The organism is Gluconobacter sp. NFX36, assembly GCF_049887835.1.
Lineage (GTDB): Bacteria > Pseudomonadota > Alphaproteobacteria > Acetobacterales > Acetobacteraceae > Gluconobacter > Gluconobacter japonicus_A.
Window position 1 is genome coordinate 1 of the sequence record NZ_JAGEKJ010000011.1, and the last position, 57,671, is coordinate 57,671.

The following is a 57,671-nucleotide window of genomic DNA, read 5'->3' on the forward strand; positions in this document are numbered from 1 at the left end:
GGGCCAGCCGCTCTTCAACATCAAAGAAACCAGGCTGCTTCATCTGCCATCATCCCCAATCAACGCAGGAGAGATGGAATCACAGAGGAACCCTCAAATCCAGAAGGTTTTTCGAACCCTCCACCTGGGTCTGAGTGATGACTGACAGCATATGGTCGACAGTACGGTGGTACGGCGCCCACTCACAGACAACGGACGCAAAAAGGGGGGGGCTCATACGGAGGGCTTTGGTCGATCACGCGACTGCTTCCAGCAGGATCTGTTGCTCCGTAGTATCCTGCCGGTTATTCCATCACGCAAAGGCCGCAACGCCCCACAGAAAACAGACTGGCAACGTTACAGAGACCGCAATCGCATTGAGCGGATGTTCAGCAGCCTCAAGCAGATGAGCCGCATCGCTACCCGCTATGACAAGACCGCAAAATGTAACTTATTGAATTGAAAATAAATTTTAATTTCCATAATTCGGCTTAGTGATGGTGACAATTATTACCTCGCGCGATAGATGCAATTGATTATTTCGGTGGAACGAATTCAATAGCGAGGTACAGACTGTTGACGAAGATTTTCGCGACAAAGAATGCTCTTGTTCTTATGACCTGTCTTTCTGGCGTTGGATATGCGGAGGCCAGAGCCGTTCATAAACACCAGACACATCCCCGCATAATGCAGGGACATAGTGTGGCATCCAAGATCCAAACGCCTATAAACAGCTCTAAGGCAATTGTTCGCAAGCAGCCTGTCACAGCCATTTCGGCGACTTCTGATGAGAGCGTCAGCGTTTCTGCACACCATTCACGTGGTGGCGGTATGATGCGCGTGGAGACCGCGCCCTACGCCGTTCAGACCGTGACCAAACAGTATATTGAGATGAAGAGCCCAACCGGCACTGCCCTTGATTATATTCAAAATCTACCGAGCATCAGTGTCTCGACTACAGATACTTCGGGGATCCAAGGGGGGCAAATTCAAAACCGTGGCTTGACCGATAGTGATATGGGTCTCCTGATTGACGGCGCACCTGCTCAGAATGCTACATATTTGACCGAAGATATTGATTCTGAAAACCTCGATAGCGTTAGTATTCTGCCGGGATCCACTCCCGTTGACGTGCCAGCAACTGCAGCAGCCGGAGGCGTGATGAACGAGGTAACACATGACCCGTCGCACAAATTTGGCGGCATGACGGATTTCTCTTACGGAACTAACAACTTGTCGCGCGAGTTCCTGCGTCTTGAGAGCGGAGATATCGGTAATACCGGTGTACGTAGCTTTCTTTCTTTTTCTAATACCCATGCCCGGACTTGGGTAGGGGCGGGCATCAACAACCGTCGTCACCTTGATTTCGGAATGCGTAAAGATTGGCAAAATGGATCTTTTGCTCGCTTCTTCCTAAGCTGGAACAATGAAGATTCCGTTGTTAATAACTACCCCACAGCTTCGCAATTTTATACCTTTAAGCATACCGGTCAAAGTTATGGGCATACCGCAGGCTTCGATGCCAAGAACAATGACTACTGGAAGAACAACCTCGATATCTGGAACGAAATATTCCTCACTGCCCCCATACACGCTGTTGTTAATGACAAGTTGAGCTTTGATCTTAAGCCTTATTATAACTGGGGACGTGGCTGGGATGGTGGCCCCAATGGCACAGCTAGCGCAGGGGAATATACTTATAGGGATGGTACGGCTATTGCAGCGGGAACTCCTCTGACCAGCTATTACAACCAGACTCTGTCGATGAATGTTGGTGTCACTGCACAGGGTAACTATGATATCGACCGCCATAACCACTTAACGTTCGGTTACTGGTATCAGAATTCTAACTCTATTGCTTATTTCCCAGTCAGTGTGACCAAGGCCAATGGCGTCAATCCTCATCCCGACAACTTGAATTATGCTGTGTATTCTGATGGTGTACGTAGCAACTATGGCAGTAATTCCGGATCAGAAACTCACGCTCTTTTTATTCAAAACACAGCAAAGTATCTCAATGATAAGCTCCAGATTGATGCGGGCTTCAAATTTGTGATGTCGAATATCTGGACAATGTCCGCTGCTACTCATAGCAACGCCCATGGAGAGAACATCACAGCCCCTCTGCCACATTTTTCGATTAGCTATCATTTCAATAGTCATCACCAGATCTATATTAATGCCGAAGGGGACTTCCGTCAGCCTAGCGCATCTGCTCTTTCTGTTGGTGCTTCGTCTGGAACGATGCCCAAAAACCAGTATTCGATCAAAGAAGAACTGGGATATCGCTACAACGATAAGTACATCAATCTTGACCTAGATCTGTTCAATTACAACATCACCAATCGCCTGCTCTCTACCTATCTCGGTAACGGCGAAAGCGGCGTCGTCAATGCGGGCAATCAAACCATCCGTGGTTTTGATATCATGCTGGCTGCTCAGTCCTATCATGGCATCAGCCCTTATGTTTCCTTTGAGTACCTCAATGCTCGCATGGACACGAACATCGCGGCATCTGACGTCTACGGCAACCTTACCGCCTTTCGCACTAAAGGACGCCAGGCCCCCATGGCACCGCACGTCATGGCAAATCTCGGTGTGACCTATACCTACAAAGGCTTTTTCTCCAATGCCACGCTTCATTATACAGGCCCACAATCTGTGACGCTGGCGGGTGACCAGAGAATTCCAGGTTACATCACTAATTCTCTGACGTTAGGGTATCACTTCAAACCTATGGGTTTTGCCAAAACGCCCACAATTCGACTGAATTTTACGAACCTCACAGGCTCTATTGTCCGCAGTGGTGCTGAAGGCGTAGGCACCAATATAAACGCAGTTCGACTTATGAATGGCAACCTCTCTGCTACAGGAACTGGTGCTCAGTTCTATCTAGTTCCACGGTTTAGCATGACTGGAACCATTTCTACTTCTTTCTGATTTTTGGAGCGGATGCCTGTCATGTCGTCAATTACGTCTGGCATGACAGGCTCGAGAGAGAAAGAGAGCGTCAAAAGCCGGAAATCAGGCGGATGGCATCAAACAATAGTTCTTCAAACTCCTCGGTTCTGAACTGCTGGCTGTGGTCTACCTTTAAGCGATAGTATCACTCTAAATATCCTTGAGCAGGGTTAAACCCTACGGTGCAAAGTTTGGATATCATTACAGTATCAACATCTCGGATAATTTTATATTCACACTCACTCAGAACGATATAAAGAATTATGTTCTTGATCTTGGTGTCCCTGCAGAGCCGAACACGATGCAGTGGCAAGCCATCTGCCTGGCCCTTCAGAAGGCAGAAGACCGTGTCGCTCTCGATGGAAAGACCATCGATTTCAAAGTGAAGGATATTGCCTGACTATGGCTGCTCCAGGCGAAAACGGTATCGTACGATACGCTCAGCTGATCCGCACCCGGAAGTATGTTGCGGTGATTTCCATGGACAATCGCGGGGGCAGCTTTTTCTCTGTCACCGGGTGGTCCACGTTCATTGATCGCAAAGACGCTACGCCCGAGTGGATCGGGGAAAATCTGATGAAGGCCCTTCAGACAAGTCGGGATCTTTTCATGGAGTGGGGAGGATATCCCCTGCCCAGTGAGAAAACTGAAGCGGAAGCAAAAAAATCCGGTCCGCTCTTTATGGAGTTCTGGGGGCGTGTTCAGGAGACATACGGCTTCAAGGACTGGCGGGATGCCCGGAAGAAATCAGCTCTGGTTTTTGCCGATTGGGAATGCGAGCAGACAGATCAGGTCCGTCTGGCAGCGTCCAAGGGGCGGGGAACAAGTCACTCCGCCTGGTATTCGAACGAAAATGCCGGAAAAGTTTTTCATGCCTCGATCAATGCCAGCGATCAGGAATTTGGTGAGATCGCCATACAGGCCCTTAATGTCTGCCAGCCAAACTATCTGTGAACGTTCGCTTTTGGGAATTTCAACTGGAGCGTTCTATCTCCGATAGACCATCGTGGAAAATATCAAGAACAGTGATGTTATGGCTGCCAACCAGACGTTTGGCGACATCAACGGCAGCACATGGGATCAAAGATGCAAGGATCTGGGGATCCAGTGGAAAACAAAGGTTAGGGGAACAGCTACCAACCAACAGGGCTTGCCGTACAAGGCCTGGGTGCAGAACCGGCTCAATCCATCACAGGATGCGAACGGCGTGATCTGGCTACAGCCTCTGAAGGCGAACTGGAAGGTCTTCGATCACTGGTACAACGACAATGCTATTGCTACAAGCGACAAGACACTCAACCTTGTAGTTCCGAGCTACAAGAGCAGTCCTTACGCTGTCGCGGCCCGGGTCGAGACCAGTGTCGACAAGATGCTTGGCTATATCACTGACGGAATCAAAGATGAAACCGTTAGGTTCAATGCAGGGGATATTGGCTCTTATGTGCTGAACCTGGCTGTTCCCTATATTGCGGATCCTGAGGCGATGGATCCGCAGATTTCTGCGGAATGGAAGGCCCTTTGCCGCGCTTGATAAGGAAATCGGTGAGACTGTTCTAAACGCCCTGGCAAAATGCGAAGGACCAGGGAAATCAACACAGCCTGTGTTTCCTTAAAAACGGAAGGAGTAGGCCTCCCTCTCGGGCGAACGCCTTCGGAGGGGCGGAGCATGGGCCAGTTTGCCTGATGTTCGAGTGAAAGCGCCCGTCATCAGGAATTTAGTGAGATCGTTATATAGGCTTTCCACATCCGCCAGAGAAACGATCTGTGAATGTCCGCTTTGCGGATTTCCGATTGATGCGCTCTATGTCCGAGATGAGGGCGGAAGCAGAGGTCCGCTTCCCTCAGGGACTAAACGGACAGGGATTTTGCGCGATAAGCTGGCTTATCTCCTGCTTAATTCTGGAAGGTGCAGGCGGCCCTTCCAGTCTTTTATTTAAGCGGTAGAAATAGGTCTGCAACTGCCTCGTGCTCAGGCACCTCTGGAAAGAATGCGATGCGCTGGCAGTAGAGGGGGAAGCCACGGGCTTCCTCCCCGCTTTGCGGGAGCCAGTCGCGGTAGAGATAGAAAGCCGCAGTTTCCAGATCGTCGGTATGACCTACGACCCGCAAGACGGCACACCTCCCGCTAGGAATGATGCTGGACACAATGTCCTCATTGCCTGCTTCGAAGACCCGCTCAGTCCCAACGCATAAATCCAGTCTGTAATCGTTTGGGTTTGTGGTCCGTGGATCGCAACAGAATATGTTGAACGTCTCGCTACTCCGCGGCACAAGACGACGCATGCCGCCGCCAGTGATGGCGCCAGACTGCGCGAAGGCCTGCTGGATAAAACCATACGGCCTCAACAGTCTGGGCCGACACGACCTAGTCTTAAGCCCATGCCCCGCCATATTCAGCGGGTAACAGCCCCCGATTTTCTCAAAACGCAGAACGAACGCCACCCAAAGAACCGTCAATCAAATCGCCAAAAACCCAAAATCAGAACCAAGACACATCAATCAACAGTTCTTCGATCCCTCCGCAGACTGGGGCATAATCGCCCCAGTCTGTGTTAGATTTCCCCAAAATTGCCCTGTTGTTCATGCATTCGGAACATGGGTGGCAGTGCCTGCTCAGCGGATCCTGAATATCTATTGATTTTTTCCCGCCACTGCGCACTGGTTTTCGAGTGCATCTTCCCCTGAAGCGGCGCATTGTGCCATCAGCTTTGCAGCAGTGATGCTGTCTTTTCCCTTGAGAGCGTTGGAGATCCTGTAAGGCAGGAAACCGGTATTGCCCATCGCTTCCTGTTCCGTAGCCATATATTTTTCAGCGTTCTCCGTACGTCCGGCGGCGGAAAGCTGCATGCCCCATTCCGTTGCAATCTGGAAGGTAACGTCGTCGCGCTGGGCGGCAGTGGATAGGATACTGACGGCAAGCTGTTTCTGTCCCGTGGCAGCCGCAGTTTCATATGCCAGAAAGGCGTAATACTCGCTGTTATTGACGGGGCGTCCGATGCGAGACAGGAATTGTTTCGCATTGCTCCACTGTTTGCTGGTCACAGCATCGCTTGCCTTGTCGAGCAGATCGATCTGGGATAGGAGCGTGATGACCGGGCGGCTGTTGACCCAAGCCTGTAGCGGTGCGCGGGCGAGAGTAACATGGGTGCGGACCGGGTACGCCTGACGCAGATAGGCGGCGAGGGCGTTGCGACGCTCTTTTGAATGAGGGTGCTGCTGTGCAACGGTATTCAACCCGTCGACCAGCGCACTGCCAATGGCGTCGTCAGCATTTGCTTTCAGGGTGAAGTTGTCCTGGGTAAAGCTTTTTCCGCCTGTTTTTTCTTGAGTGGCTGCTTTCTGCTCATCCTGTTCGTCCTCGCTGACCAGGACGTCCATTACGTCGGATGCGGCGCTGATAGAGTAGCCGGCGCGTGCCATCAGATCGATGGCCAGGGCGTCGGCCTGTTCTTCCTGTCCGCGGCTCCAAGATGGGAAAATCGCTGTATCTGTGAAGATCTTGGCGCCCATTGAAGACAGGAGCGCCGTGCCCGCGCTGCCTGCCGCACCGGCGCCGGCAGCAGCCCGACCGATGACGGTACCCCATTTCATGGCGCTGAAGGCATAGTTCTTCGTAGTCTTGTTGGAACGCTGGGCAGCCGTGTGGCCAAGAAGGATATGAGACAGTTCATGCGCCAGGACGAAGGCGAGGGCGTCTTCTTTCTGGATGTCCTGGTTATTGTGAAAATATTGGATCAGGCCGGTATTAAGGAAAATCGCACCGCCGACCGAGACATCGGATGTGAAGGCATTTTCCGGCACAAGCCAGACGCGGGCTTCCGGACGCGGGCCTGTCCAACTGGCAAGCAGTCTGTCAACGATGCCTTGAGGATAGGCTGTGATGTCCGGTGCCCTGAGAACGCCGCTGATGTTGTTGTTGGCCGGAGAGAGCTGCGCCTGTGTTGTTGGAACCTGAGGGTAGGACGCGTGGGGATGGACTTGATCGATCATGCGACCCTTCGTCGGGACATCGCTGCCCCCAACGCAGGCAGTAAGCGTGAGAGACAGTCCTAGTGCCGTGGAGATACGAATGAAATTTTTCATGAATCAGCTTCCGTGGCAGTTGCGGCCGAGGTTATTGGTGGCGCCGCCGACTTCGTCCTGAGACGCAGCGCCTATCCTGACGCAGTGCGTGGGAGTGGGAGGCGCCGCTTTCATGTCCGCTTCCACGGAATCTTCCGTAACGAAAACAGAACCCTTGTCGGTTCTGACTTCCAGCATGTCCGTATCGGGGTTTTTGGAAATGACCAGATGGCCGATCAGGGCCTTGGCATCAATCTGCGAGAGTGCGTTTCCATCGCTGCCATAGGTCTGGATGGACGGCGTGTGATAGGTGCCGGTGATCAGGGGCTGGCTTGCGGCGTGGCTTGGTGAGGCCGTGAATACTGATGCGGTAAGCAGAATTGCCGTCAGGGCGGCGTGGTGGAATACGGCTCTCATTTCTGAAAACCTCCTTTCGTTTCCATAAATTTCATGTGGCGTTTTTCGTCGTCAGTTTTTTCTGCAAGAAATCTGCGGCGCCATTGATGGCCTTGCAGATGGGTTCGACGAATTTGTTGCGTTCCTCGGCTTCTTCTCCGTTGTCACTCGTGGCGAACCAGAGCAGCAGCAGCCCGATCCAGTCGGCGTCCGGCCAGCGGAATACGGTCTGATTGAGGGTGAAACCAATGGCCGACAGGCTGCCGAGGAAGAAAAGCTGACTGATGAGGCTGCGTTCTGCCGCCTTGCCGGGTTCTGGTGTTTGACGAGGTTTCAGTCCCCAGGTTCCGATGAACAAGGCGGAAATGCAGAGCCAGATTCCGATGAGGTTAGGGAGGGTCTGCATGGTGAAATTTCTGGAGGCGGCAAGACTGATCATTATGAGAGCCGCCATGGCACAGAGTGTGACGCGCAAGGGCTGGCTGTCTCGCAGAGATGTAAGGAAATCCTGAAACAGGCTGTTCTCCGAGCAGTTTTTGCGGAAGTTCTGCAGGAACGGGACAGGAAAGTGCGGGGTATGTCCCGATGGATCCTTGCGGCGGAAGGCCCCACGGATGCCGAACAGGAACCAGATGGCCCCTTCCAGCAGTTCGGCGCGATCAGGGCGGAAGCCGAAAATGCTGTGATCATCGGACGGTTCGTGGAAATATCTGCGTCCATAGGTGACGAGGTTGTCAAATGCCATGGCATGGACGACGACGCCGGGCATTCTGCCAAGCAACGGAATGTTCGTGTCGTCGTGCTGGTCGCGGATGTCCGAGCCGTAGAACACGGCGCGCCCAGCAAGAAGACTGCTGAGAGCAGGGCTTCCGGGAGGGGCGTTGAGAGCGCTGTGAGAGAGTTGTTCCGCACCGATGACGAGCGGGTAGAACGCGAATTGACGATCTCCGCCGATAGTGTGGAAAAACAGGTAGGCTACGCCAAGGCGCAGGGCTGCGCCGAGACGGGTACAATGTAAAATCGGATGATCTGCACAGTCATTTTGCCAGAACTCACTCTGATCGCTCACGAGAGACTGAGCGGGATCGGCGTGCAGGCCCCAGTGAATGATCATGGGTGAGGAAAAGTCGGCTGGGGAGATATTCCCGCACCGATCAGTCCAGGTGGTGTGGCAGAGAGTGGAGTAGAAGGCCCAGGCGGGATTAACGGGTTCTGGCTCTTTCTTTCCAGCCTCGTTTTTCTTTTCCAGGGAGGCTTTTTCGCCCTCCTCCTCAAACAGGGGATAGGCTCCCGAGGCTTCCAACCCGTTGCTGTAGACTTGCCAGGCGCGCAGTTGCTGGGGCAGTTCGGACTGTTCGTGACCGGCTTCGCCACGGGCGAAAAGGATCGGGATCCTCATGTTACGGGCACGGTCTAGGACTGGGCGAAACGTTTCGAAACTTTCACCGGGTTGTTCGCGCATCATCCGGAAATCGACAAAAATGGCAGCGGGCTGACCATCCAGTATGTGATTCAGGATGGAGGCATGGCGGCTGTAGGAAAGCGGGAAGGCCGTTCCGAAATGATCCAGGGTAGGATCGGATATTTCCACAACGGCGACGCGTTTATGCGTTTCAGGGCTGCCCATACCGTAAAACGGGGTGGTAATGGCGTTGAACAGAACGGCTGATGTCTGTTTGGTGGCTGTTTCAAGCCCAAGGGGGTCCAGACATTTGTAAATGAAGAAGAACATCATCATGACCAGAACATAAACGAAACGCTGCCTCCATCCGGAATGGCGTCTTTCTGATGGAAGCGGATGTGTCATTCAGTCTGCCTGGAGTCTCTTATTCGTGACTGCCTCTGCTGGGAGCAGCGGTCGCTTTTTTGCGATAGATACAAAACGTTATTATTCAGTCACATTCCTGTAACTGTTTCAATATTTTTTTTATGTATGCCAAAGTAAAGAAGACCGTGGATCCGGGCGAGGTTCTGTTCCTTGATTGACCTTGAGATATAGTTATGGGACCGGTAATAACGGGGTGTATATAACAAATCCTTAAGTTTAGGACTGATAGCCAGAGATGAGGATTGCGGCAGGCAGATGGCAGAAAAGAAGACTGTCGGGCATCTGTCGTAGCGGGTTGCGACCCGCCGCCAGTCGTTGAGCCCTCCGAACCTGCTTTCAGCGTCACGAGATATCCCGACTGCCGCGCATCGAGAGAGACAAGCCCAAACGACAGCGTTTCAAAAGCTACCCGATTGGGTTCTTTCATCTCGATATCGCGGAGGTCCAGAGCGCTGAGGCAAGCTGTATCTCTTTGTTGCCATAGACCGGACAATCAAGGAAGCAACCGTCAAATGCTTCCATTATGACAGCCATGAGCAGTTGATGACACATCTCAACGACTTCATAGCAGCCTACAACTATGGACGAAGGCTCAAGATCCTCAGTGGCCTCACCCCTTACGAATACGTCTGCAAAATCTGGACTTCAGAGCCAGAAAGATTCATCATCAATCCAAACCATCAAACCCCGGGACCAAATACCTAGAATTCCGATACTTTACCCCAGGCCGATTTTTTAAAGCGATCAAGCTTATACTGTTCAACTTCGGTAATTGGTTTCCGCCCCAACAATAGATCTGCGATAAGATGTCCAGCACCGGGTCCGATGCCAAAGCCATGCCCCGAAAAACCGGCCGCAATGAAGAGGCCTGGAACGCCACTCTCCGGATCAATAACGGGAACCCCATCCGGTGTACTATCAATGTATCCTGCCCATTCGGCCTGAACAGACACCTCTTTCAGCGCAGGCAGAAGTGCTTGGGCGTTTTCAAGGGTCTTACGAATGGTTCTAGCATCCGGCTTCGGATCCAAGATACGTGTTCTTTCCATTTGTGTCGGCCGATCGAGTTTCCATTTGGCGATGGTATCAAAACCATACCGCCAGCCCTGAGAATCGCCAGGCGCAAGATGGCGCCATCGTCGGGCAAACATTGGGAGAAATTCTGTTGCACTTTTCAGTATCCCAGGTGTGGGATCGACGCGACCATTTCCAGAAATAGCGAGTGTGTAGCCGCCATCGCCGCGCCTTGTGACAGATGCATCCTGAGTATGAAGAGCGTCTGGAAGGCCCAATGCACCCGGTTTGACAGAAAGAATTGACGATCGGACAGATGCTTGTGGAAAATTAATTCCAATCTGATTCAGGAAAGATCGCGCCCAAACGCCTCCAGCCATGACAACCTGTGATGTGCGAATGGTTCCACGTTCCGTCACAACACTGCAGATAGCTCCGCCTGACACTTCAACGCCACGAGCTGCGCAATTCTGCACGACGTGACTACCATGTTTGAGGACTCCCTTGGCAATCATGGGCGCGGCGAGTGACGGGTCAGCAATGCCATCAGTCGGAGACCATACGCCCCCAAGCCATTTTCGATGTGTAGCGTTCCCTCGTTGTGCGGCTTCAGTTGCGTTCAGCATTCTGGTGTCCACGCCTTCGCCTCTGGCAAATTCGCCCCAGCGTGCCCATCCGTCCAGTTCAGCCTGACTGTTTGTCAGATACAGTAATCCACAGCGACGGAAGCCAAGATTTTCACCGATGTCTGCTGTCATGTCTTCCCAAAGAGAAAGACTTCGGGTGGAGAGGGGTAGCTCGCGTGCATCGCGATTTTGCTGGCGACACCATCCCCAGTTTCTGCTGGATTGTTCAGCTCCAACCGTGCCTTTCTCGAGGAGAAGGACCTTCATTCCCGCCCTGGCCAGCCAGTAAGCTGCTGAAACACCCACAATTCCAGCACCGATAACAACGACATCTGCTTCTGCAGGAATGCTGGGACTGGTCTGAATCAGGTGCAGTGGGGCAGGCATGAAAGTCTCCGTGCTGGGTGCGGACGAGTGTAGGGGTATTCAGACAGGTTTTGACACTGCAAATCCTGCCTGAATGGCAGAGTATTGCGAACTTCAGCTCAGGTTCAGTAGGGACACGGCATATGATCATTCCACGAAGACATAGATCTTTTTGACTGTTTCTATTGTTTCCCACGTTCCAACAAAGCCGGGTTTCATAATGAAGCTATCTCCAGCTTTGAAGAGATAGGACTCTCCTTCGTTTTCCGTGATTCTGACAAGGCCTTCAAGGATATGACAGAATTCGAAAGCTTCACCCTTAATGGATTTAGTTGTGCCGGGAGTGGCTTCCCATACACCTGTGCGAACATTCCCGTTGCGGGACGTATCTAGCGCCCATGTTTTAAAAGCTGGAGAGCCTGAAATGAGACGTTCTGGAGTCGATACGGATTCACGTGGGGTAAAGTCCGGGCTCGTCTGAACAGGAAGAAGCAGGCTCATGGAAGATCTCACACAGTGGGGATTTGCAGATCTAATGTGCTGCGTTCTGCGCCGGTTCTGATCCTGATTTTTAAACCTGGGCAGCAGAGCGTGCTACATCCTCGTTTGAATATGAAATTTCCTGCGTCAAACAATAAAAACCTGATAACGACTATCGGCCTGAAGGCGGCATCATAACGATTATGCCAGACAGTAATGGCCTCACAAGGAATCGTATATGACCTTCCGTCCCAAGTTCATTACCTTTGACTGCTACGGCACGTTGACATTTTTCGATATGGCCGGTGCGGCCCGTAGGATCTACGGTGAAGTACTGAGTGAGCCAGCGATGCAGCTCTTCATCAAAAATTTTGCCGCTTACCGGCTCGATGAGGTGCTGGGCGCATGGAAACCCTATGCGGAGATTGTGCACAATGCTCTGGAACGGACGTGCAAGAAGAATGGCGTGCCATTCCGTGAGGAAGATGCCTTGCAGATTTATAATGAGGTTCCAACCTGGGGGCCTCATCCCGATGTGCCTGCAGGTCTTGCCAAGGTTGCCAAGGAGATCCCCTTGGTCATTTTATCCAACGCCATGAACAGCCAGATCATGTCGAATGTCGAGAAGCTGGGTGCACCGTTTTACAAGGTCATCACGGCTGAGGAAACGGGCACTTACAAGCCCCAGATGAACGGTTTTGAATATATGCTTGATATTCTCGGTTGTGGGCCAGAAGACATCACGCACGTATCATCGTCTTTCCGCTATGATCTCATGACCGCTTACGATCTGGGGATCCGGTCAAAAGTCTGGGTCAACCGGGGCCATGAACCAGCTAATCCCTTTTATGAATATGAAGAAATCAAGGATATCAGTGGGCTTCCCGGCGTCTTCGGCCTTTAACGATAGTAAGCCAGCAGGAGGATCACTCTCCCGCTGGCTTATCTGAAAACATTAAAGATATTTGTCCTTAGCACGATAATAGGCACCCACGACGGGCATGAAATGCGTTGCTAGTCCGTAAGCTGGGATAGGCTGCCATGGACGGTTCCACACAGGAATATCAACCTGTTCCCCGGAAAGCTTTTGTCCTAACAGGTGACCAAGATGGACGGACATTTGAACGCCATGTCCGCTCAGGCCCATCGCATAGGTGACGCCATTCCACTCACCAGCATGTGGCAGGCGATCCACGCTCATGTCGACGTTGCCGCCCCAGCAATAATCGATTTCCGTGCTATCAAGTTCAGGATAGATTTCTGTCAGCGCGGCATGAAGAATCTGCCCTGACTGAATGTCAGACTTCTCGCTGGATTGCGAAAAATTGGCGCGGCCGCCGAAGATTAGACGTCGGTCTGCGGTCGTCCGAAAATAGTTATGGATGTTTCGGGTCGTGACGACATTGCGACGCCCGGGCAGAATGCGGGAAAACAAATCTTCCGACATGGGCGCCGTGGCAACAATGAAGCTGCCAACCGGCATGATGCGGCGGCGGAACCAGTTTGGTGCTTTTCGGCTTGTTCCGGTTGCCAGCAGCACATTTTGTGCCTGAATAACACCCGCGGAAGAGGAAACTTCAAACACGTTGCCTGCACGGCGAAGTGCTGTCATAGGCGTGTTTTCGAAGATTTTCGCACCTACGGACATGGCGTTCGCTGCAAGCGCACTCCCAAATTTTCCGACATGCATCTGTGCGCTTTTGCGATACAGCATCCCGCCTTCGAATGTTGTCGATCCACCGATTTCTGCTGCAACGGCGTCGCGGTCGAGAAGATCAGTTTCTGGGTCAACATGCTGTTTTACAGCGTCCTGATCCGCCCGCAGACCAGCCAGATGCTTTTCAGTCCAGGCAACTTTCAGCTTTCCGCATCGACGGAAGTCACAGTCGATGTTTTCGGTCGTGACGATCTGCTCGACCGTATCTACAGCATCATCAAAGAACCGGTACAGTGCAACGGCCTGTTCGAGGCCATATTTTTCGACCATGGTCCGAAAATTGCCAGCCGTCCCGTTGTTGACGTGTCCGCCATTTCGGCCAGAGGCATGACATGCAATCTGGTCTGCTTCGAGGACGACAACAGTCTTGCCGGCCTTGGCTAGGGTTCGAGCGGCTGAGAGGCCAGTAAAGCCGCCGCCTACAACCACGACATCTGCACGGGTAGGAAATTCCGACAGAGCATTACCTGATACAGGTGAAATGCTATCCAGCCAGTAGGGAACAAGTTTCATGGAATGATCTCCGTTAGGAGGCGCAGATGGAAGAAGAGGGTGATTGGGTCTGGGAAAGAGGTTCTCCCAAGGACGCATTCTTTGTTTCTGGAGCCCAAATCCAACTGATAAGCAGTCCTGCCAGCATGAAGCTGGCTGCTATGAGCATCATGGGTTGCATCCCAAATTGCGTATATCCCAGAGGAAGCAGAAACGTTCCGAGTGCTGCACCCAGTCTGCTGAAGGAGCAGGCCATACCGACCGCACTGGCACGGATCGCTGTTGGAAACAGCTCGTTAGGATAGACAAACTGCAGGCCGCTTCCTGCTGCCTCGGATACCGAATACAGAATAAACCCGGAAAAGATCATCCAGCTGGCAGGTGTGGTTGAAACTCCGAGGAGCAAAAGGCCCAGCATGCTGATTGCAAAAGTGCCGATCAGTAACAGGCGCCGCCCCATCAGATTGATCAGCCCAAGCGTAACGGGAAGAATTCCCAGGATGGTCAGTCCGGTAATGCAGAGAGATCCGAGAAGCGCGTTCTGGACGTGATACTGATGCAGGAGCTGAGCCTGAAGAGTGTGGATGGCAAATCCCGGAGCGCTTTGCAGGATCCAGAACGCGCTGATAAACACGAGTGCCCCACGATAGGGAGATCGAATGATCTGAAGCAGGGAGAGATGCCTCTGATATTCTACGCTGGGGAGAATATCCGCCTTCAGGTGCTCGCGTATAACGTTTCTTGCGTCTTCGGTCCGTCCCTGCTGAACCAGCCAGCGGGGAGATTCAGGCAATCCCATACGCAGGCAGAAGAGCACAATTGATGGAATGGCGCTGGAGACCAGCATGATCCGCCACGAGATATCCGGGAAGAAGGAAAGTCCATAGCCCACGGCGTAGCTTGCGGTATATCCTACCCACCAGGCGAGGATTAACCCGGAAAGAACTGGACCGCGGAGTTTACGTGGCATGAATTCTGCGACGTAAGACGTCGCAATTGGATAATCCGCACCAACTGCTACACCGAGCAGGAAGCGAAGGGTTACCAGTAATACAAGACCGGAGCACGTTCCCTGCAAGAGGGAGAAGATTACGAACGCTGCGATGTTTAAGGTAAAAAGAGGCCGTCGCCCAAGGCGATCCGAGACTGTGCCCCCCAGCATTCCGCCTGCCAGAACGCCAAGAAGGGCAGCCGCTCCGACGAGGCCTGTCTCCGCGCCTGTGAGATGAAGTTCCCGCACGATGGATGGGAGAGCAATGCCGATGATCCCGAGGATGTAGCCGTCACAAAACGGTCCCCCGGCAGAAATCAGGGCCAGTTTTGAATGAAAGCCGTTAGCAGGCAGATCATCCAGAGTGGTCGGTCCAGAGGAGGAAACTTCAGGTGTCATGATGGGGCAACCTTCTGTTTCCTCCTCTGGCGTGGTCAGGCTTTGAGAGCGCTGGCTACGGCTGGATCTTCCATTACGCGGTCCAGTACCGAGACAATACCGTCACAAAGCTGATCCATTTCGGCGATCGTGCTGCACAGTGGTGGAGCAAGTCCGATGACATCGTCGCCAAAGGCCCGGAAAAGAATACCTTGCTCATAGCCATAGCGGCTGAGTTTTCTGGAAATTCCAAGCTGGGCATCCGGTTTGGTTTTATTTGCCTTGTCGGTCACAAGTTCAATGCCGGCAAGCATTCCAACAGATCGGGTTGTGCCGACGAGTGGATGATTGTCTAGACCGCGCAAACGCAAAGCAAGATGCTCGCCGACACGGGTTCCATTTTCAAGCAGGCCGCCTTCATAGAGATCCAGTACTGCGAGGCCGATGGCCGCACTGACGGGATGGGCGCTATAGGTCTGCCCATGTCCGACTGAGACACCTGACGGGGTCTTGTCACGGATCGTCTCGTAGATTGTATCAGACATGAAGACGCCACCCATTGGGGCGTAGCCAGCCGTTAGACCCTTTGCAACGGTCATCATGTCCGGTTCAATGTTCTCATGAGCACAGGCAAAGAGAGGACCGGTTCGCCCGAAACCTGTGATGACTTCATCAACGACGAACAGAATATCCAACTCGCAGCAGGCTGCCTGCATTGCCGTTGCCCAGCCCTTTGGCGGGATAATGACGCCGCCGGACCCCTGAACAAGTTCGCAATAGAAGGCTGCAACATGCTGTGGGCCGCCAATTTTTACGATTTCATCATGGAACGCCTGTACCGAAGCCTGAATGATGGCTTCAGCGTCCGGTCCTGCAGGGTGACGGTAGGGATCGGGGCTTGGAATATGATGCTGCCACGGGAGTGGGACATCTGCATCACGATGGAAGGCCGGAAGCGCAGTCAGGCCTGCGCCGACGAAGGATGAACCATGATAGCCCTTCTGTAGCCCGATGACATGGCGCTTTTCGGGCGTACCTCGTGCATACTGGTAGTAACGAATGAAGCGAAGCGTGCTGTCCACCGCATCGGAGCCACCAAGAGCAAAATAGATGTGATTGAGGTGCCCTGGAGCATGTTGTGTCAATCGTGCTGCCAGTTCGATAGCGGGCTCATTTGAAAAGCCGAAATATCCAGTGGCATAGGGAAGCTTTTCAAGCTGGCGACGACCTGCCTCGATAACGCTCTCGCAGCCGTAACCGGTATTGACGCACCAAAGCCCAGAAAAACCATCCAGAAGATGGTGGCCTTTGCTGTCCGTCAGCCAGACCCCCTTGCCAGTTTCGAGAATGGTCGCTCCACTGGCTTCGTGCCCCTGCCATGACGAGACGGGATGGATGAGGTGTTCGCGGTCAAGCGAGACGAGACGTGGCGTATCCATGATGATTCCTGTCCTGATCCTGTAGGTGATCATCGCGCAAAGCCTGCGATATGTAATGCAAGAAAAGCCAAGATCCGGAGCATAAAATGCTGTTGGTGCGGTCGTAATAGCAGGGATATTCAAATGTGCTGAGGAAGTATTTTGCCGTTTGCTCCACATGTCCTGCTGCGCACATTGTATCTCTCTCGCAATGGTCTTTCGCAGGCATGAATGATGACAGGCATTACCTTTAACCCTGCCCAGGTGGCGCTACCAAACGCGCATTTTGTGGGTGGAAAGCTTCTGAAAGGTGAGGGCGTTATTCCTGTTCGCGCGCCTTCGAATGGTCGGTTACTCTGTCATCTGCCGGAAGCCGGTGCGGATCTGGTAGATTATGCGGTCTGCCTGGCAAGAGATGTGCAAGTGCGTTCTGGTTGGGCGACCTGTGCCCCGCGGGAGCGGGGACGTGTGCTGAGGCGCTGGGCCGATCTTGTAGAAGGCAATGCTGTGGAACTGGCGCGTCTGGAGACAGTCTGTTCGACGCGCCCTATTGCAGAGACAACGGGCTGGGACGTGCCTTTTACGGCAGAGGGCATCCGTTTTTTTGCCGAATATGCCGATAAGTTGGGCGGGGAGGTCGCTGCGACCCAGAGTGACATGTTAGGCTTCGTTCTAGCTGAACCATATGGCGTCATTGGCGCCATTGCTCCCTGGAATTTCCCTCTGGTCATGGGGAGCTGGAAAGTGATTCCGGCGCTGGTGGCTGGAAATGGTGTCGTTCTTAAGCCATCAGAAATGACGCCTTTTTCGATTGTTCGTCTGGCGGAACTGGCTGTCGAAGCGGGTGTTCCGGCAGGCTTGTTCAACGTTGTGCAGGGAACGGGTCCCATCACGGGCGATGCTCTGGCACGACATCCGGTCTGTGGAAAGCTGACATTCACTGGTTCTACAAGAACTGGCATCGAAATCATGAAGGCGGCAGCGGAGAGCGGCCCCAAGCCTGTTACGCTTGAGTTAGGCGGGAAAAGTCCGCAGATCGTTTTTGATGATATCCGTAATGTAGATGGTGTTGCTGACCGTATCCTGAGAGCTTTCACGGGAAATGCGGGACAGGTCTGTGTTTCTGGATCCCGTCTTATTGTTCAGAGGGCGGTTCATGATGTCCTTGTGGAGAAAATCGTTGAGCGCGCGCAGGGCCTCGTTGCTGGTGCGCTTGAAAAAGCCGAAACACGGTACTCCCCGATTATCTCAGAGCGACAGGCGACATCCATTGAGCTTGCGGTTCAGGATAGTGTGCAGGCGGGAGCCTCAGCGTTTCTTCCTCTCAGCCGTCTGAGTAGTTCAGGAGGGGCATTTCTCTCACCGTGCATTCTTACCAATGTCACGCCGCAGACGCGGGCCGTAAAAGACGAGCTCTTTGGCCCGGTGCTGACGGTTCAGACATTTGATGACGAGGCTGAGGCACTCTCTCTGGCGTCTCATGCGACTTACGGTCTAGCTGCCGGGGTTCATACGTCGGATCTCGGGCGTACTATGCGGGCTGTGCGGAACCTGAAAGCTGGCACCGTCTGGGTTAATCGGTACGGTCGCTCATCAGACTTTGTGATCCCTACTGGCGGGTATGGTGGTTCAGGGATTGGCAAGGATCTGGGGCGTCAGGCTGTTGAAGCCAATCTACGCTATAAAAGTGTTCTCATGGCGTTTGAGGGCTGACGCCATGGATCTTGCTGACCTCATTGCGCTGCGAAAAGATCTTCATGCTCATCCTGAACTGAGGTTCGAGGAGTTTAGAACATCCGATATCGTGGCGAACGTTCTCACGTCTCTGGGGTACTGCCCATCTAGAGGACTGGCAAAAACTGGAGTTGTGGCCTCTCTTCAAGGAAAGAAACCTGGTCCATCCATCATTTTGCGGGCAGATATGGATGCCCTGCCGATCAATGAGCAGGGAGATCATTCGCATAGCTCTCGCCACCCGGGTCGCATGCATGCTTGCGGGCATGACGGGCACACGACCATGCTTCTGGGGGCGGCTGCCGAGTTGGCTCTTAACCCGCCGGAATGCGGGACAGTGCATTTCGTTTTTCAGCCCGGGGAAGAAGGGGGAGCAGGAGCCAAAATCATGCTGGAAGAGGGGTTATTGGAGCAATTCCCCGCCGGGCGTGTTTTTGGAATGCATAACTGGCCTGGCCTTCCAACAGGTTCCATGGCGACCCGTACGGGGCCGATTATGGCCGGTGGTTGGCGGTTTCTGGTCGATATAAAAGGGAAGGGATCACATGCGGCCCAGCCCCAATTGGGACGGGATGCACTGACTGTTGGCGCGGCATTCGTTCAGGAGGCCCAATTATTGGTGGCGCGCCGTTCAGACCCTTTGGTGCCAGCGGTTCTTTCCATCTGTACGTTTCATGCGGGAACAACGGACAATATTCTTCCTGAGACCGCAACGCTTCGCGGCACGATCCGCGCTCTGGATGTTCAGGTGCTCAATGACCTGAAAGACGGGATGACACGTCTGGCTGCAGGGCTGGCTCTCGCGCATGACGTGACCATCACAGTACAGTTTCACCAGCCATATCCTGTGACAGTGAATACTGCGAACGAGACGACATTGGCGCGTGCAGCTATGGCGCAGGTTGTTGGCGCGCAGGGCACGGTTATTCCTGACATGACACCCAGCATGGCCTCTGAGGATTTCGGATTCATGCTGGAAAAAAGACCTGGCGCGCTTGTCATGCTGGGAAATGGTGCTTCAGCGCCTTTGCATGCACCAGACTACGATTTTGACGACACAATCATTCCGCAGGGCATAGCCTATTGGGTAGCACTCGCCCACATGTGCCTGCGCATCAATCAGGACGTTTGATCATGCCAACTTACAAGATTGCTGTTCTGCCAGGAGATGGAATTGGCAAAGAGGTTATGCCGGAAGCCATCAAAGTGCTCGATACTGTCGGGCGTCTTTGTGGGGTCGGATTTGATTATAACCACTTTGACTGGAGTTGCGAGACTTGGTTGAAGACCGGGCAGATGATGCCCGAAGCTGGCATGAGCCAGTTGGCGCAAAATGACGCTATCCTGTTGGGTGCTGTAGGTTATCCCGGTGTTCCGGATCACCTGTCCTTATGGGGCCTTCTTCTCAAGATCCGCAGAGAGTTTGATCAGTATGTAAACCTGCGTCCTGTTCGGCTTTTGCCGGGGATTCCGTGCCCTCTGGCCAACAAGAAGCCGGGAGATGTGGATTTTTGGATCGTTCGGGAAAATGTTGAGGGCGAGTACTCCCAGGTCGGAGGCCGGTTTGCAGAGGGAACGGAAGCGGAAGGTGTCGTTCAGAGTGCTGTCTTTACAAAGTTCGGTACAGACCGGATCCTGCGCTATGCCTTTGAACTGGCGCGGAAGCTAGGCCGTCCGCATGTAACATCCGCTACCAAGTCTAATGGTCTGTATCATTCCATGCCGTATTGGGATGAACGCTTTGCTGCAATCGGTGCGGAATACCCGGGTGTTCGTATGGATCAATATCATATCGATATTCTTGCCGCGCGTTTTGTGATGTCTCCAGAGCGATTTGATGTTGTTGTGGGAAGCAATCTATTTGGTGACATTCTTTCTGATTTGGGGCCCGGAATGACAGGAACAATTGCTGTTGCCCCGTCTGCCAATATTAATCCTGAGAAAAAATATCCGTCCATGTTCGAGCCCGTACATGGGTCTGCTCCGGACATTTTCGGGCAGAATATTGCCAATCCGATAGGGCAGATCTGGGCAGCTTCCATGATGTTGGATCATCTCGGAGAGGCCGAGGCTGCGGCTCTGATTTTGAAAGCCATGACAGACGTTCTTTCCACCCAGAGCGCTCCTCGTACGCCCGATATGGGAGGCCTTGCCAGAACGTCAGATGTAGGGAATGCCATCGCAAAAGCGCTGACTTCAGGCATTTGATAGGCATCGAAGATTAACATGGGGAAACCGTTCCAATAACGGAATCATATGCCGCCCAAAGAGGGGAAACGGGAGAATGAACTAAACCGAATATGCAACGAATTGTCTGACAGAAAGAATGCGAATACGGTTCTCTGAGAATTCGAGGAGAGCCCGCTACCGATGGGAACAGACATGTCAGATTCAGCGCAAATGTTCGTTCTTCAATGTTTCGGTTCCAAGACTCTCTCAAAAGCGGCAAAGAGGCCGGGACGCTTGGTTCTCCTCACGCTCTCAACTTGGTTGTCCATGCAAGGGGCAGTCGCTGCAGGCGTTGCTCATCACCGTCATGCCCGCCCTTCCAGCAAAATCGTACATCATGGTGTAAGCCCCCTTGAGGCAAAGCCTCTCGCGGCGGCTTCTGTGCATCATGATGTTGAGTCTCACGCAACGGAAAGCGTTGTAGTACACAGGGGCGTAGCCTCAGCTACCGGTGTGACGAACACAACGCCGGGAGGTGGTCTGATGCCTCCACAGACCGTGGCGAAGTCACGTAGCGGTATCACGCGGGACTTCATCGCAAAGCAGAGCCCGACTGCAAATCCTGTTTCTATGGTAGCCAGTCTTCCCGGGGTTGTTTACTCTGGGAATGACCCTCTGGGCACGAATGATGATCAGCAAGGGCTGAGTGTTCGGGGTTTGGATCAAACGGAAATCGGATATCTTTACGAAGGTATTCCCACTGCTGCTCCGGTCTATCTTCTGCCATATACGTCTTCCACAGCGGATAACGAAAACATCCAGAGCATTACCTTGACGCAGGGATCGCCTGACATCACGTCGCCTCTATACAACGCGGTGGGGGGGGAGTTGACGGAAAGCCTTCGTGACCCGTCACACAAGTTTGGCGGCCTTGCGAACTTCTCTTACGGCTCTTTCAGTCTGAAGCGTGAATTTATCCGTATGGATACCGGAGATATCGGTCATACAGGAATTCGTGGATTTCTATCTTTTTCGGCTAGAACGGCTGATGAATGGCGCGGTGTCGGTCAGACGCGGCGTTATCATGTGGATGGGAAATTCGTGAAGGAGTGGGGAGACGGGAACAAAGCATCCTTCGTCCTTTCCTATAATGATCCTCTTCAGTATTATCTGCGCGCGCCTACAAAGTCGCTGTGGCGTCAGCAAGGCGTGAACTACAATTACGCAGACAAGTATAAAAAAGGTAATTCAGATTACTATAAGCTTCAGGAAAATGTGCATCGCACGCTTATCCTAGGCGCGCCGGTTAATCTGAATCTCGGTCATGGGCTCAGTTTCAATACAACGCCATATTTCACCTACGCTACGGGATACGATAACGGCGGTACGACACTGTCGAGAAATGGCAGTTATTACGGCAATCAGCCTGCTGGAACTCTGCAGAACACAGGAACCAGTAGCGGGAGTTCTTTTTCGGCGGTTTCGATCGATAAGTATGACCTGTATTACAGTGGAATAAATACAACTCTGTCCTGGACCAAGGGGAATAACACGCTAGCTGTTGGATATTGGTATTCCTACTTTGATCAGTCCGAGCCGTCTCTGTACGAAGCGCTCGGTCCGGATGGGCAGGTGTCCAGTATGTATGGACAATGGGCAGTTAAAACGCAGGATGGGTCACTTCTGTCCCAGTATAATATTCATCTTATCCAACAGACAAACTCTCTGTTCATCAACGATACTTACAAGACCCTGAATGATCGCCTGAATCTGACGACCGGTTTCAAAGAAACGATGGTGACTCGTAAGGTGACGCAGAATATACCGGGGGCGAATTATCAGAATGGGCAGAGTGATGCTGCGCCGCTGCCTCAGGTCTCCATCAGTTACAAAATTACGCCTCATGACCAAATTTACATTAACGGAACAACATCCTTTCGTCTGCCAGCTTCCATCATGTCATATGTCGATCGTTATAGTGTCTCTACCGGAGTACAGACGAGGTCTCACACTGTTAACCCCAAATCTGAATATGCGATCGGAGAGGAAATCGGGTATCGTCATACTGGTCTCGTCAGTGTTGCACTAGCACTCTTCAACTATAATTTTACGAACCGGCAGATCAATACGACGACGTATGCCAGCGGTACGCCTGTGACAGAGTCTATCAATGGTGGTGGCCAGACAGCTCGTGGTGCACAGATTGAGATGGGACTACGCCCCTGGCATCATTTCAGCCCGTATGTTTCAGCACAGTATTTGCATGCGACGACGGACAACAACCTTCAAGTTGGTAATGATTACGTTCGGTCTGCTGGAAAAATTGCTGTTAAAAGCCCGAAGGTCACGGTTGCGGTTGGTTTGTCTTATGACGACGGAAGCCTCTTCGGGGCCTTCAACATGAATTATGTCAGTAAACAGTACTCAACGTTTATGGATGATGAAAGCATTCCATCCTTTGAGACGTTCAATCTTAATTTCGGATATCGCTTTCATAGTTATATGTATCTCAAGCATCCACAAGTTCAGCTTAACCTTATGAACATTGGCAACAACGGTTTCCTTTCCGGGGTGAGTGGCCTCAGCACGAACGCCAAATCTACAAAAGGTGTGTACGGAACCACCATAGCCGGAAGTTCGCCGACCTATTTTGTTGGCGGAGGCTTTGCTGGAGTTCTTTCCTTCACCACTGGGTTCTAATCAGCTTTTTTCAGGAAAATTCAGATCATGACATGCAAACCTAAAGTTCTGACATTCGACGTAGTTGGAACGCTGATCGATTTTGAAAATGGGATGAAAAACGCCCTTCTGAAAATTTTGGGAAAAGAGGGTAAAACAATAGATTTTGAAGCATTTTTAACGGAATACCGGGCCTTGCGGAACCGTCCAGACAAAATGTTGTTTCCAGAAGATTTGGCACCTATCTATCTGATCTTGGCAGAAAAATTCTCCCTTCCAACAGGGCAAGGAGAAGAAGAGGCGTTTGTTCAAAGTGCTACCTCATGGCCGGCCTTTAACGACAGTGTGGAAGCTCTGAAAAGATTGCAAAAACATTTCCATCTTGTCGCCATGACGAATGCACGGAGATGGGCATTTGATGGTATGGACAAGACGCTCGAATACCCTTTTTTCAAAGGGTTTACGGTAGACGAAAGCGGTTTTGAAAAACCTGATCCGCAGTACTTCAGCTATGTGCTGGAACAGCTTGCGCCACATGGGTACACGAAAGAAGATGTGCTGCATGTTGCCCAGAGCCAGTTCCATGACATCGGAATTGCACGAGAGCTAGGTTATACCGTTTGCTGGATCGAGCGGCGGAAGGCGGTCGGCGGCGGTTTTGGAGGCACTGTCGCGGTGCAGGAACTGACGACACCTGATTATCATTATCATACCCTTGCTGAACTGGCGGATGCTGCGGACCGCGGTGAACTCGTTATGGTTGCCTGAGTGCGCCGTTGAATCTGCTGCATGGTCAAAACCATTCAGCAGATTTCTCTGCAATGAGAAGTATTTTGAGTAAAATAATTAGCTAATCCGTGTTTATATCGAAATGAAAGCGGCCTTCTGGGAGGCTTGCATGATGGCAACGGAGACTTGAATGATTTCTTTCAATCAGATGTTTGGCTCTGTTGTTTTGCATGCTTCTTTGCTTACGCACTTCGCTTTCTGAAGAATGAAGATGCAGGTAGGCTCTGTCCTTCATCGGCGATCTGTTCTGAAAGCGACAGGGCTTCTGGTTGCTGGAATGACGTCTCACTCTGTGAAGGCAGTTCCTGTTTCTGGTGGGCATTTGAAAGTAGCTGGGGCAGTCGGATCGTCTTCAGAGACTCTTGATCCGGCACGTCAATCCATGGCAACGGACTATATCCGAGGTCATTTGTTCTACGATGGCCTGGTTTCGCTGGATGACAGGCTTAATCCTCGCTTTGCACTCGCCGAGGCGCTGGACAGCAACGATTTTCTAACCTGGAAAATTCGTTTGCGCCGAAATGTTCAGTTTCACGATGGAACTGCTCTGACAGCAGATGATGTTGTTTTTTCTCTACGAAGGCATCAGGATCCTGGGGTGGGATCGCAACAATACGCCCTAGCTCGCACCATGCAGTCTGTGCGTGCTGTATCGCCGGGTTTGGTAGAAATCGTTCTAGATGCCCCGAATTCGGATTTTCCAGCTATTCTTGGGATCAGTAATTTTGCTATTTTGAAAGCGGATACAACAGATTTCAAAGTGCCAAATGGTACAGGTCCTTTTCGGTGCCAGGAATTTACACCAGGTATCAGGACGGTAGCTGTAAGAAATCCGGAATTCTGGGGTGATAGACCCTATCTTGAGAGTGTTGAACTGATTGCTATCCCCGATGAGATGGCACGGCATAACGCTCTGATGTCTGGGGATGTGGACCTGATAGCAACTGCCAACCCGCGGCTTGTTCAAATGCTGAAACAAGGTGGTTTCGGCGTTGTGGAAAGTCCGGTCGGAACCTACACGGACTTATCTATTCGGCTGGATCAGAAGTACGGACGCTCACCGGAATTTGTCGAAGGCGTCAAATTCCTTCTTAATCGGGACCAGATCCGGAAATCCGTCTTTCTCGGCTTTTCGCGGGTTGGGAATGACCAGCCCATTCCACCGGAAAGTCCTTACTTCAATAATCAGTTGCCCCAGCGCACTTACGACCCGGACAAAGCGCGGTTTCTATTCAAGCGAAGTGGGTTTCTGGACGAAACAATTCCGCTGGTCTGTTCTCCTGCTGCTTTAGCATCCGTCGATATTGCTGTTGTCCTGCAATATGCAGCATCCCAAATCGGGCAGAAAATGGCGGTGCATCGTGTTCCCGCAGATGGCTATTGGACGCAGTACTGGATGAAGGCCCCTTTGGGCTTTGGCAATATCAACCCGAGGCCCGCGCCCAGCCTGACATTTGAGCTTGGTTTTGCAAGTACATCTCCGTGGAATGAATCCCGCTGGCGTAATCCACATTTCGACGGCCTCCTGCGGGACGCCAAATCGACTCGGGATGATAGCAGAAAGCGCCAGCTTTACTGGGACATGCAGGAGCTTGTGTCGTCTGGATCGGGGATATGTATCCCGAATTTCACGAATAGTCTTGATGCTTATGCCCCGCATGTCTGTGGGCTTCGCCCCAGTCAGGCTGGCCAGTTGATGGGCTATGATTTTGCGCGTTCGGTCTGGCTCAATGAAAATCGGGGGAGGAAGGTTTGAACAGCCAAACCCTGAAGTCGATTGGTTGGCGTTTTTTTGCCGCAGCAATGTCGCTTGTCTTTGTGATCGTGACTGTTTTTGCCATCACAAATGTCCTTCCTGGCGATGCGACAGATGCGGTTTTGGGTCAGGGTGCGACGCCGCAGGCGGTAGCGGTCATGCGGCATGATCTGGGTCTGGACCGACCTGTATTTTTTCGTTTCTGGTTCTGGCTTTGGGGTGTTCTGCATGGTGATTTTGGGCACTCCCTCTTGAATGGTCTGTCCGTTGCGGATGCTATTGGCCCGCGTCTGCACAACTCGCTACTCCTTGCGGGCGCTTCTGCGGCGGTTTCCGTCCCTTTCTCGCTCTTTTTGGGCATCACGTCGGCCATCTGGAAAGACACGGTCTATGATCGTGTCGTATCAATTATGACGCTGGGGATGGTGTCCGTCCCTGAGTTCGTGATCGCTACGATGGCGGTGTATGTTTTTGCTGTGCGGTTACACCTTTTGCCTGCACTGGCAGACGTCGGAAGTGTCCATTCGCTCAGGCAGTTTCTCTCTGCCTTTTTTATGCCTGTCGCCAGCCTTGCGCTCGTAACTCTCGCGCAGATGGTTCGTATGACGCGTGCTGCGATGGCCGATGCATTGTCCGCGCCCTATATCGAAATGGCTCTTCTCAAAGGTGTTGGCCCGATACGACTGATCCTTGTGCACGCCATTCCCAATGCGATCGGACCGATCGTCAATGCTGTAGCTCTGAGTCTTTCTTCCCTGCTTGGTGGGGTTGTCGTGATTGAAGTTGTGTTCACATACCCTGGAATTTCTGGCCTGATGGTGGATGCTGTCAGTTCACGCGATGTTCCGACGGTACAGGCCTGTGCGCTTGTTTTCTGTGTGACCTATCTCTTTCTCACAACGTTTGCCGACATTGTTACGATCCTGTCTCTGCCGAGAGGGAGAAAAGCATGATCGCCATGATCGGGAAGTTCCGCAGCAGGCATGACAGGGCGCTTCTATTGATTGTGTTCTGGCTTCTTCTAGCGCTTTTCGGGCCGCTGTGCTCGTCTCACGATCCGGGCGCGATTGGTAGCCAGTCTGTCTTTTCGGCTCCTTCAGTCGCTCATCTTTTGGGAACAGACTATCTTGGACGAGACACACTGGCGAGGTTGCTGAACGGTATTCGACACACAGTGCTCCTGTGCTTCGCATCGACGCTAGTGTCATGTTCTGTCGGCACATTCCTAGGGATTGCGGCGGTTACGGCCAGGCCGTGGGTGGAGGCCCTGACAGGAAGGCTGGCAGACGGGTTTTTGTCCATTCCCAGTCTGCTCTTCGCTCTGTTGGTCATTGCCGTATTTGGAACATCGACGACGGCTCTGATTGTGACGATGGGAGTTATTTATACGCCCGGAGCATATCGCACGAGCCGTGCGTTGGCTCAAAGGATCGCACGGCTCGATTTCGTGACCGTGGCGCGAGCCAGAGGTGAAAGCACGTCTTATATAATCCTGCAGGAAATTCTTCCCAACATGGCAGGCCCGATGATTACAGACGTGGGGCTGAGATTTATCTACTCGGTGCTGCTGCTCAGTAATCTTAGCTTTCTCGGGATTGGTGTTCAGCCGCCGAAAGTTGATCTGGGTTCCATGGTTCGGGAGAACATGCTGGGTATGGCATATGGTTCGCCTGCAATGATCGTACCGGTCGTCGTGATAGGAATACTGACGGTAGGCATTAATCTTGCGCTAGATTCCAGCAGTGGAAGGCGCTGAACATGGCTGCCACCATTCAGGTCGACAATCTTGAGATCGTGGGGCGTCGAGGAAAGGGCACGGAACTTCCGATCGTCTGTAATGTCAGTTTTTCGGTCCAGCGCGGAGAAATGTTGGCGCTGATTGGGGAATCCGGCTCCGGCAAGACCACGGTGGCACTTTCACTGCTCGGCCACATCCGGAAAGGATGCCGAATTGCTGGCGGGACGATCCGGGTTGCGGGATATGACGTGACGGCTTTGACTCCGCATGAATGCCGCTCCATTCGGGGGCGAGTGATCAGCTATGTCGCGCAGAATGCCGGAAGTGCCTTTAATCCGGCATTGTCCATCATGCGGCAGGTCGTAGAGCCAGCTTTGGTTCATCGCACTTTGCCCAGGCGGGATCTGGAAGCCAGGGCAGTTTCCCTGTTCCGGGCGCTAGCGCTTCCTGACCCCGAAACAATCGGTGAAAGGTACCCGGGAGAGTTGTCGGGTGGCCAGTTGCAGCGGTTAATGGCCGCCATGGCTCTGATGACAGACCCAGAAGTCGTCGTTTTCGATGAGCCGACGACAGCTCTGGATGTCACGACCCAGATTGAAGTGCTTTCTGCCTTCAAGGCCGTTTTCGCAGAGCGCGGCATAACGGGCGTGTATGTGACGCATGATCTGTCGGTTGTGGCACAGATTGCCGATCATGCCGTCGTCCTCAAAGATGGAGCCATCCGGGAAGCCGGAACGGTCTCGAAGCTCCTGTTTAAGCCCGAGGATCCTTATAGTCAGGCCCTTCTTGCTGCTGCGGAACCCCGTTCACGACAAGCGGACCTTGCCAGACAGCCTGAGCAACGTAGCCTGCTGGACGTGCGTAATCTGGTGGTGGGGTACGGGCAACACACCGCCGCTGGACTGCCAGAGAAAGTGGTAGTCAATCATGTCAGCTTCAGTGTTCCGAGAGGACGTATGCTGGGCGTGATTGGGGAATCCGGTTGTGGAAAGAGCACCTTGGCTCGCGCGATTTCCGGCCTTCAGCCCTGGGCAGCCGGAGAGCTTTTGCTGAATGGAGAACCGCTGACTGGGAACGTGAGAGAGCGTACGCCTGATCAGCGACGCCATCTGCAGCTTGTGGCTCAGAACGCAGATAGCGTGCTGAACCCTTCGAAACCCATAGGACAAACCCTTGCGCGGGTCGTTCGTTTTTATGGAGGTTTGCGAGGGGCTGCCGCCACACGGCGTGTGAATGAGTTGCTGGATATGGTTCGCCTTTCACCCTCACTCGCATCCCGTCTGCCTTCGGAGCTTTCTGGCGGCCAGAAACAGAGGATCAACTTTGCACGGGCACTGGCAGCCGATCCGCAGATCGTATTGTGCGATGAAATTACAGCGGCCCTGGATACGGTTGTGGCGGCTGCCATCCTAGATCTGATGAAAGAATTACAGCGTGATCTGGGGCTTTCGTTCATCTTTATTACCCATGATCTGCATGCTCTTCAGTCCATCTGTGATCTTGTTGCCGTGCTGTATGCGGGACAGGCCGTGGAGGTTGGTCCAGCTATGGCATTGGGGAAGGGCGTGCATCATCCTTACACCCGGCTGCTGCATGATTCCGTTCCTCTCATGGAGCCAGGGTGGCTGGAGAGTACACGAATAAGGCACGCGGATGAAGCAATGCCTGCGACCCTATTAAATTCACTCTCTCTTGATCCAGAGCTATGCTGCTTTCTTGCGCGATGCCCTGATCGTGTGAGCGGCCTCTGTGACAGAGTTCCTCCTCCTGTTCGCTCTGTTCCAGCAGGCCCCAGAGTTCTTTGTCATTTGCCTGCGTCAATCTGTTCGGAGTTTTTGACATGACATTTTTCCTGAACGATCCAGATCTTTTCCGTCAGACTGCCTTTCTCGGAGGAGACTGGAAAGCATCCACGAGCGGCAAGACCCTGACTGTCGATAACCCTTCAACAGGTGAGATCATCGGCAGTATTCCGGCCTGCACGGCTGAAGAAACCCGTGCTGCCATCGAAAGCGCGCGGATTGCGCAGGGCAAATGGCGTCGGAGTTCAGCCGCAAATCGTGCGGGTCTGCTGATGGCATGGTACCAGTTGATGCTGGACCACGCTGATGATCTGGCCAAAATCATGACACTTGAGCAAGGTAAGCCTCTGGCAGAAGCCAAGGGAGAGGTTGCTTATGCTGCATCGTTCCTCAAATGGTTCGCGGCTGAAGCCGAGCACGTACAGGGCAGTGTACTGGTGCCGACAGCCGAGCGTCGGGTCATCATCCTGAAAGAGCCAGTGGGAGTGACGGCGGCCATTACGCCTTGGAATTTCCCTCTTGCCATGATTACCCGCAAATGTGCCCCGGCTCTTGCCGCAGGGTGCAGCATGGTGATCAAACCGTCCGAACTCACACCGTATTCTGCTCTGGCTCTAGCCGTTTTAGCAGAACGTGCAGGTCTTCCAAAAGGGCTCCTGTCTATTGTGACGGGCTATGCGCAGGAGATTGGTCCGGAACTAACCTCAAGTCCGGTTGTGCGCAAACTGTCTTTTACGGGCTCTACGAAAGTTGGGGCGCTGCTGATGCGTCAGTCCGCGGACACGATCAAAAAGCTCAGTCTTGAACTGGGCGGGAACGCTCCTCTCATTGTCTTTGATGACGCCGATCTTTCTGTTGCGGTGTCCGGAACAATGCTGAGCAAATTCCGGAACGCCGGACAGACCTGTGTTTGCGCGAACCGTGTTTACGTTCAATCCGGAATTCATGATGCATTTCTGGAGAAACTCGCAGCAGAGGTGATGACTCTGAAGACGGGCGATGGATTTGATCCGCAAACGCAGATTGGGCCGCTGATTAACGACGCTGCTGTCGCCAAGGTGAAAGAACATGTAGAAGACGCTTTGGCTAAGGGCGCTCGCATTGTGGGTAAACCACTGGACATTAACGGTCGGTTCGCATCTCCCGTACTACTGGCGGATGTGACGTCCGAGATGCGGATTGCACAGGAAGAAACGTTTGGTCCGGTCCTGCCCGTTTTTCGCTTCGATAACGAGCAGGATGCAGTTCAGCAGGCTAATGCTACCCCCTTCGGTTTGGCGAGCTATTTCTTCACGAGTGACATCGCGAGAGGTTGGCGGGTTGGCGAGGCTCTCGATTTTGGCATGGTAGGACTGAACACCGGTTCCATCTCCCTTGTGTCAGCACCCTTCGGGGGCGTGAAGCAGTCCGGGCTCGGCCGGGAAGGGGGCGCACTGGGCCTCGAAGAATTCCTGGAAGTGAAGAGCTTTCACATTGGACTGCCGACTGCACAATGACCTCCGTTGAAGAGGAAATGGCCTGACTTATGGCAATCGCGCCCAAGCTTGATCGTATTGATCTTAAAATCCTTGCTCAGCTGCAGAAGAATGGTCGGCTGACCAATGTAGAACTGGCAAACCGTGTCGGGCTGTCTGCGAGCCCATGTCTCATTCGTGTCAAGCGGCTGGAAGCAGCCGGGTACATTGTGGGATATGGGGCGCAGATTGCCCTGCAAAAAATCTCAAGCGTTATGACTGTCTTTACAGAGGTCACACTGTCAGATCACAGACGGGATGATTTTTTTCGCTTTGAGACTGCAATGCAGAAAGTAGAATCTCTGGTGGAGGCGCATCTTATCAGTGGTGGCTATGATTACTTGCTGAAATTTATGGTTAGAAATATTGATCATTATCAGGGAACAATAGAGTCTCTTCTGGACCAAAATATCGGCATCGAGAAGTACTTTAGTTATATTGTTATAAAGTCCCCCATTTTAAAGCCGGCATTTTTGATTGAAAGTCTTACCAGAAACACGGAGCGTTCGTTATGAGCCTAGAAAACGCGAATGTACGTGAACAAACGGCCATTAACCTCCGGAGTATGACCGAGGAAGATCTGGGGGCTGCATCGGGTCTATCAAAGGTATTGGGGTGGCCACACCGTCTCGAAGACTGGGATTTCATGCTGCGTCTTGGTCATGGGTTAGTGGCGATGTTGGAAAATGGAGAAATCATTGGCACCATTATGTGGTGGTCGTTTGGGGAACGTCACGCCACAGTCGGGCTTATTATTGTCAACGGTGCGTGGCAAGGGCACGGGATCGGCACAAACATGCTGACCACCGTGCGCAGGCTTCTGCCGGGCTGCTCAATATCCCTTAATGCGACGTCGGCTGGCCAGCCGCTCTATGAAAAACTGGGTTTTGTTCCGACGGGGATTGTGGAGCAGCATCAGGGTAATGGTGTGTCTTCTCCCATCATTGCTCTGGATGCGGGCCAGCGACTGCGTCCGGTTGTTCAATATGATCTTCAGGATCTCATAGCGTTCGATAGGGCCGCTACGGGGATGGATCGATCTGCGCTTGTTGAGGAGCTGGTGCAGAACGCCAAAGGCGTGGTGATCGATACGGAAGAGGGGATCAGGGGATACTCGTTCTGCCGTCGGTTCGGATGGGGCTGGCTGATTGGTCCTGTCGCAGCGGAAACGACAGAGCAGGCAAAGGCGCTCATTTCTCATTGGATCGGAACGTATGGTGGAGAATTTATCAGAATTGATACGCCGACTTCATCTGGTCTCTCAGGCTGGCTGGATGAAATGGGGCTGATCCGTGTGGACGTCGTCAACACAATGTCCACCGAGCCTGTGGTGATCTCTGAACATGCTCCGCAATATTTTGCTCTGACCAGTCAGGCTCTCGGTTAAGGATTATTGAAATGTCTTTTGTGCTGAAATCTACTGAAGAGCGTGCACGTTTGTGGAAGCCAATGTTCGCTAGCGAACTGCCTGAGCTTGCGTTTCATATCTGGCCTGAGACCGGCGATCCGCAGAGGGTTCGCTACCTGGCGGCGTGGCAGCCACCGGAAAATCTGGCAGAAAACTTTCCTAATCTTGAAGTGCTCTTTTCTGTTGGTGCAGGTGTGGATCAACTGAACCTTGCCTCAATCCCCGAAAATGTCCGGGTCGTCCGCATGATGGAGCCAGGCTTGACGGAGGGAATGATAGAATACGTCCTCTGGGCTGTTCTTTCTTATCATCGGAATATGTTCCAATACGCGCGTCAGCAAGGGGCGCATGTCTGGAAAGGTGCGCCAAATGTATCTTCAAGCCTGTTTCGGGTTGGCGTGATGGGCATGGGAGCGCTTGGTACGCCTGTCCTAAAAAAGCTGTCGCAGTTTGGATACGTCTGTCATGGCTGGAGCAGAAGCCGACATGACATTCCCGGAATCAAAAGCTATGCAGGGCCTGAAGAACTGGATGCTTTTCTGGCGGCCACAGATATCCTTGTATGCTTAATGCCCCTGACTGAAGCCACAAAAGGCATCTTAAGCCGGAAACTGTTTGAAAAGCTTCCAAAAGGGGCCTGTCTTATCAATTGTGGCAGGGGAGGGCATCTCGTACAGGATGATCTGCTCTGGGCACTGGATAATGGCCAATTGAGTCAGGCGGTTCTTGACGTGACTGATCCCGAACCCCTCCCTGAGGGTCACCCACTCTGGGATCATCCGTCAATTGTTCTCACACCCCATATCGCCAGTTCGTCTCGTGCAGCAGCGGGTGGAGAAATGATTATAAAAAATATTATGCAGTATGAAAATGCACTGAATATGATCGGAGAGATTGACAGATCTTTCGGATACTAAAAATATAAGTGTGTTTTTCATACTCTATGATGAGACGATTTCGAGAGTTCTAAGACCTCTTAAGTCTTGATATAGTCTGCTGTAGCAGCAATGAGGGTGGCGAAGAGGAAGAATGCGGCTATCTTCTCATGTCGGATTGCGACAGCCTGCCATTCCTTGAGCCTCGTCCACAGTTTTAGACCAGATACCGGTGTCTGTAAGCTCATTTGAGGCAGACGGACCCTGGATCATTCTTCTTTGACAGGATGACAGGACGAGATTTCCGGTTTCAGATATCTTCCGTGAGAACCTTCTGCTGAAGGAGGAGAGGGAACTGCTAAAAAAGGCGACACAGTTCTTCGCGAACCAAAGATCGTGAGGTTTGCGTTCATTGCGCGATATCACGGTCCGCTTTCCCGTGAACGGGTCTGTCGGCTATTTGGTATCAGCGACCGAGGTTTGAGTGCCTGGCGACGTCGTCCGGCCTGTCCCGCAGAAGGCAGTATGATGCTCTGATGGTCCATATCCGCACCATTCACGCGCAGAGCAGGCGAAGCTATGGACGCCCCCGCATGACAGAGGAACTCAGAGCTCGTGGCTTTTCTGCCGGACATCGCCGTGTGGGACGGCTGATGCGGGAGAATGACATCCGGGTTGTCCGAACGCAGCGCTTTAAAGTGACCACGAAGAGCGCTCACAGTTATGCCATTGAACCCAACCTTCTGCGACAGGCCTTAAGCACAGGTCCGAAAGTTGAGTAGGCTCTCACATCCTACATCAATGATTTCTATAATCCGCAGAGGCTGCGCTCCGCAATTCAATGGAAAAGCACTCTGGATCATGAGCGCAGCGCCGCTTAACAGATAACCTATGGTCCGGAACTAAACCGGGACACGTCCATGGCGTTTCTGTTCCATAATTCTTCCTTCCACTCACGTGAAAATATCACACCATCAAATTCCGGGACCAAACACCTAAAGAACAGCATGGATTTTGAGGCCAAGTGCATCAACCTCTGGCTTGTTTTTCTGAAGATTGGTTCTCCAAATATGTTGATAGTCCGGCTGGATCGAAAGGCCACGGAAAACGTGAATATTGTAAGTCGCTTCAAACGTCATGACGTGACTCTGCGGATAATCTGCATTTCCTGGCAGAGAAAGGCCTTGCCGATACCGGATCCATTGTGATGCGATCAGTTGCGGGCTGGCAAATGTTTCAGACCATTCCACGCCCATTGTATCTTGTGGGCGGCTAGGAATGACGCCTCTGTCCACAAAACCGGCATAAACCTGATATGTATAAGGGCTGTTGTTCCCCTGACTTTTCGTGAAACCCGCGATTGCATAAAGGCCGTGCAGGGGCCCATTCCCATTGCGGATCAGCATCTGGTCTGCCTGAAGCCAAATTTGCGTTTTTCCGTTAGTCCAGCGATAGGGCATGCCGGTTCTGGCAGCAGGTTGTAATGACGTGTCATAATAGACGTCTCTGTAATTCGAAGAATCATAAGCAACGCCAAATTTGTAATGGCCTACCAGATTATTTTTTCCGAAAGATGGAATAAGGCCAATTTCAACCGGAATATAGACGCCGGTATAAAGTTTGGTATCCATTCTGAATCCGGTACGGTCGTATCTGTTTGTATTCAGATATGGATTGACACCATACAAGCCGGCCTGAGCGTAAACTCCATGTAATGGCCAGTATCGTACTCTCGTACCCCATGTGGATCCTGGGTACGTCGCATAGCCTGCCGCACCACGGGTAAGGGATTTTGGAATACCACAGTTCGATTTGTTCATAAAAGTGCAGAACAAAGGAGAATTGGCAAAATCAATATTGACAGGCATCTTGCCTAGAGCAATCTGAACCCGGTTTTTGTAAAGGTCCTGCGTTCCGTAAACATACACAAGATGCACGCCAACATTACCGCCCCCACCGTAAATCTCCTGGAAGCCATTAAGGGATCGTTCCCCCATATCAGATGCTAGATTATGGCCCGCACGGTTAACGAAGACGGCATGTGTCTTGAAACCTTTCCATCCGATTAGCCTCTCCCAGTCCAGATCAAGTTCAACCCCAATCTGGTGGGCATACCCGGCATCACCGCCATGCCCAGCATTCAGGGCGATGGCACTTTCGCTCGTGTAGTCCACGACAATCCCAATTCCCTTTTTATTGAGGCGTTTAACCAGTCTGCCCCACGGGTTGACCATGTTTTCCACTGGTGGCGTAAAAGGCGTATTGGCGTAAGACGTTGGAGTATCCAGAGCGAAAAGAGGGGCAGTTTCGGAGATCGGCCCACGATACTGAGCGTGGGCCGATTGGGTGCATAGCCACCCAGCCGAGAGAGCACCAAGGGCAATGAGCCTTCGGCGAAAAAATAGGGAATACATCATGGTATTACCTCGGAGCGAAACATTGTTCTGGACGAAACAACGCCTCTGCTTGACCCATGCAGAGTTACTGCACTGGCGTTAGGAGAGGTGCGCCCGCAAAATGTGCGGTCAGATTGGCAATAACCAGACGCCCCATCTGGAGGCGTGTTTCCACAGTAGCGCTGGCGCGGTGAGGCTGGAGAACAACGTTTTTCATCGTGAGAAGAGCCTCTGGAACCGTAGGCTCATTTTCGAAAACGTCCAGAGCAGCCTTCCCCAGTTTTCCTTGCGTGAGCAACTCTATCAAGGCCTGCTCATCCACAACGCTTCCTCGGGAGACATTCACGAGCAGTCCGTATGGACCGAGGGCTTCCATGACATCACGGCTGATGAGATGTCGAGACTGTGCACCGCCAGAAGCTGAGACAACCAGAATATCGCTCTGTTCAGCGAGTGCTCGTAGGTCAGGAACAAAAGGCGCTTCTGGCAATGACAGATCACGGCGGGAGTAATAGGAAACAGGCATATCAAAGCCACGCGCACGCTTGGCAATAGCCTGCCCGACCTGTCCCATGCCGACAATTCCGAGTTTCTGTCCCGTCACTTTACGAGCCAAGGGAAGTTGACCGACACCCCATTGATGATCCCGAACGAACTGATCTCCCGGAACCAGATCACGCATTGCCGCCAGCATCAGTGCCATGGCGAGATCCGCGACATCATCCGTCAGAACATTCAAGGTTGTAGTTACGCCAATATTACGTCGTGCTGCTTCTTTCAGGTCAACGGCATCCGTTCCGACACCATTGATAGCAATGACTTCAAGGTTCGAAAGGCTCTGCATTAGCTGGTTTGGCACTCCAGTTCCGCCGCCTGTTGCAATCCCGCGAATACGCGCGGCAACATCTGGCGGAATAATCGAACCATCGTAACGATGCACAATATATGTGGCATCAAGAATAGCTTCGATTTCAGGCATCATGGGTTCAACAAGAAGTATTTCCGTCTTCATGACCGCAAAAACCCTTTTCATCATTCTATTTCAAAGAAGTGTGACGGTAACAGGCGCTAATGGGCCAATCTGGACTTCAGCGATCGTGCCTGCGGAAACAAATTCAGTTCCCGTCATGGACCCGGTCGTGACGATCGTCCCTGTCTGTATGGGGAAACCCCTTTTGGCAGCATGGTTGGCAAGCCAGACAAGAAGTCGCATCGGATCACCGGCGGAATTTCCTCCAGTATGATCAATGAGTGTTTTACCGTTCAAAGTGAGACGGACCCGTTCATCAACCGGCACAAGGCGTTGCCAGTCATCCAGGGGCGCTCCGTAAATAAGGGCGCCATGGTTTCCCTGATCCGCCAGGTGAACCAAACCGGACTGGGATCCGGGTGTGCAAAAGCGCGTGTCGAAAATCTCGATTGCGGCGTGTACACTTACAATGGATTTGCGAATATCCTCCTCTGTCCACGGCTTGGAGCGCATTGGCAGAGATGAGCCAAAAACATAGACGATTTCTGCTTCAACACCGTAGAGGCGACAGAAATCCACTGGAAGTTTGGTATCTCCCGAAAAAATTGTCTTCTGATGTAGTGGAGCACAAAAAGGTTCGCTGTCTGGGGTTGGAGCGCCAACCTTCCACCCTTGGATCGATCCAAAAGATGACATTAAGGCATGCGCTACCCGATCCTGTATTGCGTAAGCCTCTTCTGTATTTTGGGGAACAGAAGATGCTGGGATCTGTTGCAGGCAATGACCCGTTTTGCGCGCGTCCAGAAGGAGGTCTGCATACTGTTTCAAAGCGTCCGATAACGGCGAATAAACATCAGATGTCATGTTAAACCTCAGGCATGAATTGATCATGATCCGTCTGCGGATGCGTGTGCATGTCAGGCGGTAGTCAGAAGTGTCCTGAAAACTTTAGAGCGAGGAAGCAGACTTTTTAGAACACGTCGTTCTGAGACATCAGATCTCTTCCCTTGGTCTCAGGGATAAAAAAAGTTGCCAAAACCGCAAGCCCGGCCAGAAAAATCACGTAGGTTGCCAATGGTATCCATGCGAACTTGCCACTCGAGACGCCTCCGATGTTGAACCGGGCAAACATCGTGATCAGAAACTGTCCGACCATGGGAGATACACCTCCTGCAATCACGGAGGAAAATTCACGCGTGAACGATACGGCTGTATAACGGTGTCGGACCCCGAACATTTCAGGCAGGAAAGCCCCTTGTGTACCGAACATTCCCCAGGTTGCGACGCCAAGAGCCAGAGACAATGCAATCATTGAGAGAACTGGATTTCCCTGGCTGAAAATGTACCAGACAGGAATAGCGGTCACAGCCTGCAGGATGGCAAATGCACGATACACCCGGACGCGGCCGTAGCGGTCACTCAACCATCCGGCTCCCGGAATTGTAACAGCACCAACAAACGCGGCTCCAATCAGGGCGAGGGTTCCCCATTGGCTGCTCATCCCAACGGTATGCACGAGGTAACTGATCGACAGCACCTGATAGATGGATGAACCACCGTTTTCGGCCATGCGCAAACCAAGTCCAGCCGTGATGGGGCGCCATGAAGTGGTCAGAACTTCGCGGATTGGCATGACTTCTTCATGCTCTTCCTCTTCCTTCAACTTTGCAAAAGCTGGAGATTCCTTCAGTCTCAGCCGCATGTAGAGGGCGATGACGAGAAGAAACGCACTCCCTAGAAATGGCACGCGCCATATCCAGGTCTCTGCAATATTCGGTACGCCCGTGAGCATGCCAAAATAGATCAGTCCCGCTGCAACCGTTCCCATCTGAATCCCGAGGAAGGGGAGGGCGGCAAAGTATCCGCGACGTTCTTTCGGTGCAGACTCCGTCATCATGACCGCTGCGCCAGCCTGCTCGGCACCCGCACCAAACCCCTGCAGAATACGCATGAAAACTAGCAGAAGAGGGGCTGCAATGCCGATTGTGGCATAAGATGGAATAAGTCCAATGGCTGCACTCGCCAGTCCCATGAGTGTTACGGTCAGAAGCAGGACTTTTTTGCGGCCATGACGGTCTCCCAGCCGACCAAAAAAAATACCGCCAATCGGCCGAACTGCAAATCCGATGAAATAGGTCGCGAAGCTTGCAACCAACCCCATGCCAGGAATGGTGCTTGGGAAGAAAAGCGGCCCAAATACCAGCGCTGACGCGAGACTGTAGAGCGCAAAGTCGTAATACTCCATGGCGCTCCCAACAGAGCATGTCCATGCAGCACGACGTAGTTCCTCAGGCGTCATTTCAGGACGCTGTGACAATGCTTCAGTCATAGTCAGAGACTGCTCCTGATCAAGAGGAAGGGGCGTCGTCATCGTCGTTGCGCTCATGATGGGATGACCTTTATCTCCTGTCCTGTACGGACGGATTCCTTGAGGGCCAGTGCAATCCTGAGAGAAGCCACCCCATCCTCGCCTGTTGCGGCAGGTGTTCCTTTGCCATTGATGGCACCGAGGAAACGGGCGACACTGTAGCGGTAAAGATTATGATGAGTGAGGGATATTGGTTGCTCTCCCTCTGCATCTCGTAAAGCAAGACTTCCTACGGGCTTCTGGGACATGCAATCCCGCGCGATCAAAGCCGCTTTGTCTCCGTAAATCTCTATGCCTCCAGGTGCATATGGAACAGCGTAAGACCCGTGAATCTGTACGAGAACGTCTCCAGGGAAGCGCATAACCGCCATCAGACCGTCTTCAATGCCCGAGACACTTTTGCGACCGCTCTGCGTCATGGCAAACACAGAAAGCGGTTCAGTCCCCAGTAAAAAGCGTAAAGTATCAATGTCGTGAATAGTACTATCGAGGATGAGCCCACCCCCGGCGTCGTTAAGGCGCCATCCATCCACTGACTTGGCAAGACAATTGGCATGGAAAACCCGGACGGTATTCAGGTTCCCGATTGTTCCTGCACGCAATTGTTCTCTGAGAGCAATATGCACGGCGGAACAGCGTAAATGATGGTTGGTGCCGAGAACCACACCTCTCTCATGGCAGACACGAACAATGTCTTCAGCGTCGTCCAGCGATAAAGCGAGTGGCTTTTCGCACAGAACGTGCTTCCCGGCACGCGCGGCAGCAAGAGCCTGTTCTTTATGAAACTCGTTTCGAGAACTGATATATACTGCCTGAATTTCCGAATCTTGCAGAATATCGTCAAGCAGCGTTGTATTGCGTGGAATACCATTGGCTTGAGCGTAAGCTTTTCCTCTTTCAGCATTTTGACTGAATACTGTGCAAATTATACCTTCCTGCTGCGAGTGAATGGCATCGATCATCCACTCTTGCGCCACGTTACTAGCCCCAATCAGAGCCCATTTCACGGGTGTTGTCATAAGCCCTCCTTGAGTTTCGTCTCTGATGACGAAACAGAACTTTCAATTAGATCGATCTAAAAGACCGCTGTTCGTACAGGGAATGCTAATTTTGAAAAAAAGTCACATAAATAACGTTAGGTAAACGTCACTCTTGTGTGATTATATGATTTTTCATCACGTTTTCTGTGATCGCATCGTCATTTAGGTGAGTAAAGACATCACCCGAGGTAAGCATTTTCGCCACAACTGGCACGGATGATTAGCTGAGGAGAGAGAATAATATGTTCCCTTGAACGCTCGGGGTTTTCAAGTCGAGCCTGAAGAAGATTCGCAGCGGCTCGACCGATATCGCGGGGACCGGTGCCGATGGTCGTTAAAGCGGGATAAGACGCCGATGCCTGGGGCAAATCATCCATCCCGATAACTGCAAATTCTTTACCCACGGCAATACCATGCGCCTGAAGACGATTCATGACATTTAAGGCCATGATATCATTGTAACAGATCGCTGAATCTGGAGGATCGGAGGAATTTAGCAGCGTATCAAACATCGCCTCATCATAGGTATTTTCTGCTCCACCCGAAACAATCAGTGTTTGGGGAAGGTGATGCAGTGCCACCGCTCGCATGAATCCTTCATAACGAGCCTGTGCGGCAGAATGAACGTTCGTATTGCCAACGAACATGATTCGTCTGCGACCAGTCCGAACGAGATGCGTTACTGCTTTTTCAATACCAGTAGCGTAATCCGCGGCCACATAATCACTCTCATCTGAAGAAACCTGCCGGAGGGCCTGCACGAAAGGCAGTTTTAACCGCTTAAGATCATCAAGAAGCGTCTGGCAACTTCCCACAGCAGGACAGATGATGACCCCATCAACGTTGTGTTCTCGCAGCCGTTGTAGCTGGCGAGCCTGGCGGTCGACCGATTCATTGCTATTGGCGATGAAACAGACAACGTCATTGGTATCATTGATCTCATCAACTCCCGCTGTCAGCTTACTGAAAAAGGGGTTCGCAATATTGGGAAGGACAAGGCCAACGGTATGGGTCCGGTTCTGTCTGAGGTTTGCTGCACCCCGATTGTAAATATACCCAAGACGTTTCATGACTTCCTGAACACGCTCGCGCGTTTCGGTCGCAACCAGAGGACTTTCGCGCAGGACCAACGAGGCTGTCGCTCTGGACACGCCAGCTTCGCGAGCAACGGCAAGAAGGCTGACAGGGGCCAAAGAGAAAGACTTTTTCATGACAACGGCAGACCGTTTCGAGCAAAAGAAGCTTGAAGAGACAGAAGGCCCATAGATAAAAACTTTTACCGCAAACTAAGATACCAGAAAAATCTCGACAAAGCGTCATTCATTCTCAATGAGGAGTTCTAACAAATTTCATGGTCTGATGGAAAAAGAGGTCATCCCCGATTTTTGAACAGGGGCGTAAGCTATAATCCGACCTGATAAAGGGCAGGTTTGATGATCTGCTGGACAGTTTTCCCGCGGCAAAGTGGTTCGTGGCCGATCGCTGCTATGACGCCTATTGGTTCAGGGACGGACTGGTGGAGAAAGGGATCAGCCCCTGCATTCCAAGCAAAAAGTCCTGCACGACGCCAGTCAGTTACGACAAGCACAAATACCGGCGTCGTAATCGTATCGAAATCATGTTCTGGCTATGAGGCCTGAACCTAATCTGTCTCGACTATTTCACGTGCCAGACCTGCTCTGCCGTTACCGAACTATAAGGGGAATATCAGTGGGGGCTTGGGGCGCGCTCATCATAAGTTTCTTCGGGGCCGTCTTCGCCTCATTGACGTTGTATTGGCATCTAGATCCTTCCAGGATCGCGTTGGCCTTTCCTTTCCTGGGCTCCCTCTTGATCGGCCTCGCGGCGATGTACGTTATCCGTTTACCCGGGGATGGGATCAAACCTAATCCGAAAGAAGAACGTGCCATTATGTGGAGTAGCATCGGCGAAGGCATCGGCCAGGCCTTCTCCTGCCTTCGATGGCTCTGGTTGTCGGGTGTCACTTCCTTCCCATTGCTTTCGCTGGGGGCTTCCGTCCGTTCTATGTTTTGAGAGCTACTTTGATTGTCGTCGCGACCGCTGGCTTCCTGGTCGGAGTGCCTATGGGCGGTGAGGTTGCTGGCCTTATGGCCGCAGGAGCGCTGTGGCTTGCGTCAGGCATAGCGATACGTCGCGATTGGCTGGCAAAGCGCAAGATACTAGTCACAGCTTGAACTTTCTCCGAGCGCCGGTTTATCCGACAAGAGGGCAACGAAGGCCTGTTCGCTATTATTTATTAAGCTACAGGTCATTAGGGGGGGGGAAGCGGAATGTCGGTTACCGGGAAGAAATGATTGAATGCTGCCATTCACGGCTTTTATGCTCATGACAGCTATCGGCCCTTCTTTGCCGCTCACGGAATGTTTGGCCAGACCGGCTTGTCCTGTTTGCTGAGAGCTGACTGACGCAAACTGCTTTTTGCAGCCGCCATGCTCTCAGCGCCAAAGCTCTTCGGCTCTGGGCGCGGCTGCTCGATTTTGTCTGGCCGCCCCCGATCAAGGTGTTGACCCCGGGCAGGACATCAGGAGAACGGGCTAAGGCATTCTCTGGCTCGTCGAAGATGGATCTTGCGATCCCCGTTGGGGAGTTGAAAAATCTTCTGGCGTTTCGGGTGCGTAAGACATGGACATCTGAGGAGAGTTTGGCGCTTCTGGTCGATGCCCGGCAATCAGGCATGTCGTTGGATCGCTATGTCAAAATGAACGGTCTGACATCCAGTATGCTGTATCGTTGGCGGTCGTTGAAATACGAATGCGTCTCTCTGCACACGTTCGAGACCGGATTCGAGCTACGGGCCGGGCTTGCCGGATGGATCGCCCATTATAACGGGCAGCGTCCGCACTCGGCCCTGGCTGGACGCACGCCCGATGAGGCGTATCATGATGGGGCGACGCCATCTGGTCTGGGGTTAGCCCCGGACCAGATGGCCAACAGCAATTCCGTCAGAATGGCGGCATAACGACAATCGGGTATAGCTTATCAAGCACACAAAACTGTCCGAACGGACGCGAACACCTCAACTCGAAACGCGGGACTAAATCCTTATCGATGGTCGAATGGGCGTTCGTCGCTGCCGACTTGGCGGATGTAGAGATGGCGGAAATCCGGTTTCGTGTTGACGAAGACCGGCAATGTCATCCCGCCGATTACGGGGCCGTCCGTGAGGAGGGTCGCTGTGATGAGGCGCGGTAATTCGCGATCCCGGGTTGCACTCAGCGATGGCAGAAGTGGGTAGGCCCGTTCAACCAGGGCCGAGAGAACCGATTCCGGAAATCCGCCACTCAAAAAGATCGTTTCGGGATCGAACGCGGTTTCTATGATTGCCACGAGGAATCGAAGGGTCTGTGTTGCTGTTTCCATCCAGTGCATGAGGATGCTGTCACGGCTGGCATGCATGTTGCCGATCGTCTCACGGGTCAGTTCCGCCACCGGACAGTGCAGCATGCGGGCAATGGCATGGAGCGAAAGCTGGTCATCGATCACGCCTCCGGCACTGTCGGGGAGGCAGAGAGGCAGAGGGAGAAGGCCGAGTTCGCCTGCGTTCCCGCGGGCGCCTTTCATGGGCATTCCGTCCACGACGATGCCTGCTCCGATGCCATATCCGATATAAACCAGAACGGCATTGCGGGGCGGGGTTCCGGAATGGGAGAACAGTTCAGCCATGGCGGCTGCGGTGGCGTCGTTTTCCATTAGGACGGGCAGGTCCAGAAGGGCTCCGAGCTTTCCGGCCACGTCAAAACCGCGCCACAGATCCCATCCGGGCATGGTCATCTCGGCTTCGTAGGTATCCGCGTTGAGTGTTGGGAGGACGAGGCCGATCCCCCAGATCTTCTGTTTTTCGATCCCGCTTTCGAGAATCATGGCTTCTGCAAGCTGTGCCATGACGCTCGTTGTGGCTGCGGGATCGGTCGTCTCTCCTACCCATTCGATCCGTTGCCGGATGTTTAGCAGAAGATCGCCGAGGACAATCGAGATCCGTCCCTGATCGACATGCATGCCCAGCGAATATCCGGCGTCGGGATTGGGGGCGAGATAGGTCTGGGGCTGTCCGCGTTGGCCAACGGATTTGCCGACTTCATGAATAAGTCCCTGTGTCAGGAGCTCGCGGGTGATGCCGGAAATTGTCTGCGGCTTGAGGCCGATACGGTCCGCGATATCCACCCGGCTTAGCGGTCCGGCCTGATGGAGGAGTTCGAAGATCAGGCGACGGTTGTAGATCCGGGAATAGGCCTGCCCGGCGCCGTCGGATCGGGTGTTTTCGTTCATTTGACAGCCCCCGCAGTCAGGCCGGAGGCAATGCGGTTCTGAAAGAACAGGACGAGCAGGATCGGGGGAAGGGTTGCGAGAAGGGATGCGGTCATGATGGTCCCGAAAGGAAGTTCAAACCGGCCTGGAGCGGAAATCAGTCCGATACCGACCGGAAGGGTACGGGCTGAGTCGTTGAGTGTGAAGGTCAGGGCAAAAAGAAACTCGTTCCAGCACGTCATGATATTCAGCAGCCCTGTGGCGGCAATTCCAGGCCAGACCAGGGGCAGGTGAATGCTGAAGATCCTGCGCATCAGGCTGCAGCCGTCCAGTTTTGCCGCGTCGTCCAGTTCGGGGGGGAGGTCTCGGAAAAACCCCGTCAATAACCAGATCGTGAAGGGAAGGGTAAAGAACAGGTCGGCGAAAATGATGCTTTCGACGTGATCATACAGCCCCAGCGCCGATATCAGTTCGAACAGGCCTGACAGGATGGCGATCTGAGGCAGCATCGAGCAGAGCAGCAGGAGACCAAGAACCAGCCGGCGCCCGGGGAAACTCATCTGGCCGAGGGCATAGGCTGCCGGAATGCCGAGGATGAGCGAGATGAGCGTAACGGAACCCGCGCACAGGAGTGAGTTGAGCGTCTCTCGCCACAGTTCGGGGCCGCCGAGGACTTTCCTGTAGTTTTCAAGGTCGGGCAACGTGAAGAGGGCTGTGGAAAAAAGTGTTGTTCCGTGACGGAATGACGTAACCAGCGCCCAGTAGAGTGGAAACAGCGTGTGGAGGATGATGAAGGCCATCGCGACCAGACGTCCTGTGACCAGCATCTCTGTTGGGAGTCTCACGATGAACGTATCCACCCCGGGATCTTCAGGCAGACACCATAGAGCACTGCCGCAAGAGCGATGATACCCAGGGTTCCAAGTGCCGACGCTGCGCCGTAGCCCGGTGCTCCGAACTGGACGACCTGGCTCTGCACGAATGCAGAGAGGGTCATGCCGCTCATATCCGTTCCGTACAGCACACTGGCCAGATCGAACATCCGCAGGGCATCCAGCAGACGGAACAGCACGGACACGGCTAGGACGGGCGCAATGAGCGGCAGGGTGATGGAGATGAAGCGCTGCCAGGGTGAAGCGCCATCAAGTTCTGCAGCTTCGAAAACATCCGTGGGGATAGACTGTAAACCGGCAAGTGAAAGCAACGCCATGAAAGGGGTCGCCTGCCAGAAATCTATGGCGATCATGACGGCGACCATGCTGCGCGGATGGGTGGTCCATGCGACACCCTGATGCAGCAGGCCTAGCCGGACGAGCAATGCGTTAATGATGCCGTACTGGTCGTTGAGCATCCAGTTCCACAAACGGGCGGCCACGACAGAGGGAACGGCCCAGGGTAGAAGAATAATGGCCAGCAGGATCCCCCGGAGCTTCAGACTGTAGCCCTGAAGAAGCATGGCAATCGCCAGACCGGCGCAGGTTTCGCTGATGACCGCTCCGGCTGCGAAAAGCAGCGTCGTGCTGACGGCGGTCCACCAGGCCCTGTCCTGAAGCAGAACCCGGAAATTGGTCAGGCTCCATCCCTGCTGTGCCGGCATGAAACCGTGTGGGTCATCATGGAAGGCAAGCCAGATCGTTCGTGCGAAGGGAATTGCGGTGACCGCCATCAGCACGAGCATTGCCGGCGCGACAAGAACCCAGGGCCGCCAGTTAAACCGTTTTGGAACCGGGACAGTCAGCATGGGAGATTGTCAGTCCGCCGCCAGCGCGCTCAATGCCGCACCGATGATGCCGGACTGTTCTCCCAATCCGGCGATGAGGATGGGAATATCTGCACAGGATCGTTCCCAGATATTGGCGCGGACATGCTCCTCCAGCTTTTGGCGGTAAAATCCTTCGGAGCATCCAAGACCCCCGCCCAGCACGATCCTCTCAGGGTCAAGCATATTGACGGCCTGTGCGATGAGGCGGCCGGTAATGCCGGCGGCGTCCTCGATGACGCCTTTTGCCCGGCTGTCTCCGGCGGCGGCAAGGATTTCGAGCGTGTGGACACCCTCTTTCAGTTTTCCGCCGCCCCGCGCGGCCCACAGACGCTCCATCCCCAGCCCGGATGCAAAATCCTCGGGGATGGCGATGCTGAGACGGGAGCGGTCTTCCGTGGGGACCGCAAGGCTGGAACTGGCGAAATGAATGGCGAAACCATGTGTGCCCCTGTAGGGGCGTCCGTTCAGGCATAGCGTATAGCTGATCCCGGAGCCGAGGGAGAAATAGGCGAAGCTGTCGCAGGACTGGCCGGACCCGAAACGTGCTTCCGCAAAAGCCCCCGCACGGACATCGCTTTCCAGCCGGACGGAGAGGCCGGTCTGTTCGTGGATGGTGCGGGTGAGATCGGGGAGCGGGAAGTTCCAGGCGCTCCGGATCTGTCCTGTGATGTCCACCAGTTCCGGAACGGCAATGCCCGCGACCTGGGGCATGGCATCGGGGCGGGGGGCATCCCGCCCGGCCGCGTTCATGACCTGTGCCACGATAGCGGTGATGTCCGAGACGATTTCTTCAGGTGCGACGTGACGTCGTGTGGGAATGCGGGTGAGGAAGCATATTTCTCCCGTACACGGATTGACCATGCCCGCAGCGATTTTGGTGGCGCCAACGTCAATTCCGAGAATGGGAGATCGGGACAGGGAAGGGGTCACAGGCCGAGCCGTTTCAGTACGTTTCTGTTGTGGCGTGCGATGGGAAGGGGTTTGTCAGGGGGGCAGGGATACATATCCTGCTCTACGACGACGAAGCCGTCGAAGTTCTGTTTTTTCAGGAAATCCACGACCTTGGTAAAGTCCAGAATCCCTTTGTCCAGTTCACACATCACACCATTCTGGAAGACGTCCATGAAAGGTGTTCCGGCAGCCATGGCCCGGGCATGGATGGCTCCATCCAGATTCTTGAAATGATAATACGGGATGCGTGATGCCTGCTGGCGCATGAAAGCGAGTGCGTCCCCTCCGGTATAGGCGTGGTGGCCAAAGTCGAAGCAGAGCTCGACCTGATCGGCAGGGGTGTCGTTCAGCAGCCGCAGGATTTCCGTTTCGGTTTCGACAGCGGTGCCGACATGAGGATGGAACAGGAGGTGCAGACCATGCTCATGTCGAATTTCCCGGGCAATCGTCGTGATGACATGAATCATGCGCCTCCAAACCTCCGGAGTGGCGATCCGGGCTTCAGGGGTGAGATAGGCGTCTGAATCATCCATCAGCAGAAGCCAGGGCGTGTTGGTGGCGACCAGGGTCCGGCACAGGGGGTGCAGTCTGTCCCGCAGGGTTTCCAGGGCATCCGGTGCGGTCAGGGGATGAACGACCGCTGAGCCGCAGAGGCCGAGGCCACGGCTGGAAAGCGCGTCCTGAAGCTGTGCGGGATCAGTCGGGAGGTAGCCCCACGGACCAAGTTCGGTCCAGCTGTAATCGGAGGCTGCGACCTCATCGAGGTAACGTTCCCACGGGGTCTGTTTCGGGTCACTGGCGTACCAGACACCCCACGCATCAGGGGCCGTGGCGGTTCGGATGGTCATGGTGCGTGTCTCTCGATCGTTGAGTTGGAAAGCGTCCACTGACCGAGCATTGCAAGCTGCTTCAGTGAGGAGACGAGAGAAGTGAGCGTCTGCCACGCCGGGTGTGTGCTGCGCAGGGCGTCCTTGAAGTGGTTCGCCATGATCCACGAGACGCGGGGGTAGTCGATTCCCGTTTGTGCGACCGGCCGGAGTCCGAGAGATGCGAGGGCCGGGCGAATGGTGTCCAGGATGGGAATAGCGCTGCGGATTTCAGGATCATCAAGAAGGGATGTCCGGGCAGGGATATAGCCTCCTGCAAGGGCCTGATTGCGTTCAGCGGTCTCGCTGGTCAGATAATGCAGCAGGGAGAGGGCTTCGGCAGAGTGTGCCGTATTGCGGGGGATCCCCAGATAGACTGTGCCGTCTATGCCGTTCGGAGCATTCTGCGCGTCGTGGGGCAGGGGGGCGACGCCGATCTTTCCGGAAACGGGGCTGTCGGGGCTGTTGGCCAGTGTCCAGGCATAAACCCAGTTGCGCATAAACACTGCATGACCGGACTGGAAAATACCTCGGGCATTTTCCTCGTCGTAGTTGAGAACTCCGGGGGGCGAGACTGTGCCGATCCAGTGGGCGGCACGCTCCAGGGCGCGCTGCAGGCCAGGCAGGCTGGTTCGGACCGTACCGTCGGTTCCGACGGGATTTTCCGCACCGTCCCATTCCAGGGCGTTGCAGACGAGACTTTCCGAGGTCCGGCCCTGCCAGACATAACCCCAGACCGGATGCCCTCTCTGATATTCGGCATTCTGGATCAGTGTGGCGGTTCGTTCGAGATCGTTCCAGTGTGTGGGGACGGGCAAGTGGTATCGCTCAAGCAGATCGCGACGGTAGAACAGCAGTCCGATGTCACGGTACCACGGCAATGCGACGTGTCGACCCTCAACCTGAAACGGGGGTGGCAGGGTGGCTGCGTCATCGTCGGTCGGAGGAATGTCCATAAGGAGCGGGGCCAGAGCTCCAACCCAGGTGCTGTCAAGGATCAGGACATCGGCGACAGGATGATGTGCTGAGAGCAGTTGACGGTAGAGCGGGAGGACTGTTCCCCAGTCAGAGGGGAGGGCTATGACCCGGACTTCATGGCCCGTTTTTTCCATCCAGCTTTGGACAGCGTGATGGCACAGAGACAGTTCGGTTCCGCTGGATGAGCAGAAAACGGTCAGCGTGGCGGCCGTGGCAGGACATGCAGCGGCTGTTCCGGCAAGAAGGAGCCCGCAGAGAGCCCATGCATGTGTACTTTTCCGACGTACGCGGTGTCCAACATGTCCTCTCCTGCTCATGGCGTTTCTGTTCCCCGGGAAAGGGCGGCGGCCATGAAGAGAGACGCTGCGGTGATCTGTCCCTGCGCTGAGACGTGAAAGGGATGGTTGTTCCAGGTGTCGCTTATGAGGGCGTCAGGTTTTCTGGTGTTCCACGCGGACCGGGCCTGCTGTGACAGCCAGTCCGCAATTACGATGCGCGTCGTATTGTCGATTTCTGAAGCTGCAACGTGGCCGAGTGCCCGGACAAAAAGGCCGCGGAAAATTCTTGCATCCGTGTTCATGAGGCCGCCGAGCTCTTGGAATGTTCCGGTAGAAGACGTGAAGGTTCTGATGGCGGCCAATGCAATTCGCGATGCCGTCTGTTGTGGTGCGCCGGCCTCTGTCAGGGTCGATATTTCCAGCAGTCCGTCAAGGATTACGCCCTGATTGTAGCTGTATGCCGGGCCACCATTATTGCGGCACTGGTTGTCCAGTCCGTCATTGATCAGGTTGTCGGGGGCAATCATTCCACTGCTGCGGAACCATGCCCAGCTTTTCAGGGCCCAGTTTCTGTAGACTGCCTCATGCGTGAAGCGATAAAGTCGGGCTGCCGTGCTCAGGAATAGTTCGTTTGTAATGGCATTCTTGTAGGTTCGTGCATGATCCCACCATATGCCGCCACCGCAATGCCCATCCCAGTATTTTGAGGCGATGGTATCGAAAATATTGCGTGCATCCTGGACTTGGGTCGGACTGTGTGTAAAGCGTGCCATATCGAGGTCCGCCTGCGCTACCCACAAGTCATCGTCGTTTCCGTCCAGACCCTGGCGGTTCTTGAGCGCATTGAGGGCGCTGTCGTGAAAGCGGGTATTCCCCGACGTGATTTCGTAATCCGACAGCGTACTGACCGTCACGAAACGCTGCCATGCGTGCAGATCCCGCCAGTCTGAACGGCTGGGAGTTTCATAGCGGCCCATGAGGGTCTGGAGTGTCAGGGCAGTCTGGTCTTGCAGAGACACAATGGCGGTGTGCTGTTTTTCCAGATTTTGCGCGCAGGCCCTGGAGGCAGGAAGAAATGAGCCCAAGACAAAGACTGTGAGGGCAGTCATGGTCCTGATGGCCTGTTTATAGGAATGCATTACAGACCATGGGTGTGCCATCGGGGGTTCAGGCCTTGAGCTTATGAGAGCAGAGCGTGGTGAGGAACGGGCTGACATGACGCATCCGTAGTTTCATCGTGAAAACTGACATTCAAAGTGGAATAAATCCGGGAAAAGTTTTTTACGATACAAGAAGGCTGAAACTGTCTCCGAAATGGTGAGGATGTGTGGATAAAAAACAGTATTATTTTTGAAAAATATTTAATCATATAAAGAGATTTAATCGTTAAAATTGAAGGTTATTCCCGAAATTTGACACCTTTTATGTGTTTTCTGGTGCGGTTTTCTTTTTTGGAGCGGACGTACCGTTCGCAATCAGGCTTTGATGTTGTCTGGACAAAAGTAAAGTGAAACTTTCGCGAAAAAGCTGCCATTTTATATGGTATTCTATGTTAATCTATTGAAGATAAACAATTTTCTAATTCTTTGCATTCTAAGGGAAGATATTTTCCCAGCATGCCCGAATAGGGGTTTGGGGTGTCATGATAGTTTCATCAAGTTACCGTTGCTAAACGAGTGCCCTCTCAAATAAATCAATTGCACGAAATTAATTAGCAGCAAGGATCATTCATCATGGTGAGACGGCTTACCCTCGGGCTGATTGGTGCTGGCGAAGTGGCTCAACTCATTCACCTCCCGATTCTTCGCCAGCTGTCAGATCGGTTTGATGTCGTTTCGATTTATGATCCATCCCCTTCAGTGGCGCAGGCTGTGGGGCATCATTGGGGTGTGCCGCATATCCATACGGATATTGAGAATTTTTTTGCGGACCGGGTGTTCGATGCTGTCATGATCCTCAGTCCGGACCAGTATCATGCGGAACATGCACGAAAGGCCTTTGCTGCAGGGCTGCATGTTTTTCTCGAAAAGCCGGCATGTCTGACAGAAGCAGAATTCAGGCCTCTGAACGAGGATTTCGAACGGACGGATCGCGTAGGGATGGTGGGTTACATGCGCTGTTACGCTCCGGCGTTCCAGAAGGCGCGTGAGCTGCTACCTAAACTCGGACCGATCCGTCATGTCCGTATCCGGGATGTCATCTGTGAGGGGCCGTGGTTTTTCGGGCAGGTGACGCCGGTTGTCGTGCCGGATGGTGACATTCGGGACGATCTGCTGACCGCTGGGCGGCAGGCGCGAAGAGAGGCAATTCTTTCTATCTGTGGGGCCGATGCTCCTCCCTCGCTTCTGCGGGGGTACGAGGTCCTGACCGGGCTGGGAATTCATGCGTTTTCGGCCATGCGTGTCCTGCTGGGCAGCCCGGAACGTGTTCTCGCGGCGCATTTTGGCGCTACGGGAACGGAAATTAGTATCTGGTTTGATTATGGAAGCTTCATTGCCTCCTATGAATGCCTGATCGACGATGTTGCGCGGTTTGAATCATCCATCGAGGTGCTTTCGAATACGCAGCGCCTTAAGGTCCGTTACGACACCCCTTACATCCGTAATCTTCCGGCGTGTGTCATCTTTCAGGAAACCGTCGGTTTCGAGAACCGCGTTACGGAATATGGTCCTTATTATCAGGATCCGTTCAATGCAGAGCTGGTCGCTTTTCACGACGCGGTCGTGACGGGGGCGCCGCTTGCAGATCCCTTTTCCAATGCCCTCGCTGATCTGAGCCTGTGCCGGCAGATCATCGAAGTCGCAAAGCCAGCATGTCGCCCGTCTGAGGGCGCTTAACCTTAGCAGAAATCAATGTGTGAACAGGATCTCCGGATGGGGAAGCTGTTCGCGCGCTCCATGGAGAAGTCCTGATGTTCAAATCATACCGGCAGCAGTCGCCTTGGAAGGCGTTCGGTTGTCTTATTCCTGTGGTGATCGTGGGAGCCCAGCTTGGGCAGCCGGCCGGCGCCGAAACGAAGTCGCTCAAGAAAATCCATACCCGCAAGGCAGTGAAAACGCATCAGGCGCCTGTCGCTGCGCAGGCAAAGCCTGCTGTCGTTCCTCCTCCTGCCACGGCTGCTCATGTTCCGCCCAGAGATCTGGTGAGCCGTGATCAGGAACAGGTACATGTCACGGGGTTCGGGACGTCTTCGGGGAGGCAGCTCAAGGCGCAGAATGAAATGATGAGCCTGAGTGCGAAAGATCTTGCACGACTACCAGCCCAAAATGTGACGGAGGCGCTGGCCAGATTGCCGGGTGTGACCGTCATGCCGACCAGTATGCAGGGTAATTTCGGCGGTATTGACACGGCAGCCCGTGGAACGGGGGCCACTGTATCTTTGCGCGGCATGAACGGACAGTACAATATCAACCAGATCAACGGGATCGATGTTGCGGAAGCGGCTCCTTTCAGCCGTACGGTCTCGCTGGATCTGCTTCCGCCGACCGGGTTTTTCCGGATCGATGCCAACAAGACGCTGACGTCCGGCATGGATGGAGACGCCATTGGCGGTATCGTCAATTTCGAGATGCCGAATGCGTTCGATTACGGTCATGGAACGCACGGTTCTCTTCAACTTGGTGGACAGTATAACGAAAAAGCCGCCGATTATGGCGCGAGCGCCATTGGCGGGAACGGTGCGGCGGAGATTTCGTCCGTTTTCGGGAAGTCGGATGAATTCGGCTTTTACATGAGTGGATACTACAATCAGCGTTATTTTGCCGCTGGGGAGCAGACCTATTCCGGGGGTGAATGGGGTGTGTCGCGTGCGATGAACGCCCAGGGCGAACTTTATCCGGGGCAGGATCCGGTCAAAAGCCTTCAGCTTTTCGGTGTCGATCCTCAGGCCAGTATTGGTGTGAGTAAACGTTATGGTGGCACGGCGGGTTTCGAATGGCGTCCGGACAGTACGACGCGCGTTTATATCCAGGGTACGGAATCGTATTCGGACACGCAGCAGGACATTTATCAGGTCGCGGTTCATGGCAATGACGGAGGGGCCGCCGGTAAAGGCATGATTTCCTATGTGGAACAGGCGGACGGCTCCTATGCGCCATCCATTACCAGAACGAATGTTCATTATTGGTACGAAACAAACCCGACACTGGAACAGCTTGGGACGATGAAGCTCGGAATGGACAAGAAGCTCGGACGCTTTTCCATTTCGCCGTCCGCTTTTCTGAGCTGGGGGACAATCAGCCGTGACCATATCGAGACGTCCGCGTGGAATTCGGGCGAAACCACGTTCGAAGGCAGTCCCAATTTCGTTTACAGTGACGGGATGCCCACGCTCGGGCTGTCGGCGGCGCAGGCGGCTGTTGCGAACAACACGCTGAATTTCCCGTCGCATAATCGCGGCGAATATGTCCAGTCGGATGCTTGGCAGGTGCGGACGGGCGCGTCCCTCGACATGAGCTACCGTCTTGAAAAATTCCATATCGACACGATTTCCGCGGGCTTCAAATATCAGACAAGCTGGCGCAATTACGTCAATCGTGACACCGAAGGTCAGGATAACGGGGGTTCTGGTGCCTATCCCGCCGGGGGAACGCTCGCGCAGAGCGGTGTTGTGGATGGAGGACTATCCTCGCTCATTCCGGGCGCCTATAATTTCTACACGCCGACCATCAGCCGTTCTGTCCTTCTCGGTAAATATCTGGCCGATCCGTATAACTGGAAGTACATGGACAAGGATTCCTGGAACGAGAATACGATCGGCGGGACAGAAAGCGTCTATGCCGGATATGTTTCCGCGCAGATGCATTTCGGAAAATTTCAGGTCGTTCCCGGCATCCGGTTCGAGCAGTCCGACCTTCACAATACGTACTGGGCCAGTGGCAATGAAGGCGTATCGACCGCCGATGCCCATTACGGTTGGTCGGCCAGCAACAGCCACTACTTCAAGGCACTGCCGAGCATTCACCTGACCTATCGTCCTTGGCAGGACACTGTTTATCGTGCGTCCGTCTGGACCAGCTATACGCGCCCGTCTTTCTTCCAGCTCAGTGGTGGTTCACAGACCACACGTAATGATGACGGCACGCTGAACATCACGACGGGCAATCCGAACCTCAAGGCCACGACCGCCGTCAACTACGATCTCTCATGGCAGTGGATGCCGAGTTCGACCACGAGCGTTTCATTGGCCGGGTTCTACAAGCAGCTTTCCAACTACATCTATGACAATGGCGGGTCGTACAATAACCAGACCACGACGGCCGGGATCGCCAATAGCGTGTCCCATCCTGAAAATGGTGGAAGCGCCACGCTCTTTGGTGTGGAATTTGCGTTCGAACATCAGTTCAAGGGATTGCCTGCTCCTTTTGACGGTCTGGGTGTCCGCGGTACGGCGACATGGGAAATGTCCCGTGCGCATCTAAACAACGCGTATCTCAGCCCGACGGAAAACATGCAGGATGCGCCGCGCTGGATGACCAATGCGGGAGCTTTCTACAACAAGGGACCGTTCCAGTTTGATGTGAACTGGCGCTTTGTGGATGCATATCTGTACCAGTATGGCCTGTGGGGGACGCCCAACAACTTCAAGACGAACCTGAACAGCAGTTCGCTGAATGCATGGGTGCAGCCGAGCCTGAATCTGGATGCGCATCTGGGATATGCGGTGACCAAGCGGTTGCACGTGGATTTCTCGGCCCAGAACCTGGGTGTGAACCGTTTCTACCGTCTGACGATCGGGCGGCACAGCAATGCGGTTCCGCAGAATATCCTGACATCGCGGACCTTCTTCCTGAACGCCGGTTATCGCTTCTGATTTCCGGGATATGATATGCGCCGTCCGGATATCTAGATCTGGACGGTTGTCCTTGTTCTGTCACGACGGATGCCGTGACGTTCATTTGTCCGGATGGCGTCATCGTCCGGTTTTTATTGCGGAACAGAGCTATGATTTCTCTCCCCGTTACTTCGCGTCTGGCCATTGCTCTTATGGCCGCGGGGGGTGTCTCGATAGCGGCGAGGGCCATGGCGGAAACGCCACAGGACAGGCTGCGTCTAGATCAGATACAGGTCATCGGATCCCATAACAGCTATCATGCCGGTCTTGATCCTGCGATCCGGTCCTGGCTTCTGGCATCCGAACCGAACCTCGTTCGGGAGGTTGACTATCAGCATCCGCCCTTGGCCGCCCAGCTTGATGGGGGTGTCCGGCAGCTTGAACTGGATATTTACGCGGACACAGCGGGGGGGCGCTTTGCTCATCCGCATCGGCCCGGTGTTCCGGAAGATGTGTGGTCACTTTCGCCTTCCGATCAGGCGATCATGCGTCAGCCCGGTTTCAAGGTCATGCACATTCCGGACATTGATCAGCATGCGACGTGCCAGCCGTTGCGGCAGTGCCTGAGTCAGATCCGCGACTGGTCTGTCGCGCATCCGGGGCATGTGCCGGTTTTTGTTATTCTCGAAGTTGAGCAGCACAACGATATTCCCGGAGGGACAGAAGCCGAGCCTTTCAAGGCGGTGACATTCGATGCGCTTGACGCGGTTATTCGCAGCGTATTTTTGCCGTCTCAGATTCTGACGCCGGATGATGTGCGGAGAGATTCCCCCGATCTGCGCAGCGCGATCGTCACGAGGGGCTGGTCTACGATGAGGCAGGCGCGGGGGAAGGTCGTGTTTCTGCTGGATCAGCGCAGTGACCGGCCCCTGTATCTGAGAGGACATCCCTCGCTGCGCGGTCGTGTGGCCTTTACGAACGCTGATCCAAGTGCGCCTGATGCGGCGTTCACCGAGATGAATGACGGGCCGGCGCGCGATATCGCAACGCTGGTACGCAGTCATTTTCTGGTGCGGACACGTTCTGATGCCGACACCGTTGAGGGGCGTTCGGGAGATGTGGGCCGTCGGGACGCGATGCTGGCCAGTGGCGCGCAGATTGTCAGTACGGATTATCCTGATGCCGAACCTGCGCACTGGAGCGGCTATCATGTTGGGTTTCTCGATAACGCCGCTATTCGCTGCAATCCGGTTTCTGGTTCCGCTGATTGCCAGTCCCGTCTGATCGAACAGCCCGCAAAAGGCGATTTTCACCTTGAACGGATGATCATGGTGATGCGACATGGGATCCGTTCTCCTCTTGCCGGACAGGTCCCTGCAGGGGTTGGGATTCCGGGTGGATGGCCTAAATGGAGTGGTACTCCGGGGGATCTGACGCCCCATGGCGCGCTGGGTATGATGGCCCTCGGGGCATTTGACCGGATGTGGTTGACGGAAGCGGGACTGATGCCTGCGAATGCCTGCCCCGCTACAGATTCCGTTTCTGTACGTGCCAACTCTTCCTCGCGCACCATTGCAAGCGCTGGCGCGTTTACGCAGGGTTTCCTCCCGGGATGCGTAATAGCTGTCGTGCATAAGCCTCTTGGCCAGCCAGACGTTCTTTTTTCTCCTCTCGATGCTGATCCGGCGCGCTTCAATATGGCTACAATCGTTCCGGAACTGCCGGATGCGGATCATATTTTCCGTGCGAGAGAAGATGCCCTCAAACTGCTGGGGACTGTGCTGGACTGTGATTCGGCTTCCTGTGGGTTTCTGGGCGCGCCTGCTCATGTCGATCCGGATTTAACAGGGCATCAGCTTGTTCTCTCGGGTCCTGTTGCGCAGGCGTCCTCCCTGGCAGAAGCGCTCATGTTGGCCTATCTGGACGGCAAGCCCCTAGTTCAGGCATCTTTCGGAGATCTGGATGCAGGCAAGCTCGGGAAATTGAGTGCATTGCATGCCGGAATGCTGGAAGCAGTGGTGCGTCCCCGTGCCATGGCCGAACCACTCTCGCGGGAAATGAGAACCCGGCTGCTTGGGGATCTTAGGGATAAACGTGGTCCTGTCTTCAGGCTTTACATGGGGCATGACGATACGATCGGGCCATTACTGACCATGCTGGGCGTCCATATCCGCGTTCCGGGTTATGCTGATGATGAGATTCCCATCGGTTCGGCTCTGGGCTTCGCGATATATGAAAATGGCGCCGAAGAACATCGTGTTCGTGTCTTTCTTCAGTCCCAAACCCCGCAGGCACTGCGCACCCTTGATAGTTCTGTAATGCCTGTCGTGCTGTACCCACAGATTCCAGAGTGCACTGTCGCTGGCGGCATGTGTACTTTGGACAGTCTTTCAGAGAAGCTTTCCGGTTCGATGGGGGCTGCACGCTAGATTTCGAGCACGTCATTCATCTCCGCTACTTTGCCAGTTAATCCCGAACTCTTCGTTCAACGCCGAGAGCGAAGGCTGTGATCGCTGCAGAGCTGCTTGCAAGACGTGCATGGTCGTGATGCTTCTATCCCAGAATGCTTATTTTCTTTCACATGAAAATGATTTACTATCGAAATATTCTAATAAAGATCTCGTCTATTCTGTCAGCCATTCTGCGAACCCGTAGGTAATCAGCAGTCTTCTTTGGTTGCAGGCCCCCGCAACCATCTGAAATTGCGATGCCAACGCATCACGAACCCCAGCCCGTAAACGACCAAGGGTTTTCCTTGGTCCGCCCGACGCGACCGTCTGGAAAGGATTAACGCCGCAGTGCATCAATCAACAGTTCTTCGATTTTCCAACCTTCAAATGTTCAAACTTCT

At 53.6% G+C, this 57,671-nt stretch carries 46 protein-coding genes and 5 pseudogenes (1 of these 51 running past the window's edge); 27 read left to right on the plus strand and 24 right to left on the minus strand.

Annotated elements, in window-relative coordinates; translation table 11 throughout:
* The first annotated feature begins 151 nt into the window (after window positions 1–151).
* The 4 genes from J4P41_RS11690 (at window position 152) to J4P41_RS11705 (ending at window position 4,471) form a co-directional block, all read left to right on the plus strand.
* Window positions 152–442, plus strand: coding sequence for a hypothetical protein (locus tag J4P41_RS11690; RefSeq protein WP_426067264.1), 291 nt, complete (start codon window positions 152–154; stop codon window positions 440–442).
* A 152-nt stretch (window positions 443–594) separates the two neighbouring features.
* Window positions 595–2,919 (plus strand): TonB-dependent receptor, encoded by a 2,325-nt coding sequence (locus J4P41_RS11695; RefSeq protein ID WP_408871214.1) that lies wholly within the window; start codon window positions 595–597, stop codon window positions 2,917–2,919.
* A 423-nt stretch (window positions 2,920–3,342) separates the two neighbouring features.
* A complete protein-coding gene (locus J4P41_RS11700) occupies window positions 3,343–3,894 on the plus strand; it encodes a hypothetical protein (protein ID WP_426067266.1) in 552 nt (183 codons plus the stop codon).
* Between the two features lie 79 nt (window positions 3,895–3,973).
* Window positions 3,974–4,471 carry a hypothetical protein gene (locus J4P41_RS11705; RefSeq protein WP_426067267.1) on the plus strand — a complete coding sequence of 166 codons (498 nt, stop codon included), beginning with the start codon at window positions 3,974–3,976 and terminating at the stop codon, window positions 4,469–4,471.
* A gap of 398 nt (window positions 4,472–4,869) precedes the next feature.
* Here J4P41_RS11705 and J4P41_RS11710 read toward each other — a convergent pair whose 3' ends face one another.
* A complete protein-coding gene (locus J4P41_RS11710; protein WP_426067268.1) occupies window positions 4,870–5,223 on the minus strand; it encodes an AraC family transcriptional regulator in 354 nt (117 codons plus the stop codon).
* Here J4P41_RS11710 and J4P41_RS11715 point away from each other — a divergent pair.
* A pseudogene (locus tag J4P41_RS11715) lies at window positions 5,212–5,349 on the plus strand (IS5/IS1182 family transposase); the annotation flags it as partial. The gene J4P41_RS11710 and the pseudogene J4P41_RS11715 overlap by 12 nt on opposite strands.
* Before the next feature lie 222 nt (window positions 5,350–5,571).
* Here J4P41_RS11715 and J4P41_RS11720 read toward each other — a convergent pair.
* From J4P41_RS11720 to J4P41_RS11735, 4 genes and pseudogenes are all read right to left on the minus strand, one after another.
* Window positions 5,572–7,023, minus strand: coding sequence for a M48 family metallopeptidase (locus J4P41_RS11720; RefSeq protein ID WP_426067269.1), 1,452 nt, complete (start codon window positions 7,021–7,023; stop codon window positions 5,572–5,574).
* 3 nt (window positions 7,024–7,026) lie between these two features.
* Window positions 7,027–7,419, minus strand: a complete 393-nt coding sequence (locus J4P41_RS11725) for a hypothetical protein (protein ID WP_426067270.1) — start codon at window positions 7,417–7,419, stop codon at window positions 7,027–7,029.
* Between the two features lie 31 nt (window positions 7,420–7,450).
* Entirely contained in the window at window positions 7,451–9,205 is a 1,755-nt protein-coding gene (locus tag J4P41_RS11730) for a CHASE2 domain-containing protein (RefSeq protein ID WP_426067271.1), read from the minus strand.
* Between the two features lie 269 nt (window positions 9,206–9,474).
* A pseudogene (locus J4P41_RS11735) lies at window positions 9,475–9,564 on the minus strand (IS5/IS1182 family transposase); the annotation flags it as partial.
* On the opposite strand from J4P41_RS11735, the pseudogene J4P41_RS11740 reads away from it, so the two are divergent.
* A pseudogene (locus tag J4P41_RS11740) lies at window positions 9,546–9,931 on the plus strand (IS3 family transposase); the annotation flags it as partial. The pseudogenes J4P41_RS11735 and J4P41_RS11740 sit on opposite strands and share 19 nt — an antisense overlap.
* Here the strand turns inward: J4P41_RS11740 and J4P41_RS11745 are convergent.
* Window positions 9,928–11,253 carry an NAD(P)/FAD-dependent oxidoreductase gene (locus J4P41_RS11745; RefSeq protein WP_426067272.1) on the minus strand — a complete coding sequence of 442 codons (1,326 nt, stop codon included), beginning with the start codon at window positions 11,251–11,253 and terminating at the stop codon, window positions 9,928–9,930. The pseudogene J4P41_RS11740 and the gene J4P41_RS11745 overlap by 4 nt on opposite strands.
* A gap of 126 nt (window positions 11,254–11,379) precedes the next feature.
* Complete coding sequence (locus J4P41_RS11750) at window positions 11,380–11,733, minus strand: cupin domain-containing protein (RefSeq protein WP_061928733.1); 354 nt, start codon at window positions 11,731–11,733, stop codon at window positions 11,380–11,382.
* Between the two features lie 217 nt (window positions 11,734–11,950).
* On the opposite strand from J4P41_RS11750, the gene J4P41_RS11755 reads away from it, so the two are divergent.
* Window positions 11,951–12,616: a haloacid dehalogenase type II gene (locus J4P41_RS11755; protein WP_023941671.1), complete on the plus strand. Its 666-nt coding sequence runs from the start codon at window positions 11,951–11,953 to the stop codon at window positions 12,614–12,616.
* A 51-nt stretch (window positions 12,617–12,667) separates the two neighbouring features.
* On the opposite strand, the gene J4P41_RS11760 is transcribed toward J4P41_RS11755, so the two are convergent.
* Genes J4P41_RS11760 through J4P41_RS11770 form a run of 3 tightly spaced genes read right to left on the minus strand, consistent with a single transcriptional unit; the run spans window position 12,668 to window position 16,729 of the window.
* Window positions 12,668–13,942: an NAD(P)/FAD-dependent oxidoreductase gene (locus J4P41_RS11760; RefSeq protein ID WP_426067273.1), complete on the minus strand. Its 1,275-nt coding sequence runs from the start codon at window positions 13,940–13,942 to the stop codon at window positions 12,668–12,670.
* A 13-nt stretch (window positions 13,943–13,955) separates the two neighbouring features.
* Complete coding sequence (locus J4P41_RS11765; RefSeq protein ID WP_426067274.1) at window positions 13,956–15,311, minus strand: MFS transporter; 1,356 nt, start codon at window positions 15,309–15,311, stop codon at window positions 13,956–13,958.
* A 35-nt stretch (window positions 15,312–15,346) separates the two neighbouring features.
* A complete protein-coding gene (locus tag J4P41_RS11770) occupies window positions 15,347–16,729 on the minus strand; it encodes an aminotransferase class III-fold pyridoxal phosphate-dependent enzyme (RefSeq protein ID WP_426067275.1) in 1,383 nt (460 codons plus the stop codon).
* 210 nt (window positions 16,730–16,939) lie between these two features.
* Between J4P41_RS11770 and J4P41_RS11775 the strand changes: the two genes are divergently transcribed.
* The 14 genes from J4P41_RS11775 (at window position 16,940) to J4P41_RS11840 (ending at window position 33,954) form a co-directional block, all read left to right on the plus strand.
* Window positions 16,940–18,421, plus strand: coding sequence for an aldehyde dehydrogenase family protein (locus J4P41_RS11775; RefSeq protein ID WP_426067276.1), 1,482 nt, complete (start codon window positions 16,940–16,942; stop codon window positions 18,419–18,421).
* A 4-nt stretch (window positions 18,422–18,425) separates the two neighbouring features.
* On the plus strand, window positions 18,426–19,574 hold the full coding sequence (locus J4P41_RS11780) for an amidohydrolase (RefSeq protein ID WP_426067277.1): 1,149 nt from the start codon (window positions 18,426–18,428) through the stop codon (window positions 19,572–19,574).
* 2 nt (window positions 19,575–19,576) lie between these two features.
* Entirely contained in the window at window positions 19,577–20,650 is a 1,074-nt protein-coding gene (locus tag J4P41_RS11785) for a tartrate dehydrogenase (protein WP_426067278.1), read from the plus strand.
* 255 nt (window positions 20,651–20,905) lie between these two features.
* Entirely contained in the window at window positions 20,906–23,311 is a 2,406-nt protein-coding gene (locus J4P41_RS11790) for a TonB-dependent receptor (protein ID WP_426067279.1), read from the plus strand.
* 27 nt (window positions 23,312–23,338) lie between these two features.
* Complete coding sequence (locus tag J4P41_RS11795; RefSeq protein WP_426067280.1) at window positions 23,339–24,058, plus strand: HAD-IA family hydrolase; 720 nt, start codon at window positions 23,339–23,341, stop codon at window positions 24,056–24,058.
* A gap of 226 nt (window positions 24,059–24,284) precedes the next feature.
* Window positions 24,285–25,835: an ABC transporter substrate-binding protein gene (locus J4P41_RS11800; protein WP_426067281.1), complete on the plus strand. Its 1,551-nt coding sequence runs from the start codon at window positions 24,285–24,287 to the stop codon at window positions 25,833–25,835.
* A complete protein-coding gene (locus J4P41_RS11805; RefSeq protein ID WP_426067282.1) occupies window positions 25,832–26,788 on the plus strand; it encodes an ABC transporter permease in 957 nt (318 codons plus the stop codon). Before J4P41_RS11800 ends, J4P41_RS11805 begins: the two co-directional genes overlap by 4 nt.
* Entirely contained in the window at window positions 26,785–27,591 is an 807-nt protein-coding gene (locus J4P41_RS11810; protein WP_426067283.1) for an ABC transporter permease, read from the plus strand. Before J4P41_RS11805 ends, J4P41_RS11810 begins: the two co-directional genes overlap by 4 nt.
* Before the next feature lie 2 nt (window positions 27,592–27,593).
* Window positions 27,594–29,417: an ABC transporter ATP-binding protein gene (locus J4P41_RS11815; protein ID WP_426067284.1), complete on the plus strand. Its 1,824-nt coding sequence runs from the start codon at window positions 27,594–27,596 to the stop codon at window positions 29,415–29,417.
* Window positions 29,414–30,871, plus strand: a complete 1,458-nt coding sequence (locus J4P41_RS11820) for an NAD-dependent succinate-semialdehyde dehydrogenase (RefSeq protein WP_426067285.1) — start codon at window positions 29,414–29,416, stop codon at window positions 30,869–30,871. The genes J4P41_RS11815 and J4P41_RS11820 overlap by 4 nt, the downstream gene beginning before the upstream one ends.
* Window positions 30,872–30,900: 29 nt before the next feature.
* A complete protein-coding gene (locus tag J4P41_RS11825; protein WP_023941688.1) occupies window positions 30,901–31,404 on the plus strand; it encodes an Lrp/AsnC family transcriptional regulator in 504 nt (167 codons plus the stop codon).
* A gap of 50 nt (window positions 31,405–31,454) precedes the next feature.
* Window positions 31,455–32,276, plus strand: a complete 822-nt coding sequence (locus J4P41_RS11830; protein ID WP_426067286.1) for a GNAT family N-acetyltransferase — start codon at window positions 31,455–31,457, stop codon at window positions 32,274–32,276.
* A gap of 11 nt (window positions 32,277–32,287) precedes the next feature.
* Entirely contained in the window at window positions 32,288–33,214 is a 927-nt protein-coding gene (locus J4P41_RS11835; protein WP_426067287.1) for a 2-hydroxyacid dehydrogenase, read from the plus strand.
* Window positions 33,215–33,708: 494 nt separating this feature from the next.
* Complete coding sequence (locus J4P41_RS11840; RefSeq protein WP_426067288.1) at window positions 33,709–33,954, plus strand: IS3 family transposase; 246 nt, start codon at window positions 33,709–33,711, stop codon at window positions 33,952–33,954.
* A gap of 213 nt (window positions 33,955–34,167) precedes the next feature.
* Here the strand turns inward: J4P41_RS11840 and J4P41_RS11845 are convergent, their stop codons facing one another.
* From J4P41_RS11845 to J4P41_RS11870, 6 genes are all read right to left on the minus strand, one after another.
* Complete coding sequence (locus tag J4P41_RS11845; RefSeq protein WP_426067289.1) at window positions 34,168–35,589, minus strand: carbohydrate porin; 1,422 nt, start codon at window positions 35,587–35,589, stop codon at window positions 34,168–34,170.
* A 64-nt stretch (window positions 35,590–35,653) separates the two neighbouring features.
* Window positions 35,654–36,580, minus strand: coding sequence for a 2-hydroxyacid dehydrogenase (locus J4P41_RS11850; RefSeq protein ID WP_426067290.1), 927 nt, complete (start codon window positions 36,578–36,580; stop codon window positions 35,654–35,656).
* A gap of 30 nt (window positions 36,581–36,610) precedes the next feature.
* The gene (locus tag J4P41_RS11855; protein WP_426067291.1) at window positions 36,611–37,402 is read right to left on the minus strand and encodes a 2-keto-4-pentenoate hydratase; all 792 of its coding nucleotides are present in this window, start codon (window positions 37,400–37,402) and stop codon (window positions 36,611–36,613) included.
* A 106-nt stretch (window positions 37,403–37,508) separates the two neighbouring features.
* Window positions 37,509–38,924: an MFS transporter gene (locus J4P41_RS11860; RefSeq protein WP_211569445.1), complete on the minus strand. Its 1,416-nt coding sequence runs from the start codon at window positions 38,922–38,924 to the stop codon at window positions 37,509–37,511.
* Window positions 38,921–39,925, minus strand: a complete 1,005-nt coding sequence (locus J4P41_RS11865) for a Gfo/Idh/MocA family protein (RefSeq protein ID WP_426067292.1) — start codon at window positions 39,923–39,925, stop codon at window positions 38,921–38,923. Before J4P41_RS11865 ends, J4P41_RS11860 begins: the two co-directional genes overlap by 4 nt.
* A 200-nt stretch (window positions 39,926–40,125) precedes the next feature.
* Window positions 40,126–41,157, minus strand: a complete 1,032-nt coding sequence (locus tag J4P41_RS11870) for a LacI family DNA-binding transcriptional regulator (RefSeq protein ID WP_426067293.1) — start codon at window positions 41,155–41,157, stop codon at window positions 40,126–40,128.
* Between the two features lie 227 nt (window positions 41,158–41,384).
* On the opposite strand from J4P41_RS11870, the pseudogene J4P41_RS11875 reads away from it, so the two are divergent.
* From J4P41_RS11875 to J4P41_RS11885, 3 genes and pseudogenes are all read left to right on the plus strand, one after another.
* Window positions 41,385–41,570 (plus strand): annotated as a pseudogene (locus J4P41_RS11875) (IS5/IS1182 family transposase); the annotation flags it as partial.
* Between the two features lie 337 nt (window positions 41,571–41,907).
* Complete coding sequence (locus J4P41_RS11880) at window positions 41,908–42,141, plus strand: hypothetical protein (protein WP_426067294.1); 234 nt, start codon at window positions 41,908–41,910, stop codon at window positions 42,139–42,141.
* A gap of 557 nt (window positions 42,142–42,698) precedes the next feature.
* Window positions 42,699–42,926 (plus strand): annotated as a pseudogene (locus J4P41_RS11885) (integrase core domain-containing protein); the annotation flags it as partial.
* Window positions 42,927–43,009: 83 nt separating this feature from the next.
* On the opposite strand, the gene J4P41_RS11890 reads toward J4P41_RS11885, so the two are convergent.
* Genes J4P41_RS11890 through J4P41_RS11920 form a run of 7 tightly spaced genes read right to left on the minus strand, consistent with a single transcriptional unit; the run spans window position 43,010 to window position 50,156 of the window.
* Window positions 43,010–44,233, minus strand: a complete 1,224-nt coding sequence (locus J4P41_RS11890) for an ROK family transcriptional regulator (protein WP_426067295.1) — start codon at window positions 44,231–44,233, stop codon at window positions 43,010–43,012.
* On the minus strand, window positions 44,230–45,057 hold the full coding sequence (locus tag J4P41_RS11895; protein WP_327791971.1) for a carbohydrate ABC transporter permease: 828 nt from the start codon (window positions 45,055–45,057) through the stop codon (window positions 44,230–44,232). Before J4P41_RS11895 ends, J4P41_RS11890 begins: the two co-directional genes overlap by 4 nt.
* Complete coding sequence (locus J4P41_RS11900; RefSeq protein WP_426067296.1) at window positions 45,054–45,953, minus strand: carbohydrate ABC transporter permease; 900 nt, start codon at window positions 45,951–45,953, stop codon at window positions 45,054–45,056. Before J4P41_RS11900 ends, J4P41_RS11895 begins: the two co-directional genes overlap by 4 nt.
* A 9-nt stretch (window positions 45,954–45,962) precedes the next feature.
* Window positions 45,963–46,904, minus strand: coding sequence for an ROK family protein (locus J4P41_RS11905; RefSeq protein WP_426067297.1), 942 nt, complete (start codon window positions 46,902–46,904; stop codon window positions 45,963–45,965).
* Window positions 46,901–47,773, minus strand: a complete 873-nt coding sequence (locus J4P41_RS11910; protein ID WP_426067298.1) for a sugar phosphate isomerase/epimerase family protein — start codon at window positions 47,771–47,773, stop codon at window positions 46,901–46,903. Before J4P41_RS11910 ends, J4P41_RS11905 begins: the two co-directional genes overlap by 4 nt.
* A complete protein-coding gene (locus J4P41_RS11915; RefSeq protein ID WP_426067299.1) occupies window positions 47,770–49,086 on the minus strand; it encodes an extracellular solute-binding protein in 1,317 nt (438 codons plus the stop codon). Before J4P41_RS11915 ends, J4P41_RS11910 begins: the two co-directional genes overlap by 4 nt.
* Complete coding sequence (locus J4P41_RS11920) at window positions 49,083–50,156, minus strand: glycoside hydrolase family 76 protein (RefSeq protein WP_426067300.1); 1,074 nt, start codon at window positions 50,154–50,156, stop codon at window positions 49,083–49,085. Before J4P41_RS11920 ends, J4P41_RS11915 begins: the two co-directional genes overlap by 4 nt.
* Before the next feature lie 624 nt (window positions 50,157–50,780).
* Between J4P41_RS11920 and J4P41_RS11925 the strand changes: the two genes are divergently transcribed.
* The 3 genes from J4P41_RS11925 (at window position 50,781) to J4P41_RS11935 (ending at window position 57,249) form a co-directional block, all read left to right on the plus strand.
* Complete coding sequence (locus tag J4P41_RS11925) at window positions 50,781–51,884, plus strand: Gfo/Idh/MocA family protein (RefSeq protein WP_211569434.1); 1,104 nt, start codon at window positions 50,781–50,783, stop codon at window positions 51,882–51,884.
* Window positions 51,885–51,958: 74 nt separating this feature from the next.
* Window positions 51,959–54,859, plus strand: a complete 2,901-nt coding sequence (locus J4P41_RS11930) for a TonB-dependent receptor (protein ID WP_426067301.1) — start codon at window positions 51,959–51,961, stop codon at window positions 54,857–54,859.
* A gap of 131 nt (window positions 54,860–54,990) precedes the next feature.
* Window positions 54,991–57,249 carry a Ca2+-dependent phosphoinositide-specific phospholipase C gene (locus J4P41_RS11935; protein WP_426067302.1) on the plus strand — a complete coding sequence of 753 codons (2,259 nt, stop codon included), beginning with the start codon at window positions 54,991–54,993 and terminating at the stop codon, window positions 57,247–57,249.
* A 412-nt stretch (window positions 57,250–57,661) separates the two neighbouring features.
* Here the strand turns inward: J4P41_RS11935 and J4P41_RS11940 are convergent, their stop codons facing one another.
* Window positions 57,662–57,671, minus strand: the 3' portion of a protein-coding gene (locus J4P41_RS11940; RefSeq protein WP_426067303.1) for a GMC family oxidoreductase. Its footprint extends 1,622 nt past the window's final position; only the last 10 of its 1,632 coding nucleotides appear in the window; its start codon lies beyond the right edge, outside the window; its stop codon occupies window positions 57,662–57,664.

Excerpts from the sequence above, each read along its gene's own strand:
- J4P41_RS11760 (WP_426067273.1), bottom strand. The coding sequence starts at position 13,942 with ATGAAACTTGTTCCCTACTGGCTGGATAGCATTTCACCTGTATCAGGT.
- J4P41_RS11870 (WP_426067293.1), bottom strand. The coding sequence starts at position 41,157 with ATGAAAAAGTCTTTCTCTTTGGCCCCTGTCAGCCTTCTTGCCGTTGCT.
- J4P41_RS11825 (WP_023941688.1), top strand. The coding sequence starts at position 30,901 with ATGGCAATCGCGCCCAAGCTTGATCGTATTGATCTTAAAATCCTTGCT.
- J4P41_RS11815 (WP_426067284.1), top strand. The coding sequence starts at position 27,594 with ATGGCTGCCACCATTCAGGTCGACAATCTTGAGATCGTGGGGCGTCGA.
- J4P41_RS11845 (WP_426067289.1), bottom strand. The coding sequence starts at position 35,589 with ATGATGTATTCCCTATTTTTTCGCCGAAGGCTCATTGCCCTTGGTGCT.
- J4P41_RS11865 (WP_426067292.1), bottom strand. The coding sequence starts at position 39,925 with ATGACAACACCCGTGAAATGGGCTCTGATTGGGGCTAGTAACGTGGCG.
- J4P41_RS11920 (WP_426067300.1), bottom strand. The coding sequence starts at position 50,156 with ATGACTGCCCTCACAGTCTTTGTCTTGGGCTCATTTCTTCCTGCCTCC.
- J4P41_RS11880 (WP_426067294.1), top strand. The coding sequence starts at position 41,908 with ATGGCTCTGGTTGTCGGGTGTCACTTCCTTCCCATTGCTTTCGCTGGG.
- J4P41_RS11730 (WP_426067271.1), bottom strand. The coding sequence starts at position 9,205 with ATGACACATCCGCTTCCATCAGAAAGACGCCATTCCGGATGGAGGCAG.
- J4P41_RS11690 (WP_426067264.1), top strand. The coding sequence starts at position 152 with ATGGTCGACAGTACGGTGGTACGGCGCCCACTCACAGACAACGGACGC.
- J4P41_RS11775 (WP_426067276.1), top strand. The coding sequence starts at position 16,940 with ATGATGACAGGCATTACCTTTAACCCTGCCCAGGTGGCGCTACCAAAC.
- J4P41_RS11710 (WP_426067268.1), bottom strand. The coding sequence starts at position 5,223 with ATGCGTCGTCTTGTGCCGCGGAGTAGCGAGACGTTCAACATATTCTGT.
- J4P41_RS11835 (WP_426067287.1), top strand. The coding sequence starts at position 32,288 with ATGTCTTTTGTGCTGAAATCTACTGAAGAGCGTGCACGTTTGTGGAAG.
- J4P41_RS11745 (WP_426067272.1), bottom strand. The coding sequence starts at position 11,253 with ATGCCTGCCCCACTGCACCTGATTCAGACCAGTCCCAGCATTCCTGCA.
- J4P41_RS11720 (WP_426067269.1), bottom strand. The coding sequence starts at position 7,023 with ATGAAAAATTTCATTCGTATCTCCACGGCACTAGGACTGTCTCTCACG.
- J4P41_RS11820 (WP_426067285.1), top strand. The coding sequence starts at position 29,414 with ATGACATTTTTCCTGAACGATCCAGATCTTTTCCGTCAGACTGCCTTT.
- J4P41_RS11840 (WP_426067288.1), top strand. The coding sequence starts at position 33,709 with ATGGTCCATATCCGCACCATTCACGCGCAGAGCAGGCGAAGCTATGGA.
- J4P41_RS11810 (WP_426067283.1), top strand. The coding sequence starts at position 26,785 with ATGATCGCCATGATCGGGAAGTTCCGCAGCAGGCATGACAGGGCGCTT.
- J4P41_RS11795 (WP_426067280.1), top strand. The coding sequence starts at position 23,339 with ATGACATGCAAACCTAAAGTTCTGACATTCGACGTAGTTGGAACGCTG.
- J4P41_RS11850 (WP_426067290.1), bottom strand. The coding sequence starts at position 36,580 with ATGAAGACGGAAATACTTCTTGTTGAACCCATGATGCCTGAAATCGAA.
- J4P41_RS11890 (WP_426067295.1), bottom strand. The coding sequence starts at position 44,233 with ATGAACGAAAACACCCGATCCGACGGCGCCGGGCAGGCCTATTCCCGG.
- J4P41_RS11830 (WP_426067286.1), top strand. The coding sequence starts at position 31,455 with ATGACCGAGGAAGATCTGGGGGCTGCATCGGGTCTATCAAAGGTATTG.
- J4P41_RS11935 (WP_426067302.1), top strand. The coding sequence starts at position 54,991 with ATGATTTCTCTCCCCGTTACTTCGCGTCTGGCCATTGCTCTTATGGCC.
- J4P41_RS11900 (WP_426067296.1), bottom strand. The coding sequence starts at position 45,953 with ATGCTGACTGTCCCGGTTCCAAAACGGTTTAACTGGCGGCCCTGGGTT.
- J4P41_RS11700 (WP_426067266.1), top strand. The coding sequence starts at position 3,343 with ATGGCTGCTCCAGGCGAAAACGGTATCGTACGATACGCTCAGCTGATC.
- J4P41_RS11725 (WP_426067270.1), bottom strand. The coding sequence starts at position 7,419 with ATGAGAGCCGTATTCCACCACGCCGCCCTGACGGCAATTCTGCTTACC.
- J4P41_RS11765 (WP_426067274.1), bottom strand. The coding sequence starts at position 15,311 with ATGACACCTGAAGTTTCCTCCTCTGGACCGACCACTCTGGATGATCTG.
- J4P41_RS11915 (WP_426067299.1), bottom strand. The coding sequence starts at position 49,086 with ATGAGCAGGAGAGGACATGTTGGACACCGCGTACGTCGGAAAAGTACA.
- J4P41_RS11855 (WP_426067291.1), bottom strand. The coding sequence starts at position 37,402 with ATGACATCTGATGTTTATTCGCCGTTATCGGACGCTTTGAAACAGTAT.
- J4P41_RS11785 (WP_426067278.1), top strand. The coding sequence starts at position 19,577 with ATGCCAACTTACAAGATTGCTGTTCTGCCAGGAGATGGAATTGGCAAA.
- J4P41_RS11780 (WP_426067277.1), top strand. The coding sequence starts at position 18,426 with ATGGATCTTGCTGACCTCATTGCGCTGCGAAAAGATCTTCATGCTCAT.
- J4P41_RS11750 (WP_061928733.1), bottom strand. The coding sequence starts at position 11,733 with ATGAGCCTGCTTCTTCCTGTTCAGACGAGCCCGGACTTTACCCCACGT.
- J4P41_RS11930 (WP_426067301.1), top strand. The coding sequence starts at position 51,959 with ATGTTCAAATCATACCGGCAGCAGTCGCCTTGGAAGGCGTTCGGTTGT.
- J4P41_RS11705 (WP_426067267.1), top strand. The coding sequence starts at position 3,974 with ATGGCTGCCAACCAGACGTTTGGCGACATCAACGGCAGCACATGGGAT.
- J4P41_RS11695 (WP_408871214.1), top strand. The coding sequence starts at position 595 with ATGACCTGTCTTTCTGGCGTTGGATATGCGGAGGCCAGAGCCGTTCAT.
- J4P41_RS11860 (WP_211569445.1), bottom strand. The coding sequence starts at position 38,924 with ATGAGCGCAACGACGATGACGACGCCCCTTCCTCTTGATCAGGAGCAG.
- J4P41_RS11910 (WP_426067298.1), bottom strand. The coding sequence starts at position 47,773 with ATGACCATCCGAACCGCCACGGCCCCTGATGCGTGGGGTGTCTGGTAC.
- J4P41_RS11925 (WP_211569434.1), top strand. The coding sequence starts at position 50,781 with ATGGTGAGACGGCTTACCCTCGGGCTGATTGGTGCTGGCGAAGTGGCT.
- J4P41_RS11800 (WP_426067281.1), top strand. The coding sequence starts at position 24,285 with ATGAAGATGCAGGTAGGCTCTGTCCTTCATCGGCGATCTGTTCTGAAA.
- J4P41_RS11755 (WP_023941671.1), top strand. The coding sequence starts at position 11,951 with ATGACCTTCCGTCCCAAGTTCATTACCTTTGACTGCTACGGCACGTTG.
- J4P41_RS11770 (WP_426067275.1), bottom strand. The coding sequence starts at position 16,729 with ATGGATACGCCACGTCTCGTCTCGCTTGACCGCGAACACCTCATCCAT.